Below are 53,352 nucleotides of genomic sequence, written 5' to 3'. Positions count from 1 at the left end.
AGGCGAGCGACTGGCGGCTCGCTGATGATTTATTGAACTGTCCGCCTGCGGCCATTCCGAAGTGTTTCCAGGATGCCTTCGTTGCGGATGATGATCATGCCGTGGCGGTCTGCGGTGATTCCGCGCTCTAACGTATAGGTATATTCGGGTATGTTTCCGTTCATGCGTGTGGGAAGGAACTGGAAACCGATACTCGGCACCTGCTGCAATCGTTCTCCCGCTTCCACAATATGGGAAGAGATGATGAACATGCTGTTCCGCTTTGCCGCAAAGGCAATGGTGATCTCCACGGTGGCTTCATGTGCATCTTTCACATTGGTGCCGCGGAACATTTCATCGAAGATGATGAAGAGCGATTTATTGGCTTGTAATTCAGCCGCTACTTTTTTTACCCGCAACACTTCCGCGTAGAAATGGCTGGCGCCAATACCCAGGTTGTCTGGCAGGTTGATGGTGGTGTAGATACCATCCAAGACAGAGAATTCCATTTCCTGTGCCGCCACCGGAAAGCCAATATGAGCCACATATACAGCAGTACTCACAGATCTTAAAAACGTAGACTTGCCTGCCATATTTGCGCCAGTGAGGAATACCACATTATGGCCGGCATCCATCGAAAAATCATTGCTCACCGGCTTTGCAAGTTCCGGATGATACACACCTTTCAACAAAAGTGTACTGCTGCCTTTGGGCAAAGCTTTTGGAAAAATGAACTTCCTTTCACGCGCTACTTTCGCAACAGAAAGGTAAACATCCAGTTGGTAGATCTGCGCCAGCAGTTGTTCAATTTTGTTTCTTTCACGATGCCGGAAGAGCAGGTCATACGCGGTGATAGCAGCATAGCTCAGTTTTGCTTTGGACTGCTCCCGCATTACCGGTTCAAAAGCAGGGTCGAGGAGGAGGGAGGCAATCGCCTCCCTTTCCTTTGTATAGGATTCCATGGCTATGACATCCTTTGTTTCTATGAAAACTTTGATCTGTTGTATCAATGTGATCAGCGCCGTTACGCCATTGCTGATCTCTTTTTCACTGAGTACGGAATGCTGCGTTCCCTGCTTTTTTTGTTCATCCGCTGCCAGCAAATATTTCTCCGCCATATCAAATAAGGCTCCTTCAAAAGGAAAGCGCATGTTCATAACCGAAAATCTGCTGATAATATTACTCCGCCGGTTGATCTCTTGTTGATCAGATAACGGCCTGGTGAACATCTCTTTCAATACGGTTTCTGCGCCACGGGTATGGGAATGATTGTAGAGATCGAATAATCCCTGGCTGTCTCGCTTGCCGAAGATCCGCAGATCCTCGATCGTTTGTTCATCGGTTTGTAAATACATCCTTTACTATTTTCTTTTTCGACGGATTAATAATATTGCACCTGAGAGCAAGAACACAGTTGGCAACACCCAGATGAAAATTATTTTCTGATAATACCCAACCCGTTCACCAATAGTAAGCATGACATCTTCATCAGGTTTTTTGGGAGTATACACGGGGAATAGATTGTTGGTGACCCAGCTATAGGTTGGCGTGAGATAGGAGACGTTCATTCGCAACCTTAAATTACTGGCATAGTCAGCATCGCCAGTGATGATCACCCGTTGCTCCTTACCATTACCGGGCCGTCTCAGCCGCTGAACAGTGGGAAAGGATGATAACCTGATATCCCCTTCCAATGCATTGAAGGGAGGAAGAATGGAATCGACCACAACAGGTCCCATCTTCAACCAGCTCCTTCCAGGCATGGTGGTGGCAAGGGTGTCTGATCGCCAGCCGGTACTACCGGTATTGGTTACCTGGGTTGCACCCGGCATCAACAGGGCAATACTATCGTTTGTTTTTGTTCTGCCTGTGTCGATTAATCTGGCCCACAGGTCTTTGCTGTTCGCAGTGAGGTAGGAGATCACTTTATCAGGCGTTTCATCATAACTGGGATATACCAGTTGTCCATTTTCCAGTTGAATGCCAAACTGCGACAATACGGGATTCAACACATATTGTTTTCCGGGTTCGCCATTGATCATCAGGTTTCCACCTTTGCTTACATACTGACTGATCTTGTTTTGCACTTCAGCGCTTAATTCCCTTTTCGGATCTGCGATAACGAGTGCTGACAGGTTATCGGGGATATTGGCCGTATTCAGGTTGATTGTATCAACATCGAATCCGTTATTGACAAGCGCCATTCTCACTCTTTTCGCTGCAGTATGTACGTTATAATCCCTTTCCCCTTTCCGGTAAATGCCCCTTTCCAAAGCCCCGGTACTGAATCCTATCGAAGGGATTGGATGGCCAAGTATACGTTTGAGGCCTGGTATCAGATTGGTTTCGTTCGGCCAGAATTTGGTGTCTTCAAAAGTGCGCACATAAGTAGTGCGCCCCTGGTATTTCAACTGTATCACTGTTTTATAATCCTGTTTACGAAGATCTGCAGCGGCTTCCAACTGCTCTGCCGGCTTGAAATAAGAGGGATCGAATTCAAAGAGACTGCAATATTCCTTTACAATGTCCTGTAAACCCAGGCCGCGAAACCGCTTCAATAGCATACTGTCGTCTATGGCAGGATCATAGCCGTAATAATATTCATAGTTGAATTTTATGTCAGGCTTGAACCGGAGATAAGCGTCCCAGAATTTTCCCAGATAATCTGCGTTCCGGCTTTCAGGCAAGCCTCTCGTCATGTATTTATCCAGCAAGTCTACATACAGGGTTACTTCCAGTGTACTGTCACCAAATTCTTTTAAAACGGCCTGTGTTTTAGGATGGAGGGTGTTCCTGTCTGTTGCAGTTGCATCGAGGTAACCGGTAAGGGCGGGGCGGGCGCTGAAGTAGCCGATAAACAATACCACGCCCAGTACAGCGAGATATTTCCCTGTCCTGATATACCAGGGCTTGAATTCCATTTTGCTCATAAGCCTGAGATATGTGAAGGCAATGAACATCCCGGTAACCAGAATGAAATAAATGATATCCCTGGTAACGATGAGGCCATGCAACATTTTTCCGGTACGGTCTTGCAGTGAAAGGAACCAGGTGAGGTCCCTCACCAGATCATACCGTTGCCACAAGCCTCCGATCCGGCTCAGGATGAAAATGGCTGAAAAGGTAGCCATCGCTGAAACGATCTGGTAAGAGCTGAGGCTGCTCATGAACAGGCCGATAGCGGAATAGGCACATACCAGCAGGTAAAAGCTCAGCAAGGCTGACAGGAGCAAACCATAATCCACATCCTTGATATTGAGCATGCCGGCCACTACAAATATGGCTGCCACCAATAATAGCAGCAAGTTGTAAATCATGATGCCCAGGTACTTTCCCAGCACGATCCGCCTGATACTGACTGGTGAGGAGAACAGCAGCGCACTTGTTCCACTATTGTTTTCCCGGCTGATCAATCCCATGGTGAGGATAGGCAGGAACAGGAAAAGGTTTTGCATGATATTGGGGAAAAACTTGCCTTCAATGAAAGTGATCAATGTAATGGGGTCCTTGAAACCTTTGAAGGAAGGAGAGTTTTTCAAATATACTTCCTGTGCATTGGCAAAATGATAAATAGATTCAGCGTAGAAGTAACCGCACTGCACCATGAATATCAGCAATACGAACCAGGCAATGGGTGAATAAAACAAGTATCGAAACTCATTTTTGGCAATACTGTAAATGACTTTCATGATGGAATTATTTATTTTCTTTTTCTTCTTAAAAGGATCATGCTGCCTGCTATGAGGATCAATGCAGGGACTATCCAGATGAAAATTGTTTTCTGAACAGATGCCAGTGTAACGGTAATATTATATTGGTTGTCTTTCGCGTAGGGAACTGGTGTATAAACCGGGAATTTGTTATAGGAAGTCCAACTATAGGAAGCGCGTGTCATTACTTCGAAGTCTCTGAGTGCGCTCATGATATCTGCATCTCCGGCTACGATGATCCTTTGTTCTTTTCGATTGATCATTCTTGTCAGTTGCACCGCAACAGGAAAATTGTTTTCCTTTTTGTCGCCTTCCAGTTCATTGAAAATGGGGGCGGAAGAATCTGCCACCAACTTACCAGCTTTCAGCCATGCCTTACCGGGCTGTGTCAATACCAGGGGTTTTATTTCAAAATCCTTCTTCTCCGTCACGGACAGGGCAGCCACACTTGCAGCAACGTAGTTGATATTCTCCTTTTTGATACCTAAAGACAAAAGGTGTTTATAATACCTGAACCTCTCTTCTCCTGACAGATCAGTAGCTTGCTTTGTCAGCTCACTTACAATCTTTTCAGGTGTTGCATTCTTGTGTAACTGTACCAACTGACCATCCATCAACTGCACACCTGTTTCACGAAGCAGTGGATTCAGTACATGTTGTTTGCCCGGCTCTCCCATGATGAGCATATTTCCGCCGGACCTGATATACTGCTGTAATTTGGCCAACACAGGTTCAGTATACTCCACTTTCGGATCTGCTACTACCAGCACAGCGGTAGAAGCTGGGATATCTCTTTCCAATAAATTCAGGGAATCAGCATCAAATCCAATATTGATCAAAGACTCTCTATTCTCTTTACTGATAGTATGTTGGAAATATTCCCTTTCCCCTTTTTTATGAATACTTCTTTCCAACTGACCAGTAAGGAAGTAAACCTTTGGAATGGGGATATCCAGGAGCCTGCACAGCGCTGCGTTCACCGTTTGCTGGTTCGGCCACCGGGGTCCGGTAAATGCGGGCCTGAGAATGGCCGAACGGTCCTGATATTTTAACTTGATATAAAGCGTGTAATTTTCAGACGCCAGTTCAGCTTTATTAGGCATCTGTTCGGGGGAATTCAGTAAAGTTGAATCGATCTGGAATATTTTGGCCATTAGTCCGGCGATCTGTTTCAATGATTTTCCCGGAAATCTCTTATACAAGCTGCTGTCTCCAGGAACCAGGGCGTAGTAATATTCGTACCTGAAATGTATATCAGGTTTGAATCGTTGATAAAATTCCCAATAGTCATCGAGATATACATTGCGCCGGTTAGGAAAACCGTATTGTCCGCTTGCTGGATTGCGGTCAAAAATATTAACGTACAGGGTTACTTCCAATGGCCCCTCATTTAAAGAGCGGATAATCTCCTGCGTATTGGGATGCGCTGAATTGAGCTGCTGTGCGGTTGTGTCCAGATATGCGGTGGCTGCGGGCCTGGAACTGAGATAGCCAACTGACAAGCTGATCAGCACAATTGCGAGGTACCTGGCAGTCTTAATGAACCAGGGCCTTTTTTCAAGACTATCATTCATCTTCAGGTAAGTGAATCCAATGAACATGAAGATGATCAACAGGTAATAGATGATGTCTTTGGAAGTGATCAGTCCAAGTATCATTTTCTCCGTTCTTCCTGAAATGGAAATGAACCAGGTGATATCCCTCACAAATTCATGATCCTGCCAGAGGCTGCCGATCCTTGAGAGAACGAATAGCAGCGTAAAACTTGCAATGGCGGAAATGATCTGATAATTAGTGAGGCTCGACATGAAAAAGCCGATAGCCGTTAATGCACATAGTAACAAGTATAGCGCCAGCAGACCCGAAAGCAACGGGGGAAGGTCAATGGATTTAATATTGAAGAAACCGACCACAATAAAAATAGCAGCGATCAGCACCAGCACCAAACAGAATGCCATCATGCCAAGGTATTTTCCAAAAACGATCTGCCTGAGCTTGATGGGAGATGAGTACAATAGCCTGATGGTCCCGCTGTTGAATTCCCTGCTGATCACAGCCATGGTGAGCAAGGGTACAAACAGGTAGAGTTGGCTAAGCGTTTTTACAAAAAAACCGATAGGGCCACTGTAGATATTGAATGTATTGGATTTTACGTTCTCCAGCGGTGCCATTGGGTTTACCCTGTTGGTTATTTCCTCAATTTTCGCAATCAGGTACATCAGGTTGGTGTAGTATGCAGCGCACATCACCAGCATCACAATTGCCAGGAACCAGGCCACGGGAGAATAGAAAAGGTGCCGCAGCTCATTCTTTGCAATTCTTGTAATTATTCGCATCAGGGATTATTTATGATGTCTGAGAGGACAGTTGTTTAAAAATATCATCAAGCATGCCTTTGTCGTAACCGATCTCGCGCAGCTTCCATCCATTCTCCACACTGGCGGTAATAAGCCGGTCGTTCATATCCTGGTCTCCATCGAAATGGATGCGCACCTGCTGACCATTGAGAAATTCCACACTGGTAACGCCTTTGATCTGTTGCAGCATTTCTTTTGCGGGCGGGTTGTCGAATTTCATCAATATGGACCGCGCCTGTGTGTAATTATTGAAAGCGTCCATAGTATCTGAAAAAACGATCCTTCCGTTTTCGATCATGATGATCTCCCGGCAGAGGATATTGATCTCAGAAAGGATATGTGAGGACAATAAGACCGTATGCTCCTGTGATATCTCCCGGATGAGTTTCCTGGCCTCGATCAGTTGGTTGGGATCAAGCCCGTTGGTAGGTTCATCCATTACTACCAGTTTGGGTTTGTGAATGATGGACTGTGCAATGCCTACCCTTTGGCGATAGCCGCCAGACAGGTTCTTGATAAGCCGGGAACTGAAATGGGAGAGACCGCATTTGTCTTTCACCTCTTCTACAGCAGCCCTTACTTTCTTTTTATCTATCAATCTCAACTCTGCCGTGTAAACGAGGTATTCATCGATAGTGAGATCTGTATACAGTGGAGGCGTCTGTGGCATGAAACCAATTTCCCTTTTTGCAGCTTCCGGATCTTTTCGTTTATTGATCCCGTTTATATATACATTCCCTTCAGTTGGATTCAATGTGCCGCAGATAATATTCATGGTAGTGGATTTGCCGGCGCCATTGGAACCCAGCAAACCTATTATTCCATTTTCAGCAATTTCGATATTGATATCCCTGATGGCCCAGGTACTGCTGTAGCGGTGGGATAGATTTTCTGTTTTTAAGATCATGCAATTGGGTTTATTTTATTTGAGTATAGGCATGGCATTACCGGATCACAATAGCATGCCGCTTTGATCTTTTTTGATTTACCAGCCTTGAAGGCGGCTTTATTGATTAAGGGAAACCGAAACTACCTGTGAAATATTTTTTATCACTGTTGCGTAGCTGTTCACTGAGAGACTCAATAATTCTGCTGATCGTTCTGCACTGTTCACTTGTTCTGTTTTATATAAGTCCCTGAACTGTTCATCTGTATTACTGCTTTTGAAAAATAAATTATTGCAGGCGCAAAAAATAGAAAACAACAATATGAAGCAAATATTTTCTTTCACAAATTGCATGGCGCGCAGCAAATGCACTTTTACTGTATTGGGAGATATTTGAAGCTGGGTGGCAATTTCCTGTCTTCTCAAACCGATCTCTTTGCTAAGGTGCAAAACGATTTGTTGTTGGGAGGGGAGCTTGCTGATAGCGCTGTTAAGCAATACTTCACTTTCTTTTCCTATCAAACGTTCTTCAACATTTGAATAGCAGGATCTTTTTTCGTAACTCAAGGCCTTGAATACGCGGATTTGAACAGTTGTTTTCCTTACATGTTTAAGTGCCAGGTTGGTGACTGCTTTCGATAACCATCCTACGGGGTTTTCAGGAATTATTTTACTACGGTGTTTCCATAATTCCAGGAATGCTTCCTGTACGATGTCTTCAGTTACCTGTTTGTTTTTGGTGATCTGGAAAGCAGTATGCTGAAGATGTCCGCTCCAGTTCTCTACAATTTTGGTAAACTGGTATTGAATATGGCTCTGACAGGAATTCATGGCTATTACGTTTATCCGGGTAGTTTGAAACCTGCATCACTGACAATTTTCCTGATAACACTGAATTTTTCCAGGATCAAGGCATTGTTGGGATACAGGTTGGTGAATTCTTCTTCTGTATAACATAAACCAGCAGTAAGGAAAGCCCTCAGATCATCTGAAGTTCGGGGCATACTTTCCAGGTCATTCATGGGTGGTGTCTCCGCCAGCTTCACACGCGGATATTTCAGTATACCCACTGAATTGGCAGCAGGTTGGTTACCTGCTGGAAACGCATACATGAAGGGAATACCGAAATAAATTTCCAATCCGGGCATTATCGCATTCATTGCAGCCCTGGAGATACTGAAAAACTCCTGCTGCAATCTTTCATCATACAAATCGTTCAAACGTTTTTCTGCAATACCTGCCATTATGGAAGCGACATATATTCGTTTTTCAATATCGCTCATGGCTGCTACGTTCTTTACGCTGATACCAATGGTATTGAATCCCTGAACAGCAGTCCAGCCATCGGCAATCTGGGTATTCTGAGCGGTAAAGCCTGCATAGTATACAGAATCGAGCATGAGGATGCTGGGAACGTGGATCCTGGCAGGAAGCCTGGGAAGAAGGTCTTGCTTCAACAGGTCAAGGAAGGCCGGTATCTGTGTTTTGTCCGACACCAGTTTGAAGCTCATGTTGAAATCGCCATACATTGTGTAGTCTATCGATAAGGTGTAGTAGGTATACCTGGGCTTTCCATCGATCACACCCACCTGTTTCTTTTTGATGGTGTCGTTAGAAAAGCTGGCAATGCCGGTGCTTTTGAAAAACTCATACCTGGCATGCTGTACAGGATCATTGGGATCGTCTTCCACAACGAAATAATTTTCATCCAGGAATGAGGGAGATGGCATTTTTTCTTTCCGGCAGTTGGTTGCCAGCAAGGCCATCAACAGGCAGCAGGCGAGGGTGCGGGTAACCGTTATATTGAGTCTATGCTGTTTCATAATGATGTGGGATTGGTAAGATGATGGAACAGGTTATTGTTTCAATGGTCTCATGGGTCTTTGTTCATTGGTGATAAGCCCCCTGTTGAATTCTATTTCATCGCTGGCGATGGGAACGATATAAGCAGCTTCATCCTGCTCATAGGGTCCCAGATCATAATAACCGTTTTCTGCAAATCCATTACCGACGAATATGATGGAGCGGTGCCTGATGGATTTGCTGAACGGGTATTTACTGTTCACCGCATAACGGCGAAGATCGAACCAGCGATGTCCTTCAAAACAAAGCTCCAGCCTGCGTTCTTCACGAACTCTGGTAACGAGCGCTGCTCCTTCCTCACTAAGCGGCGTAAGCGCAGCGGGTTGAAACCGTTTTTTCCTCAGTTCCTGCAAACTGTTGCGGGCTTCTTCGGAACGGCCGAGTGCAGCCAGCGCTTCCGCTTTGTTGAGGTACATTTCAGAAATGCGGACCAGGAACATATCGGATACATCATCCACTGTAGCGTTGAGCGTTTTTCTCTTTTTGACCACCCGGTAATATCCCTGGCTGTTCTGTGCGAGGAAAACCTTCAATCGAAGATCATCCTGGGGATAGCTCAGGGCCAGCTCTTCAGATACCCTGTAGAATGGTCCGGCGGGTTTATCGTAATTGAGGGCCATTATACCAGCAAAATGATTAGCGCCCATAGTGAAGATCTCTTCCGATGAATGCCGGTACAGGAAATCATCACCTGCTGTATGAAGATTGAGATCCTTCACCTCATACAGTTGGCTTTCAATCACTTTATTGGCATAGAGCAAAGCTTTCTCATACTCTTCCATGAACAGATAGACCCGGCTGAGTAAAGCCTGTGCAGCCTGTTGGGTAACACGGATGGTGGAACCTTTGTTGGCGCCTGCCAGTTCCTGTTCAGCTTCCTGCAGGTCTTTCACAATTTGCAGGTATACTTCTCCGGTAGTGCTGCGCGTAACGGCCTGGTCTTTGATGGCAGGCTCTGTTTTCAGAGGTACGCCAAAATCTGTGCCTGCCGTGGATGAGCGATAAGGTTTGCCATACAAATTCACCAGCATGAAATAATACACAGCCCTCAGGTAATGCGCTTCTCCGGCAATCCTTTTTAATGTAGCGGCGGGTTCATTCTTCTTTCCCAGCTCTGCAGCATTGTGCAGTATCGTATTGATGCCTGCTATCCTGATGTAGAGATCATTATAAAAAACATCGGTATTTTCCAGCTTGCCAGCGGTGGAGAGCCTGGGCTCCGCCTGCCAGTAATGCCAACCTGTGCGCAGTTCATAATTATGATTGTTCTGTTGCGTGGGGGTTATCTGTGCATCATCGTCCATTGCATAAAGCCTTATTTCTCCACCGCCCACAGGATTGTAATAAGCTGTTCCCACCAGTAATTCATCCAGGTCACCTGCCGTTTCGATGAAACTGTTGTTCTGGGAATAGGAAGAGAGGAATTTTTTGCAAGACAGGCTACTGATGGCCAGTATGCAAAACAGCGGCACCAAAATCCTGGTTGTATGTGGTTGCATAATCATTCTTTTAAAAGCTGAGATTGAGATTGAACGTATATACGGGCCTGATTGAAAGATTGATATTAGGCGAAGAGCCGGATTGCGTTGGATCCTGTCCGCGCAATTCTTTATCGGCAATAGTGAACAGGTTATTTCCGGTCAGCTTTACAGTAGCTCCCTTAATGTTCAGTTTCATACATAGCTCACGGGGGAACATGTAGGTCAGCGCCACGTTTTGGAGTTTGATGTGATCCCCTTTCACCACGCGGATATCGGAGAAATCATACATCTGGTAATAATCAGTGGCAAACCGGTTGGACTGTACATATCCGGCATCGATCCACCAGGCATATCTATCCGATGTAAGGAGCTGCCCTCCCTGGAGGGCCGGGATATTGGTGTTTTTTTCATCGCCCGGATAACGCCAGCGGTTGACAAACTCTTTGCGGAGGTTTTGCTGCGAGCTGGGCCGGAAAGTGCCGTAATTGCCGGATGCGATCTGGAGCAGTCGCACTTTGTTGCCAACACTGTAGCTAAACATGATATCGAGGCTCCAGTTGCCGTATGTGAAGGTATTGTTTATGCCGCCCTGCAACACGGGCTCCCTTCTTCCTGATTCCATCATTACCATACTGAATACCTCATCCTTCGTCATCTTATTGTATTGCGCCATCAACGCTGCTTTGTTATCAGGTTCTGCTCCATAAAAAACAGGAAAACCATACTGGGGGTCAAGTGTTTTGAAACGATAGGAATAGAAAGTGTTCACTGATTTTCCATTGACAGGCACATTGCCAGACAGGTAATCCTGGTAAGTGAGTGCAGCATCATCCACCAGTACATTCCGGCTGTTCAGGTTATTATTGATCAGTTTGTTGAACACCTGCCCAAGCTGTGGATCGAAACGCCACATGAAGCCTTTCTTATTGCCTGTACTTTTGTTGTTGATGATCCTGAAATTCATACTCAATTCCACACCCTGGTTCTCCAGGATGCCACCGTTCACCACGTAGGAATTGCCCGGCACTCCGTTCACCACAGACACTTTCTTGGTCAAAAAGGCATTGGTGGTTTTACTGTAAAAATATCCAAGTGAGCCCCTGATCCTTCCTTTCAGGATCGAGAACTCAAGGCTACCATTATAATCCCGTTTCTTCTCCCATCTCAGGTCCGGGTTTGGATAAGAAACAATGGTTGACCCATAAGCATCGTAATAAGTATTGATCGGTCCTTTTCGCATAATGGTGTACGGTGTTTGTCCGTTGAGCATGTTGCCCTGCGTGCCATAAGAGAAACGGAGCGCCGCCATCTCCACCCACGGCAATTGTTTGAACAGGTCTTCATGGATATTCCATCTGCCTGACAATGCCCAGGTAGGCAGGAATTTTTCATTGCTCCTGGATCCGAAAGCATTGGAGAACTCCTGGCTGGTGGTAGCGGTAAATACATAGCGGTCGTTGAAAACATAGGTGGCAGTGAGAAAGGTGCGCAGACTATTTTCCAAAATTTCGGTGATCACCGTTCCGCCATTTTGCCGCAGCCAGGAGGCATAGTTCTTGTATTTTGCCAGATCGATATCGGCGAAGCTGAAACCACGTTCAGGGTAATAGCCTCTGCTGGTGCGCGCAGTTGTGCTGCTATTGCTTGAATTGACTACACCACCGATAGCTGCGGTGAGCTGGTGTTTCCTCATGTAATCCAGGTACCTGCTGATATCGAGCTGGCCATTGATAGTATAGTTTTGTTTCCTGACCATTTGTTGACGAAGCTCTCCGCCAAATGGAAGTAGGTCCATATCCGGACGGAAAACTTGCTGGGTGGTGTGCCAGGCCTGGCTTCTGATTTTGTATGCCCAGTCAGTATTTTCTTCAAACCAGGTATTGTGGTCCGAACTGCCTCCTGTATGTGCAAGCACAGCGCTCAACTGTATGCCGCTGGCGATCTCGTAGCGTAGATTGGCGCTTGCCGTGTATTCGCTGTTTTCAACTGTTTCCCCGGTATGATCCATTTCATGAAGAATATTCATTTTTTTGAAATCATGGAAACTGGAAACATTGGTTTGAGAGCCAAGCGTTGAATAAAAATAGGGGGAGCCGTCTTCATTGTAAAGGGGAATGGCGCGGCTGGTGCCATAAGCATAATTCATCACACCTATCTCATTAGGAGTGTACCGGCGCTTTTCCCTTCCCAACTGGATTTGGAAAACCGCTTTGAATTTCCTGTAATTGAGCTGGAGATTCAATGTTCCCGTATACAGTTTGTTGCTCTCTTTTTTGATCACACCCGGTTCCGAGTTGAAACCTACCGATGCACGATAGACTGTAGAGGCATTGCCGCCTGAGATACTGAGCGTATGCCTGGTGATGAATGCATCCTGCATGGTGTTGCCCAGCCAGTCTGTATTCACGGACTCCGCCCTGTTGACACGTTGCTGGAAAGTGGCGAAATCGATCTTGCCGGCATAGTATTCGGCAATCGCCAACTCATATGCTTCGAGGCCGGAGCCACGCAGTGGCAGTTTCTTTTCGATGATCTCACGGGATACGTCCACGCGCTCACGGGAATCCATCATGTAAACATCCCGGTCTGTATATCTTGGTCTTCGTGTGTAGGAGCCCGATACATTGTAGTTGACTACCGGCGGTCCGGCTTTCCCTCTTTTGGTAGTGATCACTATCACACCATTGGCGGCCCTTACTCCGTACAGCGCTGCTGCCGTGGCATCTTTCAGTACATCGATCTGCTCAATGTCGTAAGGATTCAATCCGGAAATGGCATTGCCCAGCAGGTTCACGAAATCCGGATCATTGATCCTGTCTGCCGGAATAGGGATAGGGTTGGTGCGGATGATGCCATCCACCACCCACAAGGGTTCGCGGGAACCAAGATATGTGGAAGTGCCGCGAATACGGAGTTTGGGGGCAGCGCCGGCTTGTCCGGAGTTCTGCATATAGGTAAGGCCGGGCACACGACCTTCGAGCATCTTATCTACCGTGCTCAAACCTGGTTGCATGATTGAATCCATATTCAGGGAAGTCACGGAACCCGTCAGGTATTTTTGTTTGATCTGCTGAAAGCCATTGTACACTACTGCATCTTCCAGTACCGTGTTGGCGCGCATCAATTTGATCTGTACATTTTGTTTATTGGCGATCAGCAACTGGCTGTTATTGCCCGCTTCATCATTGCTCTGCCTGTTGCGGCCTGAGCGGTCGGGAGACACAACGCGGAACAGATCGCCGGAGAGCTGCAGGGAAATGGGCTGGAACCCCACCGCGGAAATGTCCAGTATTTCATCTTCATTCAGGTCCATCGAAAACCTGCCGTTCGCACCGGATGTAGTGCCTTTCCGCGTTCCCCTGATGCGTATGCTTACATCCGCGAGCGGTTGAAAATTTACATCGATGATTCGCCCGCTTACAGGCGGGGCGGGCTTTTCGAACAATGGTATCTGATCCTTCAATTTGATGGAGATGGTATTTCCTTCAATTGAAAATTCCAAAGGTCCATCGCCCAATATTTTTTTCAGGAAAGTTTCAACGGGCATCTGCCTGGCTTCGATGGTTACAGGAGCCGCCTGGCTTACCTGTTTTTTGTTGGTGAATACCAGGTAGCCCGTTTGTTTTTCGATCACTGAGATGATGGTGGAGAGACTCACTTCCTTGCCGGAATAAGTGATCGTTTGGGACACAGCAGCGGCGCTTACCTGCAAGCAGCCCAGCAGCAGTAGAATGGCAGTAATTTTCATACCCCTGAACATTTTGGTTAAGAAGCCTCCAGGCCGCCCTGGCGGGGCAGATCGATAAAAACACATAACTTAGTAGCAGTTTTGGGTTTTGAATAAATTGTTACACGCAGTTTTAACCAATCCCGGAATCATGAAAGGCAGTCTTCCCACTGCCTTTCTTTTTGCAGGATGGATCTGATCGCAGGATAAGGTTATCGTGAAACGTGAAGGGTATTGCCTTCGAGTCTGAAATGGGCCCCGGCGCCGTCCATGATCTTCAGCACCTGATTAAGAGTAAGGTTTCTTCCAATTTTTCCAAGAAAGGTTTCATCCACTGGTTCGTCATACACTACTTTAATATTGTACCAGCGGGAAAGTTGCCGCATCGCGTCCTGAACGGATATATTGTTGAAATCGAAAATGCCATTCTTCCAGGCTATGTCCTGGTCCGTATCCGTGGCAAATACTTTTCCGTTGCTATAAGCTTCACCCGGCTTGAGTACGCGATCGTTCACTTTGATAGAGCCTTCCACGAGCGTGGACTTGATCGCTTTTTCATCAGCATAGGCATTTATGTTGAATCGGGTACCCAATACCGTTATCTTGTCAGTTACTGTTTCAACTATGAAAGGTAACCTGGCATCAGCCGCTACCTCAAAATAAGCTTCGCCTGTTAACGTAACGGTACGCGTACCGGTAACGAATGCAACGGGGTAGGTGATGGAGGATGCGGCATTCAGATAAACTTTTGTGCCATCCGGTAATACCAGCTGGTATTGGCCCCCTTTGGGGGTGGACATAGTATTGTACCGGATATTTTCAGATGACTTGTTACGTTGATTGCTCTCTGTATAGCTTATTTGTCCTGCAGCATCTTTCCTGATCTCGGCATTTCCCTGTTTGGCAAGTACTCCCTTTGCCGCACTATCCAGCAGAATGGTTGACCCATCCGAAAGGGTCAGGGTTGCGATTTGTGTTCCCGGGGCTATATCCTGTGTAATTGTTTGCTGTGCTGATCCTGTGCTGGTTTGTTTATTGGTCTCCGATTGTTCCCAAAGGAACCAGGCTCCTCCTGCTATCAGTAGTACTGCTGCTGCATAACGGACCCATCCGGCGATGGGCCTTCGTTTGCTATTGATACTTACCACGCCGGCCTGTTCCCTGGAACGTTGCCAGATCTGTTCCGCATTGGAATGGGTCCATTCCTTCAGGTTATTCCTTACCCAGTTTTCATCCAGTATTTCATCGAATGCTTTTGGGTTGTCTGGCGAGGCTGCCAGCCATTTGTTCAGCAACTGCTCTTCGGCAGGAGTTAATGGCTGGTCCGACCACTTTTTGAAGAGTGTTGCCAGTAGCTCATCATTATATTCCAGATCGTTCTGCATATACACTAAAACGATCTTCCCATTCTTTTGCTACAGGAAAGTGATTATTTTTTGAAGAAATTTTTTAGTGGGCCTGCCAGAGTAAGGCAAATAGGAGTGTTGAGTCCCATAGGTCTTTTTTGCGTAATGCGGTACGAAGCTGCACCAGGGCACGGGATTTTTCCACCCTTACATGCGTTTCGGTCATTTGCATTTTTGCTGAGATCTCAGCAGTGGACAGTTCCTCCAGGAAACTCCATTCAAGGATCTGCCTGGACCGTTCCGGTAAAGATTGTATCTCCAGGTAGATCAATTGAAGTAATTCACTCTGGTACATTTTTGCTTCGATCCCGGTATCGTTAAGGGTTTTCGGTAACGCAGGATGCGCCGCTTCTATTACTTTCCGGTGTTTCAGGAAATCCAGGCACTGGTTCCGGACGGTGGTGTAGAGGAAGGACCGGATCCCTGCCATAGAAGTAAAATCCTTATGTCTTTGCCAGAGTTTACAGAAAGCAGCACTTACTATGTCTTCAGCCTCCATGCGGTTGCCGGTAAGTTTTTGGGCAAAGAAACAAAGGGGATTAAGCTGGGAATCGAAGACCTGCCGGAATGCAGATTCTTCACCCCTGGCGAAGCGTTCGGGAAACTGCGGATCATTATAAAAAGCTGCACTAATCAATAGAAGCAATGGTTTGAGCCAAATCAGTATATGATATTCTGGTAGGAGAAGGTTTGATAGTAACGATGGTAAAAATAAGGTTATTATGGACAATGCGACGAAACACCGGAAAAATTCCCGTTGGATGAATTTGAGCGATATTTTTGAAGCGTTTTGTTTGGTGGTTGTCAGGGCGAGGTTACCGGTGTATTAATTCGGAGCATTGGGCTTCAACCTGATCTCATATTCCTGGATCTTTGCCGGCGTTTCTGGCGTCAATGTAAATCTTACTTCGATAGATGCCTTTTCTCCTTTGATCCGAAAATATCCACGCAGGTTATTCTCCGGCACCATGGGGCCGACAGATTTGATGGCGCCTGCCTTTGCAAAGATTTCCCTGGCTTCCTTTCTCAGTGAATCGGGGAAATAATCGAGGAAGAAATTTTCGGCAAAGGCTTCGGATGAAGTTGCATGCTGCCAGTCCGGAAGAAATGAAGCCAGTTCATTTTTCCTTTTTTCCAGAATCGGCGTTACGGGAATGGGGATGGGCGAAGCGCCGGTAAGGTCCAATAAAGTATCAATAATCACTGTGTTGAGGTAAGAAGCGGAAGCATAGGTGAGATTAGCGAAGCAAACTACGCCAATACCGTAATCGGGCAGGATGGTCCAGTTGGTGCCGAAGCCAGGAAGACCTCCGCTATGACCAACCATCACCCGGCCCTTGCAATCGTGTGCCCAGCGAAGACCGTATCCGTATGCAGAAACGATGGGACAGGCGCTGGTCTCGCCGGGATACTTATAACCCGGGTTGAGCATATTGAAATTCCAGGGCTGCTGCATTTCGCGGATGGAGCTTCTTTTCAGGGGCCCCTGTTCAGCGCCGCTCCTGGCGGGCCATCCGGAGAGTTGGAAGCTCATGTATTTCGCAAAATCTTCGATGGTGGTGATCATACCCCCCATGGCGCCGTAAGCGCCACTGTGCAACATCGGTTGTTCCACCCAGTTATTGTTGAGCCGGCGGTAACCCAGGGCCAGTTCATTAGACGGTACTTTGCTGTATTCCCAATAGGTATGGCGCATATCCAGCGGCGTTAGTACATTTTTATTGATATATTCCTCATATGGCAAACCTGATACCTGTTGAATGATATAGCCCAGCAATGCATACCCGAGATTGCTGTATTCGTATTTCACGCCCGGACTATTGGAAAAGGAAATGCCTTTCTTCACCATGTCCAGCATGGCTTCATTGGAAATTTCGAGTTGCCGGTCGCCCCAGGGATTGTCTTCCGGGAAACCGGCTGCATGGGTGAGGAGATGGCGCACCGTCAATACAGGCGCATCATCCGATGCATATTGCTGGTGTTTCAGTTCAGGGATGTACAGATAAGCGGGATCGTCCAGTTTTAGTTTGTCCTGATCGCGCAGTTGCAGGATAGCCACGCTCACAAAGCTTTTGGTCATGGATGCAATACGGAAGGCGGAGGATGAACCGGCAGGTAATTGCTTTTCGATATTGCTGAGCCCTGTGCTGCCGGTATGTATCAATTGTCCGTTACGAACGATACCATAGACCAGACCGGGATAATCGTTCTTCTTAGCAAAATCTTTGTAGATCTTATCAATAACCTGCAAAGCCTTTTTCCATTTTTCCTGTTTATTGCGGTAAGTCTGAATCAGCTCATAAGTAGTTGGGATCAGCTCCCTGAATCGCTCGAAGGTGGCTCCCGGGATATTCGTTTCGCTGAAAGGCACCATCTTCACATATTCCTGTACTTCACCAGCATTCCTTCCATACTTGTATTCATAGGTGAAACGGCCCTGCGCGTCTGTTCGCGTATGAGCATTGTCGTTATTGGGGACGCTGATATAGAATTCGCTCTCTTTCTGGCTTCCGGATGGGTTCAACAGTTTTTGCTGCGCTAGGTGATCATAGAGCTCGGTGGCTACATTCACTGCCGGATCGATCAGCTTGATATCGGCGGCCATGAAAGGACGATAGATATAGTTACCGTTCTTTTTATAATCATACAGCTCTTTCAGGGTCTGCCGGATCTCCTTCACCAGGTAAGGATAATGTGTGCAACCCAGGATCAGCGCTTTCAATGGCGGAGCGCCGGGCGATTTGCGAAGCTTCTCCATCAAAGATACCAGGTGATAGCGCACATAATTGCCGGTGGAGTTCAGTTGCATGATCTGGCAATCATCGTTGTTCTTCGTATCGCAGAGCATTTGGTTCTGATCGAAATTGAAATTGTAAATATCCAGCAGGGTCTTGTCTATTTTGTACTCTGCGCTTTGGAGGGAGGGGCCGCGATAACTGACAGCCGGTCTGGTTGATTTACGGTTGATGAAATCCGGCTCTTCATCCACGGCTTCCGCCAGTCCGTATCCTCCCTGGCTCACAATGTTCAGTTTTCCTGTGTAGCCCAGTTTCTCTTTCAGGGCCAGTATCGTTCTTTCATAACCTCCTGATGCCACTGTGCCCACTGTTGCAAAAACAGCTACAGTGGCATTTTCATTTTTGCCGAGTTGTTCAAGCGCGCCTTTGGCGCCTGCATCGATCACGCCGATAATTTTCAGACCGATGCCGGTTCTGCGCATGAAATCTTCCAGGTGAGATTTCGCATAAGCGGTAGCGGTATTGCACGCGATCACGATGGTCTTTACCCGCTTCTTGTCTGTGCTGTACTGTTTTTTGTCTGCGCTGGCATAGTATTTATCGGACATCAGGAATTGTACATCTTTCAATACATGCTCTATCAGCAGATCGCTTTTCTTTTCACTGTAATAGTTGCCGTAGGGCATGTTTGCCTGATCTGCCAGGTAAATGAATTGCTCTTTTGCGAAATCGGCTACAGCGTCTTTACCTTGCTTTCCCGTGTTGTTGTGGTGCGCATCGTAGTTGATGAGGGTATTCAGAATGGTGAGTCCGCCGGTGCCTGAATCGAATACGCCAATTGGCAATGAAGCATCGCCCTCAGGGTAATGCGCGGGATCGATAAAGAAGAAATTGTTCCTGTCTTTCAACATGGCTTTTTCCATAGGCGCCAGGGCAGCAGGATTGCCGGAGCTTTGTGCGTATAACGAAGCAGGAGAGCATAAGCAAATGCTCAACCCGATAGATATTGCAGTTCTTTTGTAGCTGTTCATCATGTACTGTTTGATCTGTGATGGCTTTTATAATGATGCAAGGGCGGTGTCCAGGTCCTGCAGCAGGTCTTCCACATTTTCAATGCCCACGGAATAGCGGATAAGGCTTTCAGGAATGCCCAGCAGTTTTCTTTGTTCTTCCGTCAGCTCTACATGGCTGGTAGTACGTGGCGGCCCTGCCAATGTACTCACGGAACCGAGGCTGGCAGCGAGATGTGTGAACCTCAATGCCGGCAAAAATTTTTTCACGAGCTCATAGCCCCCGTCGAGGGAAAAGCTCAGGATACCGCCGAAGCCGCTCATTTGATTTTTCGCTATGTCATGTCCGTTATGGGTATCAAGGCCGGGATAGAATACATCCTTTACACGGGGATGTGCTTTCAGGTATTTCGCGATTCTGATGGCGGATGCATTCTGCCGTTCTATGCGCAGTTCCAGGGTTTTCATGCCCCTTGCGATCATATAGGCAGGGTCGGCCTGCAGGCTGGCGCCATTGATCTCGCGGAACCGGAACACTTTTTCCACTAGTTCTTTTTTGCCGCATAACAATCCTCCCATTGCATCAGAATGGCCGCAGAGGTATTTGGTGGCGCTATGTATTACGAGGTCTGCACCTAGTTGTAACGGATGCTGGTTCACGGGCGTTGCAAAAGTATTGTCCACCACTACGATAGCGCCCGCGTTTTTTGCGGCTGTGGATAAGCGTTGTATGTCTACAATTTTGAGGGTAGGATTGGTGGGCGTTTCCAGGTAGACCAGATCGCAACCTTTGGCGATCTCAGCTTCAAGTTGCTCATGATCGGTGGTGTTGCATAGTTTCACTTCCACATTATAGGCTGGCAGGAAATCGAGGAACAACCTGCTGGTGCCGCCATAGGTGTCTTTCAGCGATACTACCCGTTTACCGGGTGTGAGGAAACTGAACAGCGTATTGCTGATGGCTCCCATACCGCTTGAAAAAGCGATAGCTGCTTCAGCGCCTTCCATGACCTGTATCTTGGCTTCCAGCACTGCAACTGTGGGATTTGTATTGCGGCTGTAAATATGACCTGCTGTTTTCCCGGTAGCCACATCATGCCAATGGTCCAGGTCTTTGTAAGAGAATGCAACACTGTTGACGATGGGCGAAGTAACAGCACCTTCTGTGAAAAGATCATCTTCGCCTGCCCATACGGCCTGTGTTCCTTTTTTATAATTCGAGAAATCCATTTTTATACTATTTGCTTTTTCCGAAATAATGATCGTAAATGATCCGGGAAGCATTGGCCAGTGTATTGGTAGCTACCTTGTGGTCTTTGATCCCTTTCGATAGGAGCACTATCACGTACTTTTTTCCGTCTGGCAGGAATACGATCCCGGAATCATGACAGATACCGGTAATGGATCCGCTCTTGCTGGCCACTTTTGTACCTGCCGGCAGCTTTGCAGGGATCACATCCCTGAAATGCTGGTCCATCAATATTTTGATCATCGCTTCGCTGGCTCTCCTGTTCACCGCAGTTCCCTTTTCCAAATGTTCCATGATCAGCATCAGATCATACGCAGTGGTGGTATTGTTGAGGCCTTTTTCAAAAGCCTTATCATCTTCCACGCCACGCAATACCCTCATATCTTTGGCGCCCAGCTTGCGCATGGTGACCATTACTTTTTTGGCATCCACCAGGTCTATCATGATATTGGTGGCCAGGTTACTGCTTTTGGTGATCATACGGTGCAGCACATCCGAAACGGGCAACTTTTGACCGATATGTGTATAGAGATCATGTTCGCTGTCGTCTGTAGAGTCGAGCGAATATGGACTACCATCCACGATACTGGAGAAAGTATTCTTTATTTCAATACTGTCTTCGATCCTGAACTTCCCTTTGGAAGCCTGCCGGAAGGTTTCGATCAGTACAGGCGTTTTCATGGTGCTGGCTGCATGGAAGGAAGCATGCTCATTCATGAAGAAGGTCTTACCGGTGGAAAGGTCTTTGAATGCGATGGCAAAATAACCTTCAGGATGGTTGGCGAACTCGGCATCGAGCGCTGTACGAAGCCCTGTTGTATCATTGTTGAAAAGCATGGCAGAAAACAATAAAGTGAATAATCCCGGCATGGTATATGAGTTTCGTGATGATGGATATTTATTTTATTCCAGGAAGTGCAGGCACCAGTTTTACGTCTTCCAAATAAAGATTGGAATCGGGTCTGATGCTTTTCATGGTGATGCTGGTGACGGCTCCTTTTTCGGAAACGGAAAAATTGATGTAGGCGTCTCCTTTCAGGTCGGTATTTCTGAAGCGTGCAATAAAAGTATTGTATTGGAAGTATTGCAGATCGGCCACCAGCTGGGGCAACTGATCGAATACCATTTTGAGGCTCCCTCCGTTTTCTGAAATGGTCACCTCTCCATAGTAAGGGTCTTTGTATTTGCCTGCGTAATTTTTTACCGGCACAAGTGATGTTGCCCCGGTAACAGGTGGGATGGTGTTCTCCTGCAGTTTGCGTTGTTGACGGGCGATACTGCTGTCGAGTTGTTTGCGGTAAGCGGATGTCCAGTCATGCGCAGGGTTCTTCATGTAATGGTCGAGGATATGGTAGATCACAGACCAATAGGCGCCGGAGGATTCCTGGTTGGTGAGCACCACAATGCCAACACCAAGATCAGGCGCCATGGCCAGCTGAGACACAAAACCATCCAGCGCACCGCCATGACCCACTATTTTGTATTTACCATAATTGTAGCTGCGGAATCCAAGCGCATAGCCATAGAAGTTCATCTGTGCGGGTTTCATCTCAGGGATATTCTTTGTAATTGGCATGGGCCTTACGATTGTCCATAATTGCTGGGTAGTGGAAGGCTTGAACAGCACTGTTTTTTCTGGTGTACGGCCTGAGTCCAGCTGTGTGATCATCCACCGGCACATATCATTTGCATTGGAAGCGATCCCGCCGGCAGGGTTGGCTGCATCACCGATGCCCTGCTCAAAGAATCCTTCCACTATTTTTATCTCATTATTATTTCGGCTATGCGAAGCCGATACATTGGCGCTTGCTTTCATCAGGGAGAACCTGGAAAGGGTTTCTTTCATTCCCACTTTATCGAGAATACGCACTTTCACGAATTCTTCCCATGACATGCCAGATACGGCGGCAATCAGTTCTCCTGCCGCCAGGTACAGGATATTGTCGTATGCATAGGTAGTCCGGAAATCGTGTTTCAGTGGCAGTAGTTGTATTTTCTCAACGATCTCTTTCCTGCTGAAAGTTGAAGGCGGGAACAGCAGCATATCGCCTGCATAAGCAGACAGGCCGCTGTGATGCACCAGCAGGTCGCGCACGGTCAGGTGGCTGGTCACATATGGATCTGACATCCGGAACCAGGGAAGATGATCGATCACCGGATCATCCCATTTCAATTTTCCTTCCTCTTCCAGCAGGGCCAGCGAAGTAGCAGTGAATGCCTTTGAGTTGGAAGCGATACAGAACAAAGTATGAGCATCCACGGGATCTTTGGCGCCCAGCTTTTTGATGCCGTATCCTTTGGCGAGAATGGTCTTGCCGTTATGAACGATACCCACGGCCATACCCGGCACTTCAAATGTTCTCAGCACTTTTTCAATATAGGCATCCAGGCCGGGAGGTGCTTGTTCCTGCTGCCTGGCGGCTGCTGATATCATCAGCAGCGAAAACGATAAAACCATCAACAGGTATTTAGAATAATGCATTACAGATCAGTTTAGGGCTTCAATAATTTTCTTTCCAGGAATTCCGCTATGGCGGCATCTACTCTTAACTGGTTTGAATATTTCATCCAGTGATGTGTTTCGTCGGGAATTACCAGGCTTTCAAATGGGAAACCTTTTTTCTCGAAACGGCGGACAAGGTCGGTGCTTTGATGGAATTCCACATTGCCATCGTCGTCGCCATGGATGAGCAGCACGGGAGAAGTCCAGTTATCGAGCCAGGCAATGGGAGAGGATTGCCAGATCAATGCTTTTGCAAGACTTACATCAGGCGCCTGTTCAGGCTTTGTGATATCCGGACCGAACACTGTGAGATTATGTTCACCATGAATGTCCACACCTGCAGCAAACAATTTTGAATCCCTACCGAGAGCCAGCGCTGTGAGGAATCCGCCGTAAGAGCCTCCGTATACGCCGATCCTGGAGGCATCCACCATTGGATGTGCGGCAAGCCATTCACCGGCTGCTTTGATATCCTGGTATTCGGAAGCGCCATAGATCCAGGAGCGGGCAGGATGCTGAAATTCGTATCCATATCCAATCCCAAGGCGGTAGTTCACTGAGAGAACAATGAAACCACGACTAACGAGGTATTGATTCAATGCATAAGTATTCGCATAGTAGTCGCCGTAATGCCAGCCGAGCAACATCTGTCTTTCGGGCCCACCGTGAACGAATAGTACAGCGGCTGTTTTGCCGGATATTTTATCAGGTAAAAAGATTTGTCCAAATACAGTTTTCCCATCCGCCGCTTTGAAGCGGACTGGTTTGGGCGTTACCAGTTGATTCGCCGGAAATCCTCCGGGAATAAGGTTTTCGCCCAGGAGTTTTTGTTTGCCTTCCGCAAAAGATATTACTGCCGGCAGGGTAGGGCGTTGTGCAGTAGCGCTGAGGTACACCAGTTGTTTACCGTTTCCTGTGATCAACGGAAATGTTTCGATGCCATCACCCGTTGTGATCAGTTCCATTTCCGGTTTGTTCACAGGAACGCGGATGATATGGCGACGATCGTAGTCGGCGGTATCGGGGCCTGTATTGGCGCTACCTGTGAGCCATTGCCCATCTGCGCTCAACTTGATATGTTCAACAATGAAATTGCCGGGTGTGAGCAAAATGGCCTCTCCGCCTTCGGCTGGCATGGAATAGAGATGTGGCCAGCCATCATGGGTTGATAGAAAAACAATTCGATTGCCTGCGGCCCAGTGCAGGTTATAACGGCCATGGCTAGCCGGTACGGAACCAGCTGGTGTTCCGGGCGACTTCCAGATCTGAGTGGTCTTACCCGTTGTGATATCTGCCACCTGCACAGACCAGGGCTGATAACGTTCAACAGTAAGCGAATCAGGAGCGCCGCCTGATGCGGGCCGGCGGACGAATACGAGTTTTTTTCCATCCGGCGACCAGCGTGGAGATGCGTCGCGCGCAAAAGTAGGAGCGATCCATTGGAGCGGTGCATTCTTATTCTGAAAGATACCAATGAAGGAATGATCCCCGCGTGAAGAGACGAATGCGATTCTAGCGCCATCGGGCGACCATTGCAGCCCGCTTGTTCGCCCCTTATCATAAAAGAGTGGTTGCGCAGGCTTCGATCCGTCAACAGGAACCATCCATGCCTGGTGCGCTTTAATGAATGCAACTTGTTTACCATCGGGTGAAACAACGGCTTCATCTCCTTCACTCAATAATTTTGGATTGCCACCGGAAAAGGGAATCGAGTACAAACGAATAGCAGGCGCCTGGACCGATGAGGAAGGATTGCGTGGAATGGTCTCGTCAAACGCGCCATGGTCGGCCCCCCTTACAAATATCACCCTGCTGCCATCGGGTGTTAAGGTTACACCGGATAACTCCTGACCTTCATCCTTATCGTAAGCTGTCAGTTTGCGTGGCATGAATTGTGGTCCTTCGGCCACATAAATATTGCGTAGTCCTTCCTTATTAACGGCAAAGGCTATGCGCGATCCTTTGGCAGCGGCAGTGAGCTCACTGATGAAAGGATAGCGGGTGATGGATTCAAGGGTAAAGGATTGTGCGCAGACGGATGTAAATGAGTAAACAGCAGCAATGCTGACGAGCAGCTTTTTCATGTGATGTCGTTTGTAAGATGGAAGGGGTGACTGGAAAGGTCGCTTCTTCCTGTACCAGGGAGCCCAGTCGCTCGCCCCCCGGCGAGTGACTTCTAATTGTTCGCCTCCGGCGAACACTGCGTCGCCGGAGGCGACTAAATACAAGTCACTCGCCGGGAGGCGAGCGACTGCCAGCTCTCTGTCATTTCTAGTCACCCCTGCAATTTTAATTATCCCAGATAAGCCTTTCATCAAGTCCGGAAACAGGAGGAACATTCTTTCCGTTCCGGCTCGTTTCCACTGTAGGATAAGCCAGCCGGCGGATGAAACTGTTCATGGCTGCATTTTGCGGCAGCGTGAAATCTTTGTATTTGTAATCGAACCTGCGTGCGTCCACCCATGCTTCTGGGTTGAGGAACATCACAACATATTTTTCCTTGAAGATCAGGTCGAGTGTAAGATTGTCTTTGCCAACCGATACAGCGGGATTGCCCAGGTAGGCATTCCTGGCTGCCGGGTCAACGCCAACTTTTTCCATGTGGAGCCTGATGCCGTCCAGGTAAGCATCATAGGCAGTTTCAGGATCATTGCTCCTGAAGGCGGCTTCTGCTTCAATGAATTTCATTTCTGCGTAAGTGACCAGCCAGAGCGGCGCATTGCCTTTCGAATAATAGCCATTGATCCAGAGATAGGATTCTTCATCATCCGTACCGGTCCCGATCCGTCCTGCGCCGTTGGGGGTGCCACGATAGTCGCCGAATTTGGTGATACTGGCAATCAGCGGCAGGCGTGGGTCTTCCACTCCGAAAGTAGTTCCGTTCAATGCATCCACAAATTGTGTACTCAGCCAGCCATCGAGGTTGAGTTGGGTGTTATTGTACGATACGGCATTCCAGGGGCTTCTGCCATCGAATACGGTAAGCGCTGCATCATCGGCGTTAGACCCGTATGCATTGGTGAGGGTGCTCAGTACTTCAGCGGGATCATAGTCGGGCGTTTTGGTGAACTGGGTAAGGAACCTGGCTTTAAGTGCGTAGGCTGTTTTGATCCATGCCTGAACATCGCCTTTATGGATGAGGTCGTTGCTGGAATTGAGGTCCATAGACACATCCGTTTTGTTCAGTTCTGCGATGCCATCGTTCAGCAGTGTGAAGCAGGTCTGGTGCAGATCGGCCTGTTTGTCGAATGTTGGGATCAGCAGATCCAGTCCTTTCAGTGCTTCGGAAAAAGGAACATCGCCAAAGCTGTTGATGAGCATATTGAGGTTATAAGCCATGAGGATCTTACCTACGCCCAGGTGCTTGTATGCATTGTTCGCTTCTGCCTTGTTGATCATCTGCTGGATATTCATCATGGCAGTGTAGAAGTTTTCCCAGGTGTTCGAGTAGTCCACCTCGTTATAGATATCACCATCGCTTGCACGGCTGTTGGAGGCGAGGTATTGAGTGTAATAGGAAGTGATATCACCCATCAGGAATGCGTCATAGGCTGTCTGATATGTGCTGGTGGTAAGCAGGCCATTGAGCGGCGGCTCTACTACCAGGTTGGGATTATCGAGCTTGTCGAGGTATTTGTCGCAACCTGCGATGCTTACTGCTAAAACCCCAGCTGCGAGTATGGAGGAGATTCTTTTCATTGTACTGGTTTTAGAAGTTAAGGTTTAATGAAACGAGGAAGCTGCGTACAGCAGGGTAGGTGAAACCGGCAAAGCCGTCGACCACGCTGCCTGAAGCGGTGGAACTGGATTCCGGATCATAGCCGCTGTACTTTGTATCCAGCCAGAGATTGTTTCCGGAAATGCTCACCGTGGCGCCGTTGAGGAAGCCTGTACGTTGAATCAGCGCGGAGGGGATTGCGTATGAAAGATTGAGGCTTCTCAAACGGATCCAGGACGCATCTTCGATAAAGGTTTCGGAAGCGCCGCGATATACATTACGATAGTAGCCATTACCATAGTTCACGCCATCCGGGCCTACACCCTGACCTAACCAAACAGGTTTTGTATTGGGGCTTCCATCCGCCAGCACGCCATCGAATACGATGATGTCATTGCGGTTTTCAGAACCTTTATGCAATGCGAAAGAAGCCATGAAGTTCGCGAGCTGATTGTAACGGTACACACCCTGCTGTGCATCGAAGAGGAAACCAAGGCTGAAATTCTTGTAACGGAGTGTGCTACCGAAGCTGCCGATCCATTTCGGTTGTGAGTTGGCGATATACTGCTGTTTGGAAGCAGGGTTCAAAACAGGGAATCCATTTGCGCCGATCACGATAGGACGGCTTTTATCGAGGTTCGCTTCGTCTTCTTTTCCATCGGCGAAATAACGTTTGTAGGTCCTTCCGAAGAGGGCGCCCACTGGGTAACCGGGAACGTATTTCTGTGTAACGGTGGCGCTGAGATAACCATAATGGTTTGCAAGCGGGATCTCTGTGAGCCCGGGATAGATGCTCAGAACTTTGTTCCTGTTACGGGTATAGTTGATGCGCATGTCCCAGCTGAAATCCGTTGTTTGCACCGGTGTGGCGGTAACACTGAGTTCGATGCCCTGGTTACGGATGCTGCCGGAGTTCAGATAGATCTGATCGTAACCACTTGGTACGGGTACTTTCACGGGAATGATCAGGTCTTTACTGGTATTGTTGTAATAAGTAAAGTCTATGCCGATGCGGTTGCGGAGCAGTCGTAGTTCAAGACCAGCTTCGTAAGAAGTGGTGAATTCGGGACGCAACTTTTCATCTCCTGTCTGGTTCGACAGCACAAAAGGAAGCACTCCATTAGAAAGCGGCTCGTTGATATTGAAGCCGGTTGAAGTTGCATAGGGAAGGGCGTCTTTACCGATCTTGGCTACAGACACGCGGAGCTTGCCGAAGCTGGCCCAGTCAGGCAGTTGGATATTTTCTGAGAATACCCAGCTGGCGCTGGCTGAAGGATAGAAGAAAGAGCGGTTCTCTTTAGACAGGGTGGAGGTCCAGTCGTTCCTTCCTGTAAAAGTGACGAAGAGGAAATTATCCCAGCTGAGCGTCCAGTCGCCGAATACGCCGATGATGCGATAATCTTTCTGGTAATTCTTGGTCACCCTCTTCTTTGTATTATCGAGATAGAAGAAGTCGGGCACTTCCAGTGTATCGCCTTGTGTGTATACGGAGGAGCGTGTGCTGTTGTAAAGATCGTGGCCAACCTTGAACGAAGATTTCAGGTGTTTGCCGATATCGTTCTTGAAGTTCAGCATCACGGTGGAGTTGACTACAAAATTTTTGATATTGTATTCCATTACGCGACCGTAGTAGAAATCTCCTGCGGGATAGATTTCATCAGGCACACCCAAAGGCCCGGGCGTAGTTTGCCTGCGTGAATCATTGTACATGTCGATACCCAAACGATAACTGATATCGAGCCATTTGAAAGGAGCGAACAACATATTGCTGTTGCTGATGATGCGGTCCACATCATCGATATATTTCTTACCGTAGAGCTGGTAGATGGGATTGTCTATATCAGCGCCTACGATGGTCTTTTGTGTGCCATCTGGTTTTTTATAATCCCAGATATCCCATCTTGGTGAAAAGTAGGTAAGGCTTTCATTGTACCGGTCGGCATCCCCGCGGCGGCCTCCGGATTTGATATAATTGAGTGAGCTTCCGAAGCGGAATTTTTCGGAGAACCTGAATTCGCCTCCGATCCTGGCAGAATAGTTCTTGTAATCTGTGAAGGGCATGATGCCATCCTGGTTGAACTGGGAGAAAGCGCCGGTGAAGATGGCTTTATCTGTTCCTCCGGAGATATTCAAACTGGTCCTGTAAGAGTGACCGTTCTTGTATCCGTGTTCATAGTTATTGAAGAGATTATCCGGATGCGTTGGATCTTCTGCTTTGGCTTCAGCTACAGTGGGGCCGTAGGCAGACCAGAAGCTGTTGGGATCATATTCGTTCATCCATCCCTGTGTGTATGTTTTTTGTGTTTCGGGGTACTTGTTGATCTTGTCAAATCCGATAGTGCTGGTGAGGCTGGCCCTCAGTTTGCCCGACTTCCCGGATTTTGTGGTGATGATGATGGCGCCGGTAGATGCGCGAAGGCCATACAATGCTGTGGCAGCGCCGCCTTTCAGGATATTGATGGTTTCGATATCATCGGGATTGATATCTGCGGCGCGGTTACTCATTCCCTTCAGGCTGCTGCCGTCAGACACATCTGTGGTATTGTCGATAGGGATTCCATCTATCACAAAGAGTGGTTGGAAATCGCGGTTAGGGTCCATGGAGTTGATGCCGCGGAGAATGATCTTGGCTCCCTGTCCGGGTGCGCCACCGCCAGAATTGATCTGCAGGCCCGCCGCCTGCCCCTGCAATGCGTTCACGATATTGGTCTGGTGACTTGCTGCCAGTGCATCGCCTTTCACTTCCTGTGCGGAGTAGCCTAATGCTCTTTTCTCTTTGCGGATACCGAGGGCCGTTACCATCACTTCCGTGAGGTTTGATTTATCTTCAGATAATTGAATATTGAGATTGAGCACTTCACCGTCCTTCACTACAATATTGCGCACTTCAGTGCTGAAGCCGATAGCGGAAACCTGCAAGCGGTAATTGCCGGGTTTGACGCCGGAGAGCGAAAACTGGCCCATGGCATCGGCAGCTGTACCGATACTGGTGCCCAGCAGAACGATCGAAGCATTGGGTAAAGGTTCGCCGGTAGAGCCGGTGACCTTTCCTTTGATGCCGCCATCTGCGCGGGAACCGGCTTCGTTATTGGCGGCAGCGGCAATACGCTCTTTCTTGATGATGATATTGGCTTTCACCATTTCGTACTGAAGTCCGGTGTTATTCAGTAATACGCCCAGCAATTTGTCTATGCTGATATTTTCGGCAGCGTAAGTGATGTTCTCAAAAGCAGCGATATCGCTGGTCTTGTAGGTGAAAAACAATTTGGTGGCGACTTCGATCTTCCTGAGGGCGGTTTTCAGTGAAGCGTCTTTCAGGTTGATAGACATCTTCATTTTGCTGAGGTCCTGTCCGGAAGATGTTCCCGCCATCAGCAGTCCGTTAAGGGTAAGTAAACAGGCCAGGATCATCATTCTCATAAGTAACCATTTCAGTTTTACTCCCTTCAGCAGGTGGGAAGGGAAGCAGCTTTTGGCGATGCCGGGCAATAAAATTCCAGGCACCTTTTGATGCAAATTCATAGCTTTGGTTGTTTAAAATTCTTAAACAGGATTTACTAAACGAAGGGCCGTTCCAGGTTGCAGCTGGTTCGGTCCATTTTTTTACTGTTTTGGTGGCGACATATTCTTATTCAATTTTATGTGGGTGTTTTATTGTATTGTATAAACGCCATTGACCAATTTGAATTTGGTATCCGTCAGTTTGCAAAGGATCTCGAGGGCGGTTTCCACACCCTGTTCCCGTTTGAAAGCGGTAGAGACCCTGAAACGCTGCTGGGGAGCGGCTTCCATCTTAATGGTTACATTGTAGATCCTTTCGAGGTCAGCCAGGATATCCTTCAGTGCATAATCGTCATAGCTCAGGATGCCGTCGTGCCAGGTATTGGTCTCTTCATCTTTCAATTGTTTTTCGTTCACGGTACGGTTGGAATTGCTGATGCTCACCTGTTGACCCTGGGTCAGCAGGGCCACATCTTTATTATTGTAACTCACTTTCACTTTTCCTTTTTTCACCATTACCGTGATCTTCTCCAGGCCGGGGTAGGCTTTGATATTGAAAGCTGTGCCCAGCACAACAGTGCTTACCTTGCCTGAATAAATGATGAAAGGTTTTTTGCTGTTTTCCTTCACATCGAAATATGCTTCTCCTTTCAGGACCACTTCCCGTTTGTGTACATTGAAATTTTCGGAGTATTCGAGCGTGCTGGCAACATTCAGCCAAACCTGCGTACTGTCTGGCAGCAGAAGGTATTTGAATTCGGAGCGTTCAGTAGATTTTTTTACCACTGAAGTTTTGGTTGCAATGGTGGGCTGTGGCGTTCTTTCTTCCGGGGAAAAATAGAACCAGGTCAGGGCTGTTGCCATAACCAGTATGCTTGCCGCCACGGGTATCATCCAGGGTTTGCGTTTTTTTGCGGCCAGTCTGACCGGCGGCTCCATGATCACCTGTTGCAGTGATTCTTTGAGGGGAGAATTATCTTCGAGATTTTCCAGGCAGGCAAACAGCTCGTCAAACTCCTGTTTGGTGCAGGTGTTAGCGAGGTATTTTCGAAGCAGGTATTGAATCCTTTCTTCCATGTATCGTTAGTTGAATGAGTAGCGCTATTCAGCTTGAACAGGAATGCGCCTTCTTTAAAGACGAAGCAGGGAAGTAATGTTCCTAAGAGGTGAGAAAGTTTTTTTAGAGACCAATAAAGCGTTGAATAGAGCGGAGTGCGAAAGAAATTTGATTTTTTACTGTATGTGTTGAAATGGAGAGGGTGTCGGCTATTGCCTGGTAGTTCATTCCAGCTTCGCGGCTGAGGCGATAGATGAGCTGGCGTTGGGGAGCCAGTTTATTGATGGCTGCGTGAATCTGCTGGTTGCATTCCCGTGCTTCGAGGATTTGGTCGGGTTCACTGGTGGCAGATTGTGTTTTGTTCCAGAGGGCAGACTTCAGTCTTTGATCAGCAGCTGCTTTGCGGAGATGATCGATCAGTTTGTTACCGGTGATGCGGTAGAGCCATGCTTCGATATCGTTTATTTGATGGAGGTGTTCACGTTTTTCCCAGAGTTTTAGGAAAACCTCTTGGATGATGTCCCTGGCTTGTTCGGGAGATTTGGTGGCCCTTAGTGCGAGAAGGAACAGGGCATGTTCATGCTGCCGGTATAAACACTCGAATGTATGGGTGGTGTTATCGGCATGTTTTTCTCCTGTGACAGCATGGAAAGGGTCCTGTAGCAATTAGGAATGGTTTTGTAACCCAAATTAAGAAAATTATGTCAAAAAGATAAAGGGCGCAAGAAACAATCGTTTACTGCACCCTTTATTAAATATTTATCCACTACCTTAAGAAATGATGGTGATTATTTCCAATCTATCGGAATATCCCTGAATTCTACAGCATGGGGTTCGCCCCACTCATGCGAGTAATCATATTTAAATAGTTTGATCATTTTAACAGCAGGTAGAACTCCTGCAAATGTGTAAGTGGTTTTGATCGGAACATCAGTGATCAGGTCAATGCTTCTGTCCCAATCAGAAGCTCCATTGGTAAAGGACTTCAGCTTATACTCGTTACCATCGATATCGATGATGGACTTCACGCTTGAATTGATATACCAATTGGCGGCGCTGGTGGTAAGTACAAAACTGAAAGTGATTGTTTGCGATTTTGAATTCCCTTCGGCTTTCAATAGTTTGAATTCGATCTTGTCTGAAGTGATCGAGTTGACGGGCTTGCCGATTTTCAGGGAGTTCTTCAAGTATTCATTCTCGGCTTTTACTTTATCGAGCTCTGCTTTAATCTGCTTGCAATCTGGAGTTGTTTGTCCCTGGGATAATAATGCACATAGCAACATTGGCAGAAAGAAGTATGCTTTCATATCAGGAGGTTTGGTTAATGGTTGAATTGAAGTTAACCAATTCACGGGAATTCAAAATACAGTTTTTGTATCCTTTTGACAATCCGGGTCCCACGGGCACTTATAACCTGAAGGACTTTTCATTTCCATCTTTTTTATTTCATTCCGGCCGGTATTACAAACGGGACAGCATAAGTTCTAACCACATTTTGTAAATCAAAAACCCTACATTTGAACACCTAAACCATAATCAACGTACCTTCTTGTTTGCGCTACTTAACAATGAACGAGAGCTTCTATTGCAAATAGCATCTGGTGACGAAGCTGCATTTACCCGGCTCATGCGGGACAGGCACGTTGGTGTTTATCATGCTGTACTCCGCCTGACCGGCGATCAATGGATGGCAGAAGAAGTAGTGCAGGACCTATTCCTCAAAGTTTGGATGAAGCGCGCCAGCTTACCATCACTCGACAATTTCAACGCCTGGCTGAATACTGTTGCCGAAAACATGGCCCTGAACGTTATCAAGCAATCCCTCCGCAAGAAAAATGATGTGAAAAGCTGGGTAGCCGACTTTTACAAAGAAGTAAACCAGGAAGAAATGCAGGAGAATGCATTGACTGATCTGCTGTACCAGGCCGTTCAACAACTTTCTCCGCGTCAGCGTGAAGCCTATAGTCTTATTAAGGAACAAGGCTATAAACGCGAAGAAGCAGCCCTGCAAATGAACGTTTCTTCCGAGACTGTCAAATCCCACCTGGAACAGGCCATGCGAAATATCCGCGCTTATTGTACTTCACGATTAGATAAATCCATCCCCCTTATTCTGATCCTGGTAGAAGCAAAAAAAATTTTGTAGCCGGCTCCCCCAAAGCGGATAGTGAATGTTGTCTCTATAAGAAAGCATTTATTTTCCCTTATGACTCGTATAGATGAATTGTATAATAAGGCAATGCAGAACGGGGCTACAGAAGCCGAGCTGAAAGAGCTGATGGAGTTCATGACCAATGCAGCAAATGAGCCGGAAAGCAGGCTGCTGATCCGGCAAGCGATAGCGGAAGGATATAGTAGCGGCCAGCCAATGCAGGAAGACAGGTTATTGCAGGTCCGGGAAGCCATTATGAAAATAGCCGGCCAGGAGGATCAGCCCAACGCAGAAACGGGCAGATCCTTAATCTCTATCAAGTCTGCCGGCTGGCTCAAATGGGCCGTCGTTATTGTATTGACCCTCGGAGCGGGATCATATTTCTTACTGTTCAAAAATAATACGGGATCAACTGAAATACACAATGCCGTTTCCGCAAAAGAGATTTTACCCGGCACCAATACAGCTATTCTCACACTCGCAGATGGCTCGTCCATCATCCTGGACAGCACAACTAATGGGATCATCGCCCAACAAGGTACCGCTGCTATCGAAAAGCAATCCAACGGAGCGATCGTTTACAATCTTAACGGAGCTACTGATGGTAAAGTAATGACGAATACTTTGCGAACACCCAGGGGCGGCCAATACAAACTGACTTTGCCTGATGGCACCAAAGTGTGGATGAATGCCGCGTCCTCTATCACTTATCCGGCCAGCTTTACCGGGGATAAACGTGTGGTAAGCGTTACAGGAGAGCTTTATTTTGAAGTGGCTAAAAATGCAATACAACCTTTTATCGTGGAGGTGGAAGACAAGTCTTCCATAGAAGTGTTGGGAACTAGCTTCAATATAAATGCTTACGACAATGAAAGTAGTAGTAAAACAACATTGATAGATGGAAAGGTGAGAGTGAAAAAAGGTGATCAGTCGGATATCCTTCAACCCGGCCAGCAGGCGAGGATCGGGAATGCTATCACCATTGCTTCCAAAGTAGATATCGATCAGATCCTGGCCTGGAAAAATGGACATTTCAATTTCGAGGACATGCCGCTTTCTGAGATCATGCGTCAGTTGGAACGCTGGTATGATATTGAAGTCCGCTATGATGGAGCCATTCCTGCCATTAAGTTCCATGGAAAAATGAGCAGGGGCGTAGCGCTGTCGGACGTCATCACATTTTTATCAGATAATGATTTGAGACTAAAATTTGAGGATCGCATTTTAATAGTTCAATAAAACATTTAAGGCAGGCCTGAAAAAAAACCGTTCCGACGGCCATCGGAACGGTACAAATGTTCAGGCTGATAAATATAGTCGGGAAGACTGCTTTCATAACCCAAACAATGCAAATGTATGCGAAAAACTGCTTATTGTTCCCCATTCGCCTGGTTGAGGCAGCGGGGGATTGTTCAAATGCTATTAGCAATGAAGCTGACTGTACTTTTACTAACTGCTGCGCTCCTCAACGTGAGCGCCAATGGCCTGGCCCAGAAAATCACGTATTCCGCCTCCGGCACTTCCCTGGAAAAAGTGTTTACGGAAATAGAGAAACAAACAGGATTTGTTTTTCTCTACAAGGAAGGCTTACTCACCAACACTAAACCTGTTTCCATAAAAGCAAAGGACCTTCCCCTGGAAGATTTTCTGGAGAAATTATTAAGAGGTCAACCGCTGGTCTACAGGATTGCAGACAGAACTGTATTCATTACCCGGCAAACCATGCCTGGCGGGAATAACAATACGGGAGGACTACTTCCTGCACCGGGTTCCAACCCATCACTTTTGATCCCTCCCATCCAAATCAGAATAAAAGTGGTTGGCGCAGATGGGAGTCCACTGACCGGCGCCACGGTTACCAATAAGAACAGCGGTGTTTCCAAAGTTACCGGCCCCGCCGGAGAGCTCAGCCTGCAGGTGAATCCAGGCGATGTACTCGAAGTGTCTTTTGTGGGTTTTGAAAAAGCAACACACAAAGTGGCTGCCAACGCCACATCGGTTCTCATCAAATTAGAGATGGCGGAAAAAATACTTGATGAAGTGGTAACTGGCTATAGCCGCATGAAAAAAGAAAGCTTTACCGGCAATTCCATCCAGGTAACACAAAAAGATATTCTGAAAGTGAGCAACCGCAACCTGGTGGATGTGCTGCAGGTTTTCGATCCTTCTTTCCGCATCGAAGTCAATAATGTGATGGGGAGCGATCCCAACACGCTTCCCGAATTCTATATCAGGGGGCGATCAGGCATTGGCGTTAAAACGCTTGACCAGGTTGATGTTTCGCAGGCCGCACTCACCAACAACCCCAATCTGCCCATCTTTATCATGGATGGTTATGAAGTGTCTGCGGAAAGAGTTTACGACTTTGATATCAACAGGATCAAAAATATCACCATCCTGAAAGATGCTGCTGCAACGGCTGTGTACGGTTCACGCTCCGCCAACGGCGTAGTGGTGATCGAAACAATCGCGCCAGTGCCAGGCAAGCTGAGATTGGATTATACCATGGTAGGCTCTTTGACCTTACCCGATCTTTCCGACTATAACTTAATGAATGCAGAAGAAAAACTGCAGGCAGAGATCCTGGCGGGCTATTACAATGTACCCCCCGGCATGACACCCGTGAATAAAGGAGCGCTCCTGAAAGAATTGCTGATGAAGCAAAACCAGATCGCGAGGGGTGTGAATACAGACTGGATCGCACAACCGGTGGAAAATGTATTCAATCACAAACACACGCTCAATATCGACGGGGGCTCAGATAACCTTCGCTTCAATTTCCTGGTGAAATACGATAAACAGAAAGGTGTGATGAAATCCTCTTTCCGTGAAAGAAAAGGAGGAGGATTGGGGATCGATTACAGGCAAAAGAAATTCCAGGTCCGCAACGATATCACCTATGATGTGGTGGATGCAGTGGCTTCTCCTTATGGCGATTTCAGTACCTATGCCACCAAAGCGCCTTATGATGAGATCTACGGCCCGGATGGACGACCGGTAAAGAATACTATGCTCTGGCATGTCGGAGACGGTTTGATCTCCAACCGCTTCAATCCAATGTATGAGCCCTACAATACCAATAGTTTTGATAAGAACGGCTATTACAGTTTAGTCAATAACACAGCCATTATCTGGAACTTCCTGCCAAAATTCCAGTTAAGGGCAGACCTGGCGCTCACCAGGCAGGATTCCTGGACGGATGTTTTTATTGATCCCGCATCCAGCAAATACAATCTCCTGACCAGTACAGATCTCAGCAATATCGGGGAACTGACCCGTACCAAAACAGTGAACAAAGGGTATAATACCAATTTGTTCCTGCGATATGAAAACCGTTTTGCCGGGCATAGTTTCAATTTCTCCGGCGGAATGAATGCCCGCGAAACAAATGTGACCATGTCGGCTGAGTACTACACCGGATTCCCTTCCGGTTCGCAGAACTCTCCCAATTTCGCCAACAAGATCGTACGTAAACCCGCTTACTCGGATAACCATACCCGTTTGTTCGGAAGTTTTGTGACCATGAACTATGCGTTCCAGGATATTTACCTGCTGGATGTTTCAGGCCGCCTGGACGGTTCCTCTGAATTCGGCTCCGATAACCGGTTTGCACCCTTCTGGTCGGTAGGTACCGGTATCAATTTCCACAAATACAAATGGGTGAAAGACCTTGGTATTTTCAACAGGCTGAGATTGACAGGAACAACGGGTGAGCTGGGTAAGACAAATTTTCCTCCTTACGCGGCAAAAGGATTGTTTGCTTACCAGGACAAATGGTATGCAACCGGTAACGGCGCTTTCCTTATGGGCATGGAATCTCCCGCACTGACCTGGGAAAAAACAACCACTTACGATCTGATACTTGATTTCGGGATCTTTAAAGACCTGCTGTCTGTAAACATCGATCTCTACAATAAGATCACCAATAACCTCGTCAACGATGTGGACCTTCCGCTTTCCTCCGGGTATACCAGTTACAAAGACAATATCGGTAAAGTCCGTAACAAGGGTTTCGAAGTATTTGTGAGAGCGAATATCATTCGTGAGAAAGATTTTCAGTTTTCAGTATACGGCAACTTTGCCAGCAACAAGAACGAATTACTGGAATTATCCAACTCCCTGAAGAAATACAATGACCTCGTAAATACCCAGTATGATGGCTATACAGGCACAGCGCCTTCCAGTCCTCATTACCTGGAGAAATTTTCTACACCTTATACCAAATATGTAGAGGGCGGATCACTGACTTCCATTTTCGGTATGCGCTCCATGGGTATCAACCCGATGAACGGAAAGGAAGTGTATGTTCGTCCTGATGGCACTATCACCTACGATTGGTTAGCTTCCGATCAAACGATCATTGGTGATTATTCTCCAAAGGGCCAGGGTTCATTCGGGTTCAATATCGGCTACAAAGCGTTTTCGCTTTTTGCATCTTTCCTGTATCAATATGGTGCGCAGGAATACAACAAGACCCTCGTAACAAAAGTAGAGAACGTAGACATCTACAATAAGAATGGCGATAAAAGGATCCTGCTGCAAAGATGGGTCAAACCGGGCGATATCACTCCCCTGAAAGACATTGCCAGCCGGAGCTTCACCACCAGGCCCAGTTCAAGGTTCATCCAGGATAACAATTTTGTGAGGTTCAATTCACTCAGCATCGCTTATGACCTGGTTTCTAAAAAGCTGCTGAATTATGGGATCTCCCGTATGAAGGTTCAGTTATCATCCAATAACCTGGCCACCTGGTCAACCATTCTGCAGGAGCGGGGAACTTCCTATCCTTTTGCAAGGAACTATGATTTGACCGTAAAGATCGTTTTGTAAGCTGTGCATGTAAAAAAACAGAAACATGAAAACATTCATTAAACATATAGCAGTAGTACTTTCTGTACTTGTTTTTTCGGGCTGTAATAAATGGCTGGATGTAAAGCCTACCGACCAGATCACCCAGGAACGGCTGTTCAGTGAAGGTATCGGATTCCGGAATGCTCTGAATGGGATTTACCAATATATTGCTGAAGGCAATCTGTATGGAAGGAATCTTACCTGGGGCCTGAACAGTGCGCTGGCGCAGGATTACATCGGTAACGATATTTCGCAGGAATATCAGAATGCCGCCACCACCTTCATTCAGACCGATCCCACTGTTCTTGCAATAGGAACAAATATCTGGGGGAATGCCTACAAGGCCATTGCCAACAGTAATAAACTGATCAATGAAATAAAAGGGAAGGATACCGGATTGTTCCAGTTTGGCAATGTGGAGAAAAAACTGATCCTGGGAGAAGCCATCGCATTGAGGGCGATGCTTCATTTTGAACTGGTAAGACTTTTTGCACCTTCTCCCGCCCAGGACCTGTCTGGGCAATACGTTCCATACGTTGACAAATACCCTTCCTATTACACTGCGCCATCGCCCACTTCCACTGTTCTGCAAAACATTCAACACGACCTGGAAGAAGCAAAGGACCTGGTAGCAGAGAACGATACCATCCTGAACAGGGCATCGCTCAGCACAAAACTTAGTAGCCGCCTGGTGGGCACCAATGTTGCAGAAGAGCGATTTTTCTCTTTCCGCATGATGCGCCTGAATCATGTGGCCATTGCAGGTCTGCTGGCAAAAGTAGCATTGTATGCCGGTGATGTGGAGCGTGCCTTGAGTGAGGCTGCATATGTGTACACATACGGTCCTTTGGGAAAGAAATGGTGGGAATTCACCTCCTCCACCAATGCAGCTGGCGTGAACATATATACGAAGTTTGCAGATGATGTATTGTTCGGATCATTCAACACAGACCTTGTGGCCGATATCACCGCGTATAGAGGCACTACGGTAAGGTACAGGATCAACAAGCAGGTTTCCGCCTGGTTCCCTTCAAATGAAAGGGATTACAGGATCAACCTGCTGGTTCCGGACGCTGTGGTATCTACCGATGTGGTGAGCCAGAAATGGATAGCTACCAATTCAACCGGGCAATTCAGGATGCAGCAGAATACATTTGCTCCTGTACTCCGTCTCAGTGAGATCTATTATATCTACAGTGAAGCGCTCTACCGTAAAGGACTAACCGCAGATGCGCTCACCATTCTCAACCAGGTGCGTGTAGCGAGAGGTAAGATCAATACATTCACGGACCAGTCAGAAGCCGGTTTCTATAACGAGTTATTAAATGAATATCGAAGGGAATTCCTGACGGAAGGCCAGACCATCTTCGCCTACAAAAGACTGGGAAGGGGCATGCAGATCAGCAGTACCCAGCTGATCCCCATGGATGAAAGGTTCACATTCAAGATTCCGGAAGGAGAAGTCATTTACTAATTATCGAAATCAGAACACATGAAACAATTAGCAATAATATTATTGATGGTTGCCGGGCTCTCTTTGCAAAGCTGCTCAAAGAGGGAAATTCAAAACTATAAAGGCGATCATTATATCCAGTTTACCACGGCTTTCACCGATACCATGCAGTTTTCTTTTTTCTTTCATCCCGGTAAGTCAGAAGTGGACCTGGCAATGCCCGTAATGCTTACAGGCACAATGCCTGAAAAGGACCTGAATTATCTCATAGAAGTGGTGCAGGACAAAACCAATGCGCCATCCACTACCTATACACTACCCACAGTATTCAAATACAGGGCAGGTTTTACACAGGATACTGCTCATATTGTTTTCAAGAATATCCCACAGCTGGCCACTGAAGCAGTACTGCTGACCATCAGGATAAAGGATACAGAAGAGGTGAAAGCCGGACAGACCAATTATGCATACCGTGTTTTCAAGATCAGTGACCTGATAGCAAAACCGGTCTGGTGGAATGCTGAAATGGACAGGTTCTACCTGGGCATCTATTCCGAGAAAAAATTCAGGGCTTTCATGGATGTTACGGGTGTGGGCGATCTTGCTGCGTATGATCCCAGCCAGCAACGCGTATTGATGCTTCGCTTCAAGTACTACCTGATTGAAATGAAGGAAAACGGAACGCCCCTCCTGATGGAAGATGGATCGGATATGCTGGCCAGCCTTCCCCTAATTGGTTAATCTATAATCTGAGAACAATGAAAGTACAATCTTCTATATATACTGTTTTGGCTTCCCTGCTTATTTCATTGCCGGGATGTATCAAAGACAAGGGCAATTATTCCTATAAAGATGGAAGCCCCGTTACCATAAGATTTCAGGCTACCAATATCGATGGACTGATAGATAATCCTGTAACCGTCGATGCCATCAGGGAATACAGCGATCCCACCAAAACTGCTGCAGATTACGGTCATGAATGGTATGTGAGTGATCAGCTGGTGAGTACCGATTCCATCCTGGTATACAATGGAGCATCGCCTGGCACATTGCCCATCATTTATTGCATGGTGGATAAAGCAACAAAGGTTAAATACTTCGCTACAACTACTGCAATACTGCGGCTGACCTCTCCCTATCAGAGCGGCTATAGTATCCTTTATGAAATGAACGGAGAATCAGAACTGGCGCATATCCGTTATGATGCCATTCAAAAAGCATATGTTGATGACCGTGATATTTATAAAAGGAAAAACAATGGAGAGTCCCTGGGAAGTAAACCAATCAAACTGAAGAACTATCCTATGACCGGCGTGTGGAGCCTGGTAGTAATGCAGCAGGGAGGGCAGGGGACGGTAGAGCTGGATTCTTACAGCCTGCAGAAACGATTGAAATTGAAAGATGCTTTTGCCGGCAGTGCGCCTGCCAATATCGATCCCATCAATATGGGCTTTTATCCCAATGCCCATTTGCTGGTGAACACCAACGGGGAAGTATATCCCAGGTTATTCTCCAATTCACCTGTTCCTTTTTCCATGCCCTGGTTGAATATTCCTATGACCACGCTTTATGGAATGAAGATAACGGACCTGTGGAATCCATATTCCAATGCCAACCTGATGAATTTCATGTATGATGCACTGAACAACAGGATCCTTTACCTCTCGTTGAACGGACCCAATCCAACCGGTGGATGGGTGGTTATCGATACATTGCCCAGCCCCGCGCCTGCAACTCCTTATCCTATGGACCATGTCAACTTCAATCATATGGGTGACTGGGAGTATGTCTGGGGCGGCTCCTTCAATGAAATACCCAATAGTGGCAATGGCGCTTCCACCGATGGGGTGGTGTTGATGAGGCAACCAGGAGAAACGCAGATCTACCTGCAATCTTTTACCATGCGCAATATGAATCGTGTGATCACTTTCTCTCCCAAAGCAAGAAAACCATTTACTGGTAGCAGCTTTGTAAATGCTGACAGTAAATATATCGGCATCAGGAACAGGAACTTTATTTTCTTCTCCGGAGGCCCTGGTAATAATGACCTGTATTATTATGATATGATAACGGGTGCTGCGGCCAAACTGTTCACTTCCTTTGGCAGTAAGATCACGGCAATGAGCCAGTCAGACAATTCCCTGGAACTGGCTGTGGGACTGGAAGACGGTACAGTTGTGCTCTATAATATTTCCGATGCATCCCTTACATTGCCCGACCCGGTTGAATTACATCGCATGACAGGCCTGGGACGCATTGCCGATATAACCGTCAAAAACAGTATCATGCGTTAATCCTCCAACTGCATATATGGTTTTGCAAAATCGCCTGAGCAGGCGATACAGGGCATCATTTTTTTAAAACTTTCAGGATTTATGAGCGAATCTATTGTAAAAGTGGAACAGCTATCCCATCGGTACAGTGTACAATGGGCCATCAAAGACATCAGCTTTGAAATAATGGAAAAAGGGATTTATGGATTGTTGGGAGCTAACGGAGCAGGTAAATCCACCATCATGAATATCATGTGTGGAGTGTTGAAACAAACAAAAGGAAATGTATATATCAGGGGATACGATCTGGATGCGCATCCCGTGGAGGCTAAGAAAAGGATCGGTTTTCTTCCGCAGGTGCCTCCGGTACAACCTGAACTTACAGTAGAAGAATATCTGACCTATTGTGCGCACCTGCGCATGATACCCAAAGCAGCAATTCCAGCCGCGGTGAAAAATGTAATGGAACAATGTAATCTCTCTCATTACAGGAGGCGACTGATCAAGAACCTTTCAGGAGGATACAAACAAAGGGCCGGTATTGCACAGGCGATCATTCACAAACCGGAGTTTGTAATTTTTGATGAGCCCACCAATGGCCTGGATCCGAATCAGATCCTGGAAGTAAGGAAACTGATCAAGAGTATCGCTGAGGAAAGAACAGTGATCCTGTCTACACATATCCTGCAGGAAGTGCAGGCGCTTTGCGAGCATATCTGGATGATCAATGAAGGGCAGATGATCTTTTCCGGTCCCATGGAAGATTTCGACACTTACCTGCAGCCCAGTTCACTTACCGTGAGCCTGGCCCAACTCCCTTCCCTGCAATACTTAACAGCCATCGACGGAGTGGTTGAAGCTGCTCACACAGGAGGCATCGACTATACAGTGAACTATGCTTCCGATTCAAGGGAAGTGATCTCCAGGATCGTGAAAAGCGCTGTAGAGAACAATTGGGAGCTGCTGCACATCTCACAAAACAAAAATTCACTCGACAATATTTTTGCCGAGCTCTCAAAGAAGAAGTCCTGATCTTTTTAAGCTGTCAAACAAAAGAACAATCAATGAAAACAACATATAGGATTGCAAAGGCGGAATTACAGGTATTGTTTTATTCTCCTGTTGCCTGGTTGATACTGGTGATCTTCGCATTGCAGACAGGGATCGTATATACCAATCTTTATGGCGCAATGGCGCACAGGGATATTTTGGGTCAGGCTACCAAAAATATCACCTATAGCATTTTCAATAATCAAATGGATGGATTCTTTCTCAGCATCCAGGGATATCTCTATTTGTATATTCCATTATTGACAATGGGAGTGATCAGCCGGGAGTTCAACAGCGGGTCCATCAGGCTGCTGTATTCCTCGCCGGTCAATAGTTTCCAGATCGTACTGGGGAAATACCTGGCCCTGATCGTTTTTGCATTCACACTGATCGGGATATTGAGCATGTTTTGCCTGCATGGCGCATTCACGGTTGAGAACTTCGATTATCCAGCAGTACTCTGCGCATTGCTGGGATTACTCCTGCTGATCTGTGCATATGCAGCTGTAGGTCTTTTTATGTCGTCCATTACTTCTTATACCGTTGTAGCGGCCATTGGTACGCTGGCAATACTGGCCCTGCTCAACCTGATGAAAAGCTGGTGGCAGGATATCGCATTTGTAAGGGATATCACTTACTGGATCGCTATTGCAGGAAGAAGCAACACATTCATTTCAGGGCTGATCACTTCGGAAGACCTGCTTTATTTCATTATGGTGATACTGCTCTTTGTTACTTTCACTATCATCAAGCTGCAGGTAGAAAGAAAGAAGACCTCAGCCTGGGCCACTTTTTCAAAATATGCAGTTACGCTGATGGCGGTATGTCTGGTTGGTTATGTAAGCGCTCTGCCTTCCTTCAAAGTGTATTACGATACCACTTATTCGAAAGTGAATACGATCAGTGAGAACAGCCAGAAAGTGGTTGACATGCTGAAAGGTCCTTTGACCATTCATACCTATGCGAATATGCTGGACAGGTATTACTTCTTTGGATTGCCGAAAAACTACAAGCAGGAAGCCAAGCGTTTTGAAAAATATCTCCGCTTCAAACCGGATATGAAACTGGAACAAACCCTGTACTACCATCGCGCCAATTACTCCTATCTCGAAACCCGCTTCCCCGATCTGTCAGATTCGGAAAGAATGGACTCCCTGAAGATCCTGAACAACTGGTCCTTCGATGTAAAGCCCTATGATGAGATCAGTGACAATGTGGACCTGTCGGGTGAGAATTACCGTTATGTGCACGTATTGGAAGCGGCAAACGGACAAAAAACATTCCTGCGCATCTTCAATGATATGTATGTGCATCCCAGCGAAGCAGAGATAACGGCGGCCCTTAAACGCCTGGTAATGGAACTTCCGAAAGTGGGGTTTGTGGAAGGACATGGAGAGCGTCAAAGCAATTCGAACCAGGACAGGGGCTATAATATGGTAACCGAGGAAAAAACATTCCGTCATTCCATGCTGAACCAGGGTTTTGATTTTGCCAATATTTCCCTAACATCAGAAGTGCCTGCCGATATTCAGATCCTGGTGATTGCGGAGCCCAGGAAACCTTATACTTCCATCGAGCTGCAAAACCTGGAAAAATATATCGCCAAAGGCGGCAACCTGATCATTGCGGGTGAGCCGGATGTTAATGCACAAATGAACGAGATCACCAAAGAGATCGGTGTGAAATTCCTGCCTGGTACATTGGCGCATGCCAATAAAGATATTCAGCCCGATGTTATTGCACTGCGCCCTTCGGATGAAGCCGTTAAGTTCTCCTTTCAACTGGAGGATATGAAGAAACAGAATTATTTCCTGGCGCTTGCCGGCAGTTCAGTGCTGCAGTTCGATCCATCAAAAGGATTCGAGGCCACTACACTTTTCAGAACGCCTGCATCCGGTACATGGCTTGAAAAAGACAGTTTCAATACCATCGATAACCTGCCTGTGCTGGATGTTGAAAAAGGGGAATCAGAACAGGAGTACCCTACTGTAATGGCGTTGAGCAGAACAGTGAATGATAAACAACAAAAGATCCTGGTAACCGGAGATGCAGACTGGTTGAGCAATAAAGAGCTTGGGATCAACCGTCCGAAACTGAGAGCAGGCAATTATTTCCTCATTGCAGCCGCCTTCTTCTGGCTGAGTGATGGGAAAGCGCCCATCGATATGCGACTGGCGCCTCCCATCGATAACAAGATCAATTATTCTAAATCATGGAAGACGGTGGGTGGAATGTTGAAAATCGGATTCCCGCTGGTGCTGGCGCTGGGTGGTGTATTCATTTGGATGAGAAGAAGGGCCAGGTAATTTAAAAAAGAAGCAGTTATGATCTTCAATGCAGATAAGCAAACCCTGGATGATCTGAACATCTTCGGTAAAAAAGGAAAAGAGTCTGTGTATTCACTCTTTAACCGGACCTATACCACTGGCGGCGCCATGAAGCTGGAGCAGATCTTTCATTATCCCACTACGGGAGAAACTGAGATCAGGGACCGGAGTGAAACGATACAATACTTTTGCTGGTCGGCGGCTGCGTTTCCGCTGGAAGCCGTGTGGATAGAGGTTATGGTAGCGTATTTATCCGATCGCGACAGCAGGACCCTGCTCAGAGCGGACGGGGAGACAATGGAAAGTAAGCTGAACAAATGGTTGGGAGTAGACACGCAGTTGAACTTCACGCAAAAGGCTCTCAAGGCAATTGGTGAGTGTTTGAGCCACCTGAGCGCTTTCCTGGAAAAAATTGCTGATAAAGGGCACAATACTTCTTTTCAAAAAATGCAAAAAGAGGTAAAAGCTATGCTGGATGATGAGGAATTCAGGTTAGCGTATATATCGCTGAACAGCAAATTGTCTTTTGAACAGATGGCCTCCTTCGACAGGTTCTTTCGCTTTACCCATTATGAAAAGCTGCAAACTATTTTAGAGTATGTATACTGGTTAGACATCTATATTTCTGTTGCCACTGTTGCCAGGGAAAGAAAACTGGCTTTTGCCGAAGTACTGCCCGGTAGCGATCAGCAACTGGAAATAAAAGGCTTTTATCATCCGCTGGTGCCCGGTGCATTGGGAAATGATATACGAATGGATGCTGCGAAGCGCGTGTTATTCCTGACCGGAGCTAATATGGCGGGAAAATCTACCCTGATGAAATCCTTTGGTATCACGGTTTTCCTGGCGCATATCGGTTTTCCCATTCCTGCCGCCTCTATGAAGTTTACGGTTAATGATGGCCTTTATACTACCATCAATCTTTCCGATAGTATACAAATGGGGCATAGTCATTTTTATGCAGAGGTATTGCGGGTGAAGAAGGTTTCCATGGAACTGGCGGCAGGGAAAAAGCTGATCATCATATTCGATGAACTATTCCGGGGGACGAATGTGAAGGATGCACATGAGGCTACAGTTGCCGTCACGTCCCTTTATTCAGAACTGGATAACAGCCTCATGCTGGTATCGACCCATATTGTTGAGGCGGCTGATAACCTGCGTGAGCGCTGCAACAATATCCGGTATGCCTATATGCCTACAGTGATGAAGGAGAATACGCCTTTGTACACTTATGTTCTGACAGAGGGCGTAACGCAGGACCGTCATGGTATGCTGATCATTCAGAACGAAGGTATCCTGGACATTTTAGCGAATGGAAAGAAAGCACAATATTATGAATAAGGAAGTGACATCGTTCTGTACCGATAAGCAGACTACGGAAGACCTCAACTTATTGGGCAGGTATAAAACCGATTCTGTTTTTTCTCTTTTTAACCGAACAAGAACGAAAGGAGGAGAGCAGCTGCTGGAGCAATATTTTCTACATCCCCTCACAAATGCGGCTGCTATTGAAGAGCGGCAGCGCGATATCGGGTCATTGGTGGGGAAGCTGCTTGTTTTTCCGGTTGAGCAGAAGGAGTTTGAAGCGTTGGAACAATACATCTCAAGTTTTGCACCGGTAAGCAAAGCCAGGCTGTTCACAGAGGTGCTCAAAAGAAAATCCAAAGCAATAGCCGGAATGAAAGAAGAGCAGGAACATGTGAATGCGCTGCTCACCGATGGATTAAAGGCATTGCTTCAGATCAGGGATTGGTTACGGGGAACATTGGCCGGCATAGAATCCGGCTATCTCCAAAACCTGACCAGGCGATATCTTCCGTTGCTGGAAAACAAATTGCTGGAACTGGCCGAAAAGGATATTGCCGAAGGTAATTTATCGGTTATACAGCAGGGTAAGTATGAGTCTTTCCTGCGCGGTGCTGATCATGAAACATTCAATCAATTGCTCCGTGATTGTCATGAACTGGACCTGTTCCTGGGTATTGCGCAATTGATGGAAGAAAAGAACTATTGTTTTCCTGTGATCAATCAGGGAAAGCAAGCGCTGTTGAAATTAAAGGGAGCCTATCATCCGGGCCTGAAAAAAGCCATTGGAAATGATCTGCAACTGGATTCCAGGCAAAACCTGCTCTTCCTGACCGGGGCCAATATGGCCGGCAAGTCCACCTTCATGAAAACCATCGGTATTTGCTTCTACCTGTCGCATCTGGGTTTTCCGGTTCCTGCTACGGAAATGGAAACCTCAGTTTATGATGGCTTCTATACTTCTATCAATTTACCCGATAATATCAGCAAGGGCTACAGTCATTTTTACGCGGAAGTATTGCGGGTGAAGGATGTGGCTCTTGAGGTGGCGGGGGGAAAAAAGCTGCTGATCATTTTTGATGAGCTCTTCAAGGGCACCAATGTGAAAGATGCCTTTGATGCTACTTCCGGGGTGGCCAAAGCCATGCTGGATTATAAGCAAAGCCTGTTTGTTCTGAGCACCCATATTGTTGAAGTGGGCGCCCTGCTGCAACAGGAAGCTGCAGGTATTCAGTATAAATACATGCCTTCTTTGCTGGATGGGAATGCTACCAGGTATACCTATACGCTGCAGGAGGGAATTTCGGATGATCGTCATGGTATGATGATCATCCGCCAGGAAGGGATCTTTGATCTTTTTCCATCAAAGAAATTGTGTAATAGTTAATCATTTTATTTTTCTATTATGAGCATTTTGATAATTCGAAGAGCTGGTATTTTGGTGTTGTTATTTTTGATGATCGGCGTAGTTTCCTGTAAAGATGAAAAAGTTTCATTGGAAGGATTGGATAAGAAGATATTGCCGAATGATTCTGCTGTTGTTACCGGTGAGCTGCCGAATGGTTTGAAGTATTATATCCGTAAGAACAGGAATCCGGAGAACAGGGCGGTGCTTTACCTGGTGAATAAGATCGGTTCTGTTCATGAGACCGATGCGCAGCGAGGCCTGGCGCATTTTTTAGAGCATATGGCATTTCGCGGAACAAAGAATTTCCCGGGAAATAATGTGATTGATTTCCTGGAAAAGGCTGGCGTTAAATTCGGGGCCGATCTGAATGCCTATACCAGTTATAGTGAAACCGTGTATCAGCTTCCGATTCCCACGGACAGCAATTTGATTGGCACTGGTTTGGCGATCCTGAAAGATTGGGCGCAGTATATCGATATCACGGAATCCGGTGTGAATACAGAACGTGGGATCATCCTTGCTGAGAAAAGGCAGCGGCAGGGATTGGAGCAACGCATCAGGGAGCAAAGTCTGTTTAACCTGTTGAATGGCGCTAAATATGCAGAAAGAGCGCCTATCGGCATAGATTCAGTATTGAAAAATGCAAAGGCTGCCGATCTGCAGAAATTTTATCACGACTGGTACCGCCCAGATCTGCAGTCGATCATCGCGGTGGGTGATTTTGATGCGGCGGAAATGGAAAATAAGATCATTGCCCTTTTCAGTGATCTGAAGAAGCATCCAGATGTTGCTCAACCGGAGGAGGTAAAGATACCTCAAATTGAACGGGAACATTACCAGGCCATACTGGATGATGAGATCACCAACACCACTATCCAGGTATTGCATAAATATCCTTCTCCGGATAAGGTCCAATCCGGGCTGGACCTTAGAAATTCCATGATCATTTCCCTGTTCAATACAATGCTGGCCAACCGGATAAACGATTTACGAAGAGGCGCTGAAATGCCATTCCTGAGTGCAAGTGGAAAAATAGAATCCTTGTTTACTGGCCTGGGATCAGCTTCTGTTAATGTTACTGTGAATCCAGGTGAATATGAAAAAGGATTCAAAACCATCACCCGCGAGATCCGTAAGGTGAAAGAGCTGGGTTTTAACCAACATGAACTGGATCGTGCAAAAGCTTCTTTTATCGAGAAAAAAGATTACCAGTTTGGCGAACGGAATAAGGTTACATCCCAGAATTATGTATCGGTATATGTAAATGCTTTCTTGAAAAAAACACCTTACCCATCTGCTGAATTTTTCAATGAATTCTACAATCAGCATATCAATAATATCGGGCTGGAAGAAGTTCAGGCTGTGATCGAAAAATTTTACAACTATAAGAACAGGGATTTCTATGTGGTAGCACCCCTCAATGAACAGGAACAGCTGCCTGGCGTGGAAGAACTGGAAAAATGGACAGGAGAGGTAGATAAAGAAGAACTGGTTGTTCAGGAAGAAAAGAAAGTGAATAAGAAACTGATGAACGAATTACCGAAAGGGGGTAGCATCGTTTCTGAAACTACCGATCCTGAAATGGGGATCACTACCTGGCAATTAAACAATGGTGCAAAAGTGGTACTCAAGCCAACTACATTCAGGAATGACCAGGTATTGATCTCGGCGTTTAGCCAGGGAGGAAGTTCACTGTATCCCGATAAGGATTATCAGTCGGCAATCGATGCTGTAGGGATCTTATCCAGGGGAGGTGTTGGAGACCTGGACCTGAAAACACTGTCGAGGGTATTGACGGGTAAGATCATGCAGGTAAATCCATTCATCAGCGAAAACTATGAAGGGATCAATGCGAACACCAGTAAAAAGGACCTGGAATCCACTTTCCAGCTGATGTATCTCTATTTTACGCAACCAAAACTGGATAAGGATTTAGTTGCCGGTGTGCTCAAAGAAGCCAAAGACAGGGCAATAAAAAGATACAGTAAACCTTCAAATGTATACGCTGATTCAATCAATTCCATCATGTTCGGTCATCATTTCCGTAAGAGAGCAGCTTTTGCGGAAAGAGTGGATATGATCGATCCGGAAGTATCGCTTAAGATTTACAAAGAGCGATTTGCCGATTTCTCGGATTTCACTTTTGTACTGGTGGGAAGTTTCGATCTCAATTCGATCAGGCCATTGGTGCAGAAATACCTCGCAGGACTTCCCTCGCTGAACAGGAATGAAGGCACCAATTATATTCAATATGCATATCCTCAGGGCGGCTTTACCAAAATAATCGAAAAAGGGAAAACCGACCGGTCTACTGTAACGATGATCCTGGACGGAAAATATACGGATGACGCCAACCTGGTGGGAAATATGACTGCCATCAGGGATATCGTACAACTTAAAATGACCGAAAGGCTTCGTGGAACGGAGCATGAGGTTTATTCGCCTGGAATTTCCATGAGCATGCTGGAAAACAGCAAGCGTTACGAAATGCGCATTGTGTTTACCTGCTCACCCGCCATGGTGGAAAAATTGACGATGGCTGCCAAAGATGAATTGAACAAGCTGGTTGCCTATGGCGCAGGCGCCGGGGAATTGACCAAATTCAAAGCGGAGTTTGCAAAGAGCCTGGAGGTTCAGCTCAAACGCAATGAATACTGGTTGAGCCAGATCAGTGCTAAACTGCAGGTGGGTAGAGGGCTTAATGAAATAACAGAAGCGGCAAAACGAATTGAAGCGGTCAGCGCGCAGAGTTTTAAAGAGACGGCAAAAAAATATTTGAATACAAATAATTTGAAAATTTTCGTTTTGTCTCCTGAAAAATAATACCGGACCCAATAATTAAAACAGTCATCTGCAACAGCCTTCAGGTCATTTGGTCTGAAGGCTTTTTTGTGGAAAAAGGCAATTACGCAAACGATTGACCTGTTGAAATCCAATCCTGTTTCATTAGATTTGATTCGCTAAACAATTGCTATGTCATTAATTGATGGATTAAAAACCAGCAACGAAACTGCGCTGCGCAAAGCTTTTGAGCAATTCCAGGAGCCATTGTTCAGGTATATTTTCGACAAAACAAGGTCGCCGGAATTATCCAGGGAAGTTGTTCAGCTAACATTCATCAAGCTCTGGAAATACCGCCTGAGCTTAAAGGCAGAGATCTCATTGTCTTCGGTCCTATTCCGCATAGCAAGGACCATCATGATAGATGAATTGAGAAAACAGAAGGCGTTGCGCAAAGCCGAGCTCCATCAATCAGGGCCGGTGCAGTGGGAGCTGGTGACTGAAAGTGTTTCTTACAACGACACTTTACGAAAACTGGAATTGCTGATAAAGCAGATGCCGCCTGTAAGACAGCGTGTATTCAGGCTGAGCAGGCTGAACTGTTACAGCTACAGCGAAATAGCCTCCATGCTTTCCATTTCCACCAAAACGGTGGAGAACCATATCCATCTTGCCTTGAAATTCATCAAACCATTTTTCCCGGTTTTGATAATCATGAGCGGAACATTATTATTCAATATAGTACTGTTGTAAGTTGATCGATAAAAAACTCATAGAGAAGTTCCTGAGGGGCGAATGTCCGGAGGATGAAGCGGCCGGTGTATTGCAATACCTGCGGCAGCATCCGGCTGTGCTGGAGGAATTCCTTCCCGAAGAGGAATGGGAGAAATATGTTTCGGTTCCGGCAACAACCGTTGATGAGGAGCTGTACGGTAACATACAGGAATCCATCCGTAGCGGAAAAAAGAAAAGAGCAATGATGATCTCGCTGTTCAGCGCCGCTGCAGCCGTTCTCTTATTCTTCGGTATCAGGCAACTCAGCCAGGATAACAAAATTGCAGGAGGAACTGAACTGGCTGCAAACAATACCACTGAAACGATCAGGAAGAACAGTACAACTGCTGACCAGCGGATCTCGCTTCCCGATCATTCCATTATTACACTTTCAGCCGGCAGCGAGATCAGGTATGCCGGTGATTATAATGTAACCAGTCGCCATATCTACCTGACCGGCAAAGCCGAATTCTCCGTAGCAAAGGATAAAGAAAAGCAATTCACTGTTTTCTGTGGCAAGGTGGCTACCACTGCACTTGGAACCAGGTTCAGCGTGGATGGTAATGTGAAGACCATTTCTGTTGTGCTGTATGAAGGCAAAGTGGTGGTGAAAAAAGTGAAAGATGAAACCATCGCCAATTACCTGTTACCGGGAGACCAGATCAGTTTTAATATCAGGAAGGAGATCTTCGAGAAATTCCGATATGATGAGCTGGCTGCTGCTAAATCAGCCCCAAAAACAGAAATGGAAAAGGGTACATCGGTTAATACAAAACCCCGGGTTGCAAAAACCTCAGAGATGCAACCAGCAGCTGATGAAAACAGCGGTCATATCAATTTTCAAAACCAGGACCTGAAAGATGTGCTGGACCAGCTTGCTGAACGGTATAAGGTAGAGATCGATTATCCTACAGAAATTTCATCTTCCATCAATGTATTCATATCTGTAGATACTACCCAATCGATCGATAAGATCCTTCAAAATATTGCCGCTATCAATAATCTTGGGGTAAAAAAGATCTCAGACAAAAAATTCTATATATCGAAATAAATTTTCCGGGTTGATTAGGGGATAGTTGTCCCGGAAAACGTAGTATGGCATATTAGCATACTTGCCTAAGAATACAATATGTTTAAACTACTAAAACTAACGGCTGTGCTGCTGACTGCCATCCTGTTGTGGTCAGGCATCGCCACTGCACAGCAGCCCCCAACCGTAACCGTTACCGGGATTGTCACCAATAGCAAGGGCGACCCTATTGGTTTTGCTTCCGTCCTTGCAAAAAGCTCCGCCGGCGAAAGGTCTTACACCACTTTTGCCGATTCCCTGGGAAAGTTCTCGTTTGTGAACCTGCCTGTAAAAGGGACCTACAATTTCGAATTCTCTGCAGTTGGTTACCAGAGCCGCACCATTACAGGTTATATCCTGAAAAGCGAAGGCAATAATGCCGTTATCGTGAGCCTGAAACCAGGCAACGATATGCTGAAGGATGTTGTGGTGGTGGGTTATGGCACAAAGCAACGAAAAGATCTTACCAGCGCTGTATCCAGTGTATCCGGTGATGTGCTGCGAAAAGCGCCGGTGGCCACTATCGACCAGGCATTGCAGGGAAGGGCCGCAGGCGTACAGGTCACATCCAGTACCGGTGATCCCGGTGGGCAGATCAGTGTGCGCATCCGCGGTATCTCCACCGCCAGTCCTGCCGGCAGCAGCGAGCCGCTGTATGTAGTGGATGATATCATCCAACCTAACGGTATTTCATTCCTCAATCCAAATGATATAGAAAGCA

At 46.7% G+C, this 53,352-nt stretch carries 34 protein-coding genes (1 of these 34 running past the window's edge); 14 read left to right on the top strand and 20 right to left on the bottom strand.

What is annotated here, in order from left to right:
- Nucleotides 1–29: 29 nt before the first annotated feature.
- The 20 genes from D9Y29_RS05875 to D9Y29_RS05780 all read right to left on the bottom strand — a co-directional run bounded on the left by D9Y29_RS05875 (nucleotide 30) and on the right by D9Y29_RS05780 (nucleotide 32,492).
- Nucleotides 30–1,334 carry a MutS-related protein gene (locus tag D9Y29_RS05875; protein WP_127125951.1) on the bottom strand — a complete coding sequence of 435 codons (1,305 nt, stop codon included), beginning with the start codon at nucleotides 1,332–1,334 and terminating at the stop codon, nucleotides 30–32.
- Between the two features lie 6 nt (nucleotides 1,335–1,340).
- Nucleotides 1,341–3,668, bottom strand: coding sequence for a Gldg family protein (locus tag D9Y29_RS05870; RefSeq protein WP_127125949.1), 2,328 nt, complete (start codon nucleotides 3,666–3,668; stop codon nucleotides 1,341–1,343).
- A gap of 11 nt (nucleotides 3,669–3,679) precedes the next feature.
- Nucleotides 3,680–6,025, bottom strand: a complete 2,346-nt coding sequence (locus D9Y29_RS05865; protein ID WP_127125947.1) for a Gldg family protein — start codon at nucleotides 6,023–6,025, stop codon at nucleotides 3,680–3,682.
- A 10-nt stretch (nucleotides 6,026–6,035) separates the two neighbouring features.
- Complete coding sequence (locus tag D9Y29_RS05860; RefSeq protein WP_127125945.1) at nucleotides 6,036–6,953, bottom strand: ABC transporter ATP-binding protein; 918 nt, start codon at nucleotides 6,951–6,953, stop codon at nucleotides 6,036–6,038.
- Between the two features lie 99 nt (nucleotides 6,954–7,052).
- Entirely contained in the window at nucleotides 7,053–7,763 is a 711-nt protein-coding gene (locus D9Y29_RS05855) for an RNA polymerase sigma factor (protein WP_127125943.1), read from the bottom strand.
- An 11-nt stretch (nucleotides 7,764–7,774) separates the two neighbouring features.
- Complete coding sequence (locus D9Y29_RS05850; protein WP_127125941.1) at nucleotides 7,775–8,755, bottom strand: hypothetical protein; 981 nt, start codon at nucleotides 8,753–8,755, stop codon at nucleotides 7,775–7,777.
- Between the two features lie 33 nt (nucleotides 8,756–8,788).
- Complete coding sequence (locus tag D9Y29_RS05845) at nucleotides 8,789–10,294, bottom strand: RagB/SusD family nutrient uptake outer membrane protein (protein WP_164735279.1); 1,506 nt, start codon at nucleotides 10,292–10,294, stop codon at nucleotides 8,789–8,791.
- A 10-nt stretch (nucleotides 10,295–10,304) separates the two neighbouring features.
- The gene (locus D9Y29_RS05840; protein WP_164735278.1) at nucleotides 10,305–14,024 is read right to left on the bottom strand and encodes a SusC/RagA family TonB-linked outer membrane protein; all 3,720 of its coding nucleotides are present in this window, start codon (nucleotides 14,022–14,024) and stop codon (nucleotides 10,305–10,307) included.
- Between the two features lie 191 nt (nucleotides 14,025–14,215).
- On the bottom strand, nucleotides 14,216–15,388 hold the full coding sequence (locus D9Y29_RS05835; protein WP_127125935.1) for a FecR family protein: 1,173 nt from the start codon (nucleotides 15,386–15,388) through the stop codon (nucleotides 14,216–14,218).
- 64 nt (nucleotides 15,389–15,452) lie between these two features.
- Complete coding sequence (locus D9Y29_RS05830; protein ID WP_164735277.1) at nucleotides 15,453–16,055, bottom strand: RNA polymerase sigma factor; 603 nt, start codon at nucleotides 16,053–16,055, stop codon at nucleotides 15,453–15,455.
- Between the two features lie 180 nt (nucleotides 16,056–16,235).
- Nucleotides 16,236–19,181, bottom strand: a complete 2,946-nt coding sequence (locus D9Y29_RS26490) for a serine hydrolase (protein ID WP_164735276.1) — start codon at nucleotides 19,179–19,181, stop codon at nucleotides 16,236–16,238.
- Between the two features lie 24 nt (nucleotides 19,182–19,205).
- Entirely contained in the window at nucleotides 19,206–20,387 is a 1,182-nt protein-coding gene (locus tag D9Y29_RS05820; protein ID WP_127125931.1) for a cystathionine gamma-synthase family protein, read from the bottom strand.
- Between the two features lie 7 nt (nucleotides 20,388–20,394).
- Nucleotides 20,395–21,276, bottom strand: a complete 882-nt coding sequence (locus tag D9Y29_RS05815) for a serine hydrolase (protein WP_127125929.1) — start codon at nucleotides 21,274–21,276, stop codon at nucleotides 20,395–20,397.
- Nucleotides 21,277–21,304: 28 nt separating this feature from the next.
- On the bottom strand, nucleotides 21,305–22,888 hold the full coding sequence (locus D9Y29_RS05810; protein ID WP_127125927.1) for a serine hydrolase: 1,584 nt from the start codon (nucleotides 22,886–22,888) through the stop codon (nucleotides 21,305–21,307).
- 11 nt (nucleotides 22,889–22,899) lie between these two features.
- On the bottom strand, nucleotides 22,900–24,993 hold the full coding sequence (locus tag D9Y29_RS05805) for a S9 family peptidase (protein WP_127125925.1): 2,094 nt from the start codon (nucleotides 24,991–24,993) through the stop codon (nucleotides 22,900–22,902).
- Nucleotides 24,994–25,198: 205 nt separating this feature from the next.
- Nucleotides 25,199–26,608 (bottom strand): SusD/RagB family nutrient-binding outer membrane lipoprotein, encoded by a 1,410-nt coding sequence (locus tag D9Y29_RS05800; RefSeq protein ID WP_127125923.1) that lies wholly within the window; start codon nucleotides 26,606–26,608, stop codon nucleotides 25,199–25,201.
- 10 nt (nucleotides 26,609–26,618) lie between these two features.
- On the bottom strand, nucleotides 26,619–30,149 hold the full coding sequence (locus D9Y29_RS05795) for a SusC/RagA family TonB-linked outer membrane protein (protein WP_206513718.1): 3,531 nt from the start codon (nucleotides 30,147–30,149) through the stop codon (nucleotides 26,619–26,621).
- Between the two features lie 129 nt (nucleotides 30,150–30,278).
- Complete coding sequence (locus D9Y29_RS05790; RefSeq protein ID WP_127125921.1) at nucleotides 30,279–31,205, bottom strand: FecR family protein; 927 nt, start codon at nucleotides 31,203–31,205, stop codon at nucleotides 30,279–30,281.
- 103 nt (nucleotides 31,206–31,308) lie between these two features.
- Nucleotides 31,309–31,851, bottom strand: a complete 543-nt coding sequence (locus tag D9Y29_RS05785) for an RNA polymerase sigma factor (protein WP_127125919.1) — start codon at nucleotides 31,849–31,851, stop codon at nucleotides 31,309–31,311.
- Nucleotides 31,852–31,973: 122 nt separating this feature from the next.
- Nucleotides 31,974–32,492: a hypothetical protein gene (locus tag D9Y29_RS05780; RefSeq protein WP_127125917.1), complete on the bottom strand. Its 519-nt coding sequence runs from the start codon at nucleotides 32,490–32,492 to the stop codon at nucleotides 31,974–31,976.
- Between the two features lie 242 nt (nucleotides 32,493–32,734).
- On the opposite strand from D9Y29_RS05780, the gene D9Y29_RS05775 reads away from it, so the two are divergent.
- From D9Y29_RS05775 to D9Y29_RS05710, 14 genes are all read left to right on the top strand, one after another.
- Nucleotides 32,735–33,331, top strand: coding sequence for an RNA polymerase sigma factor (locus tag D9Y29_RS05775; RefSeq protein ID WP_127125915.1), 597 nt, complete (start codon nucleotides 32,735–32,737; stop codon nucleotides 33,329–33,331).
- 60 nt (nucleotides 33,332–33,391) lie between these two features.
- Nucleotides 33,392–34,576: a FecR family protein gene (locus D9Y29_RS05770; protein ID WP_127125913.1), complete on the top strand. Its 1,185-nt coding sequence runs from the start codon at nucleotides 33,392–33,394 to the stop codon at nucleotides 34,574–34,576.
- Nucleotides 34,577–34,765: 189 nt separating this feature from the next.
- The gene (locus D9Y29_RS05765; protein WP_164735275.1) at nucleotides 34,766–38,167 is read left to right on the top strand and encodes a SusC/RagA family TonB-linked outer membrane protein; all 3,402 of its coding nucleotides are present in this window, start codon (nucleotides 34,766–34,768) and stop codon (nucleotides 38,165–38,167) included.
- 25 nt (nucleotides 38,168–38,192) lie between these two features.
- The gene (locus tag D9Y29_RS05760; RefSeq protein WP_127125909.1) at nucleotides 38,193–39,662 is read left to right on the top strand and encodes a RagB/SusD family nutrient uptake outer membrane protein; all 1,470 of its coding nucleotides are present in this window, start codon (nucleotides 38,193–38,195) and stop codon (nucleotides 39,660–39,662) included.
- Nucleotides 39,663–39,680: 18 nt separating this feature from the next.
- Nucleotides 39,681–40,382 (top strand): DUF4843 domain-containing protein, encoded by a 702-nt coding sequence (locus D9Y29_RS05755; protein ID WP_127125907.1) that lies wholly within the window; start codon nucleotides 39,681–39,683, stop codon nucleotides 40,380–40,382.
- 17 nt (nucleotides 40,383–40,399) lie between these two features.
- Nucleotides 40,400–41,935: a PKD-like family lipoprotein gene (locus tag D9Y29_RS05750; protein WP_127125905.1), complete on the top strand. Its 1,536-nt coding sequence runs from the start codon at nucleotides 40,400–40,402 to the stop codon at nucleotides 41,933–41,935.
- A gap of 81 nt (nucleotides 41,936–42,016) precedes the next feature.
- Nucleotides 42,017–42,946, top strand: coding sequence for an ABC transporter ATP-binding protein (locus tag D9Y29_RS05745; RefSeq protein ID WP_127125902.1), 930 nt, complete (start codon nucleotides 42,017–42,019; stop codon nucleotides 42,944–42,946).
- Between the two features lie 32 nt (nucleotides 42,947–42,978).
- Nucleotides 42,979–45,270, top strand: coding sequence for a Gldg family protein (locus tag D9Y29_RS05740; RefSeq protein ID WP_127125901.1), 2,292 nt, complete (start codon nucleotides 42,979–42,981; stop codon nucleotides 45,268–45,270).
- An 18-nt stretch (nucleotides 45,271–45,288) separates the two neighbouring features.
- Entirely contained in the window at nucleotides 45,289–46,635 is a 1,347-nt protein-coding gene (locus tag D9Y29_RS05735; RefSeq protein WP_127125899.1) for a MutS-related protein, read from the top strand.
- Nucleotides 46,628–47,986, top strand: coding sequence for a MutS-related protein (locus tag D9Y29_RS05730; protein WP_164735274.1), 1,359 nt, complete (start codon nucleotides 46,628–46,630; stop codon nucleotides 47,984–47,986). The genes D9Y29_RS05735 and D9Y29_RS05730 overlap by 8 nt, the downstream gene beginning before the upstream one ends.
- Before the next feature lie 18 nt (nucleotides 47,987–48,004).
- Entirely contained in the window at nucleotides 48,005–50,830 is a 2,826-nt protein-coding gene (locus D9Y29_RS05725; RefSeq protein ID WP_127125895.1) for a M16 family metallopeptidase, read from the top strand.
- Between the two features lie 150 nt (nucleotides 50,831–50,980).
- Nucleotides 50,981–51,541 (top strand): RNA polymerase sigma factor, encoded by a 561-nt coding sequence (locus D9Y29_RS05720; RefSeq protein ID WP_127125893.1) that lies wholly within the window; start codon nucleotides 50,981–50,983, stop codon nucleotides 51,539–51,541.
- 1 nt (nucleotide 51,542) lies between these two features.
- A complete protein-coding gene (locus D9Y29_RS05715) occupies nucleotides 51,543–52,613 on the top strand; it encodes a FecR family protein (protein WP_127125891.1) in 1,071 nt (356 codons plus the stop codon).
- A gap of 78 nt (nucleotides 52,614–52,691) precedes the next feature.
- On the top strand, nucleotides 52,692–53,352 hold the 5' portion of the coding sequence (locus D9Y29_RS05710) for a SusC/RagA family TonB-linked outer membrane protein (protein WP_127125889.1). 2,558 nt of this gene lie beyond the right edge of the window; only the first 661 of its 3,219 coding nucleotides appear in the window; the start codon lies at nucleotides 52,692–52,694; the stop codon falls past the right edge of the window.

Source organism: Pseudoflavitalea rhizosphaerae, from assembly GCF_003991355.1.
Classification (GTDB): domain Bacteria; phylum Bacteroidota; class Bacteroidia; order Chitinophagales; family Chitinophagaceae; genus Pseudobacter; species Pseudobacter rhizosphaerae.
Note: the sequence above shows the minus strand (reverse complement) of the source record. Positions and strands in the feature narration are given on the sequence as shown.

Excerpts from the sequence above, each read along its gene's own strand:
- D9Y29_RS05875 (WP_127125951.1), bottom strand. The coding sequence starts at position 1,334 with ATGTATTTACAAACCGATGAACAAACGATCGAGGATCTGCGGATCTTC.
- D9Y29_RS05870 (WP_127125949.1), bottom strand. The coding sequence starts at position 3,668 with ATGAAAGTCATTTACAGTATTGCCAAAAATGAGTTTCGATACTTGTTT.
- D9Y29_RS05865 (WP_127125947.1), bottom strand. The coding sequence starts at position 6,025 with ATGCGAATAATTACAAGAATTGCAAAGAATGAGCTGCGGCACCTTTTC.
- D9Y29_RS05860 (WP_127125945.1), bottom strand. The coding sequence starts at position 6,953 with ATGATCTTAAAAACAGAAAATCTATCCCACCGCTACAGCAGTACCTGG.
- D9Y29_RS05855 (WP_127125943.1), bottom strand. The coding sequence starts at position 7,763 with ATGAATTCCTGTCAGAGCCATATTCAATACCAGTTTACCAAAATTGTA.
- D9Y29_RS05850 (WP_127125941.1), bottom strand. The coding sequence starts at position 8,755 with ATGAAACAGCATAGACTCAATATAACGGTTACCCGCACCCTCGCCTGC.
- D9Y29_RS05845 (WP_164735279.1), bottom strand. The coding sequence starts at position 10,294 with ATGCAACCACATACAACCAGGATTTTGGTGCCGCTGTTTTGCATACTG.
- D9Y29_RS05840 (WP_164735278.1), bottom strand. The coding sequence starts at position 14,024 with ATGAAAATTACTGCCATTCTACTGCTGCTGGGCTGCTTGCAGGTAAGC.
- D9Y29_RS05835 (WP_127125935.1), bottom strand. The coding sequence starts at position 15,388 with ATGCAGAACGATCTGGAATATAATGATGAGCTACTGGCAACACTCTTC.
- D9Y29_RS26490 (WP_164735276.1), bottom strand. The coding sequence starts at position 19,181 with ATGATGAACAGCTACAAAAGAACTGCAATATCTATCGGGTTGAGCATT.
- D9Y29_RS05820 (WP_127125931.1), bottom strand. The coding sequence starts at position 20,387 with ATGGATTTCTCGAATTATAAAAAAGGAACACAGGCCGTATGGGCAGGC.
- D9Y29_RS05815 (WP_127125929.1), bottom strand. The coding sequence starts at position 21,276 with ATGCCGGGATTATTCACTTTATTGTTTTCTGCCATGCTTTTCAACAAT.
- D9Y29_RS05810 (WP_127125927.1), bottom strand. The coding sequence starts at position 22,888 with ATGCATTATTCTAAATACCTGTTGATGGTTTTATCGTTTTCGCTGCTG.
- D9Y29_RS05805 (WP_127125925.1), bottom strand. The coding sequence starts at position 24,993 with ATGAAAAAGCTGCTCGTCAGCATTGCTGCTGTTTACTCATTTACATCC.
- D9Y29_RS05800 (WP_127125923.1), bottom strand. The coding sequence starts at position 26,608 with ATGAAAAGAATCTCCTCCATACTCGCAGCTGGGGTTTTAGCAGTAAGC.
- D9Y29_RS05795 (WP_206513718.1), bottom strand. The coding sequence starts at position 30,149 with ATGAATTTGCATCAAAAGGTGCCTGGAATTTTATTGCCCGGCATCGCC.
- D9Y29_RS05790 (WP_127125921.1), bottom strand. The coding sequence starts at position 31,205 with ATGGAAGAAAGGATTCAATACCTGCTTCGAAAATACCTCGCTAACACC.
- D9Y29_RS05780 (WP_127125917.1), bottom strand. The coding sequence starts at position 32,492 with ATGAAAGCATACTTCTTTCTGCCAATGTTGCTATGTGCATTATTATCC.
- D9Y29_RS05770 (WP_127125913.1), top strand. The coding sequence starts at position 33,392 with ATGACTCGTATAGATGAATTGTATAATAAGGCAATGCAGAACGGGGCT.
- D9Y29_RS05765 (WP_164735275.1), top strand. The coding sequence starts at position 34,766 with ATGAAGCTGACTGTACTTTTACTAACTGCTGCGCTCCTCAACGTGAGC.
- D9Y29_RS05760 (WP_127125909.1), top strand. The coding sequence starts at position 38,193 with ATGAAAACATTCATTAAACATATAGCAGTAGTACTTTCTGTACTTGTT.
- D9Y29_RS05755 (WP_127125907.1), top strand. The coding sequence starts at position 39,681 with ATGAAACAATTAGCAATAATATTATTGATGGTTGCCGGGCTCTCTTTG.
- D9Y29_RS05750 (WP_127125905.1), top strand. The coding sequence starts at position 40,400 with ATGAAAGTACAATCTTCTATATATACTGTTTTGGCTTCCCTGCTTATT.
- D9Y29_RS05745 (WP_127125902.1), top strand. The coding sequence starts at position 42,017 with ATGAGCGAATCTATTGTAAAAGTGGAACAGCTATCCCATCGGTACAGT.
- D9Y29_RS05740 (WP_127125901.1), top strand. The coding sequence starts at position 42,979 with ATGAAAACAACATATAGGATTGCAAAGGCGGAATTACAGGTATTGTTT.
- D9Y29_RS05735 (WP_127125899.1), top strand. The coding sequence starts at position 45,289 with ATGATCTTCAATGCAGATAAGCAAACCCTGGATGATCTGAACATCTTC.
- D9Y29_RS05730 (WP_164735274.1), top strand. The coding sequence starts at position 46,628 with ATGAATAAGGAAGTGACATCGTTCTGTACCGATAAGCAGACTACGGAA.
- D9Y29_RS05725 (WP_127125895.1), top strand. The coding sequence starts at position 48,005 with ATGAGCATTTTGATAATTCGAAGAGCTGGTATTTTGGTGTTGTTATTT.
- D9Y29_RS05720 (WP_127125893.1), top strand. The coding sequence starts at position 50,981 with ATGTCATTAATTGATGGATTAAAAACCAGCAACGAAACTGCGCTGCGC.